Source organism: Streptomyces sp. NPDC017993 (assembly GCF_044328065.1).
Taxonomy (GTDB): domain Bacteria; phylum Actinomycetota; class Actinomycetes; order Streptomycetales; family Streptomycetaceae; genus Streptomyces.
This window is the reverse complement of the sequence record NZ_JBIRGO010000028.1, coordinates 1-57,026: the sequence shown is the minus strand read 5'-3', so window position 1 is coordinate 57,026 and position 57,026 is coordinate 1. Positions and strand designations below refer to the sequence as shown.

Genomic DNA, 57,026 nt, shown 5'->3' with positions numbered 1-57,026 from the left:
GCGCTGGAAGAGCGCGAGCGAGGTCTGCATCTGCACGCCGGTGGACAGCAGCGAGACGGTGGGCCGCAGCAGTCCCTGCTGAAGTGTCACGAAGGCGACGAGTGTGCCGATGGAGAAGGTGGGCCCGCCGAACCGGAGGACGAGGCCGGCCGCCCAGTAGATCAGGGCGGGCATCGCGGCCATGACGATGCCGATGGTGGCCATCCGCCAGCGCCCGGCCATGTTGGAGCGGATCTCCAGGTCGACCAGGCGCTCGGACTCGGTGACGAAGCCCCGGGTCAGCGAGTCGGCGCGGCCCATGGTGCGGCCCAGCAGGATTCCGCTGACCGAAAGCGACTCGGTGACCATCGCCGACATCGACGCCATCTGCTTCTGCCGCTGGGTGGTGATCCGCTTGCGCTCGTTGCCGACCCGCCGGCTGATCCACACGAAGAGCGGGAGCAGCAGCAGCGACACCACGGTCAGCCGCCAGTCGAGGGCGAGCATCGCGACGACGGTGGCGATGACGGAGGTCAGGTTGGACACCAGGGAGGTCGCGGTGGAGGTGACCGTCGCCTGCATGCCGCCGATGTCGTTGGCGATCCGGGACTGGACCTCGCCGGTGCGGGTGCGGGTGAAGAAGGCCAGCGGCATCCGCTGGAGCTTGGCGTACACGGCGCTGCGCAGGTCGTGCATGACGCGCTGGCCGACGGTGGTGGACAGCAGGGTCTGCAGCACGCCGAAGACGCTGGTGGTCACGGCGGTGACGATCATGCCCAGGGCCAGCAGGGTGAGCAGCCCCGTGCGGCGGTCGGGAATCGCCACGTCGAGTATCTCGCGCAGCAGGAAGGGCGAGGCGACCGAGACGAGGGAGGAGGCACCGACCAGCAGGCCGACGACGGCCAGCCGGCCGCGGTAGGGGCGGAAGAGCGCGAGGATCCGCCGCAGCTGGACCGGCTGGTCCGGATCCTTGGGCGGTGGCGTCCACTCGGGTTCGTCGCTGCGCATGGGCTCCTTCGAGGGGTGCGGTGGGGTCGACGGGCGGAAGGGCGAGGGCGGATTTCAAGGAGCCTAGCTCATTGTTACCTATACTCACAATGAACTTGGTCCTGTATCCTCGCCGCATGTCCTCCCCCGAGCCGACGGTCAGCACCTCCCATGTCGCCGAGCAGTTGGTGCGGCTGACCCGCCGGATGCACCGCGCCCAAAAGCATCACCTGGAGCATCTCGACATCGCCTTCACTCCCGCGCAGTCCCGGCTGCTGCGCATCGTCGACCACTGCCGTGCCGCCCCGCCGCGGATGGCCGACCTCGCCGAGCGCCTCGAAGTGGTGCCCCGCGCGGTGACCACGCTGGTGGACGCACTGGAGGCGAACGGCGCGGTGCGCCGCGTGCCCGATCCGGACAACCGCCGGGTGGTGCGGATCGAGCTCACCGACACCGGCCGGTCCACACTCCGCGCGTTGCGCAGCGCACGCCGGGCCGCAGCGGAGGACATCCTGGCTCCACTGACCGCCGAACAGCGCGAGGTCCTCGGCGAGCTGCTGTCCACTCTGGTCGACGGCCCGGGGACGCACCACTGAACCGCGGCCGACCGGCTTGCGGGCCGCCGGCCGACCGCTGACCGACCGCGCGGCGCCGGGCGGACCGGCGCCCAGCCGACCGGAGGAGTGCGCCATGCCCCTGCTGGAGCCGGAGCCGAACGCCCTGCGGCCCGCCGCCACGAGCCCCGCGCACGACCGGGTGCCCGACAAACGCGCCCCGGGCACCCCCGAGCCGCTGCGCGGCGACCTCATCGCGCTGCTCGGCGCGGAGAAGGTGCTCCACACGATCTCCGACCTGGTCGCCTACGCCTCGGACGCCAGCCCCTACCGCTTCGTCCCGCAGGTGGTGGTGCTGGCCGAGGACATCGACGACATCTCCGCCGTCTTCTCCTACGCCCACGGCAAGGGCCGCAACGTCGTCTTCCGAGCCGCCGGAACCTCACTGAACGGCCAGGCGCAGGGCGAGGACATCCTGGTGGACGTACGACGCCACTGGGCCGGCGTCGAAGTGCTGGACGGCGGCGCACGCGCCAGGATCCGGCCGGGCACCACGGTCTGGCGGGCCAACGCCACTCTCGCCCGCCACGGACGGCTGCTCGGTCCCGACCCGGCGAGCGCCCTCGCCTGCACCCTCGGCGGGGTCGTCGCCAACAACGCCTCCGGAATGACGGCCGGCACCACCCGCAACTCCTACCGGACGCTGGCCTCGCTCACCCTCGTCCTGCCGTCGGGCACGATCGTGGATACCGCAGACCCGGCCGCGGACGCCGAGCTGGCGCGGGCCGAGCCCGCGCTGTGCGCGGGGCTGCTCGCGCTCAAGGCCGAGATCGAGGCGGAGCCCGAGCTGGTGGCGCGGATCCGCGCCAAGTACCGGATCAAGAACACCAACGGCTACCGGCTCGACGCCTTCCTCGACGGCGCGACGCCCGCGCAGATCCTGCGGGGCCTGATCGTCGGCTCCCAAGGCACCCTCGGCTTCATCGCCGAGACGGTCTTCGACACCCTGCCGCTGGAGCGGTACACCTCCAGCGCCCTGCTCTTCTTCCCGACGCTGCGGGACGCTGCCGCCGCCGTACCGCGGTTCAACGAAGCGGGGGCGCGGGCCGTGGAGTTGATGGACGGCAACACGCTCCGGGCCTCGGTGAGCGTCCCGGGAGTGCCCGCCGACTGGGCGGAGCTGCCGAAGGAGACCGCCGCCCTGCTGGTGGAGTTCCGCGCGGCCGACGAGTCCGCGCAGCGGGCGTACGAGCAGGCCGCCGCGCAGGCGCTGGCGGGCCGGCCGCTGGTCGCACCGGTGGCGTCCGTCAGCAACGCCTTCACCCGGGACGCGGCCACCATCAACGGTTTCTGGAAGGCCCGCAAGGCGTTCGTGACCGCGGTCGGCGGCTCCCGGCCGGCCGGCACGACGCTGATCACCGAGGACTTCGCGGTGCCGCCGGCCCAGCTGGCCGACGCCTGTGCCGCGCTGCTGGAACTCCAGGCCCGGCACGGCTTCGACGCGGCCGTCGCCGGCCACGCCGCACACGGCAATCTGCACTTCCTGCTCGCTTTCGACGCCGCCGAGCCGGCCGATGTGGCGCGCTACGCCGCGTTCATGGACGAGTTCTGCCGGCTGACCGTCGAGCGCTTCGACGGCTCGCTCAAGGCCGAGCACGCCACCGGCCGGAACATCGCGCCCTTCCTGGAGCTCGAATGGGGCCCGCGGGCAACGGAGTTGATGTGGCGGATCAAGACGCTGGTCGATCCGCACGGCATCCTGGCCCCGCGCGTCCTGCTCGACCGCGACCCGCAGGCGCACCTGCGCGGGCTGAAGACCATTCCCGAGGTCGAGGCGGTCGCCGACCCGTGCATCGAGTGCGGCTTCTGCGAACCGACCTGCCCCAGCGGGGACCTGACCACCACCCCCCGGCAGCGGATCGTGCTGCGCCGCGAGATGACGCGCCAGCCGACCGGCTCCCCCGTCGAGCGCGAACTGCTGGCGGCGTACGGCTATGACGCGGTGGACACCTGCGCCGGCGACGCGACCTGCGCACTGGCCTGCCCGGTGGGCATCGACACCGGCGCGCTGATGAAGGACCTGCGCCGCCGCCGGCACTCCCCGCGCGAGGAGTGGGCGGCGGCGCAGGCGGCCCGGCGGTTCAAGGCCGTCGAGCGGGCCGCGCGGCTGGCGGTGGCGGCCGCGGACCGGATCGGCGACCGGCTGACCGCTTCGGTGACCGGCGCCGCCCGCAGGGCCGTACGCCCCGACCTGGTGCCGCAGTGGCTTCCGCACCTGCCCGGCCCCGCGGCCCGTACGCTGCCCGCCACGCAGAAGGCGGACGCCGTCGCCGTCTACTACCCGGCCTGCGTGAACCGGATCTTCGGCGAGCCGGCCGGGTACCGCGGACCATCCCTTCCGGAGGCCGTGGTGGCGGTATCACGGCGTGCCGGCCGGCCGGTGTGGATCCCGGCGGACGTGACCGGCACCTGCTGCGCCACGATCTGGCACTCCAAGGGCTACGAGAGGGGCAACGCCCTGATGGCCAACCGCATCGTCGAGGCGGCCTGGGGCTGGACGGCGGGCGGCAGGCTGCCGCTGATCGTGGACGCGTCCTCCTGCACGCTCGGCATCGGCCACGAGGTCGTGCCGTACCTGACGGCCGACAACCGCGCGCTGCACGCCGAGCTGACGGTGGTCGACTCCGTCGTCTGGGCCGCGCAGGAACTGCTGCCGCATCTGCGGATCCTGCGCACGGTCGGCTCGGCCGTACTCCACCCCACCTGTTCCATGCGGCACTTGGGGAACGAGGGCCGACTGCGGGAGGTCGCCGAGGCGTGCGCGCGGGAGGTCGTGGTGCCGGACGACGCGGGCTGTTGCGCCTTCGCGGGCGACCGGGGCATGCTGCACCCGGAACTGACGGAGTCGGCCACCGCCCGCGAGGCGGCCGAGGTCACCGCACGGGACTTCGACGCCTACCTTTCCGCGAACCGGATGTGCGAGGTCGGCATGGATCACGCGACGGACGGACGCGGCTACCGGTCGGTCCTGCTGGAACTGGAGCGCGCCACCCGGCCGGAGGCGGGGCGGGGGTGAGGCGGACGCACCGCGGACCGGTGCCGCGGCCCGCAGTCGTGTGTGCGGGCCGCGGTGACCGGTCGGCGGTTCAGCTCTTGGCGCCGATGTGGAGTGCGACGGCGCCCTTGGCGGGAACGGTCAGCTTCGCCGTGCCGTCGTCGCCGACGGTGACGGTGTTGCCCGCGCAGTCGTCGGGCGCGGCCTTGGCCACGTTGCAGTAGGTTCCGGCGGGCAGCGAGGTGGTGAAGTCCTGGGACAGGGCGTCGTCACCGCTGTTGAGGGCGACGAACCCGGCCTTGCCGCGTCCGAAGGCGATGGCGCTGCCGCCGTTGTCCCACCAGTCGGTCAGTTCGGCGGAGCCCACCGCGTTGCGGAAGCCGACCATGCCGGTGATCTCTCGCTCGGCGTGCACCCGGGTCCAGCCCGCGGCGCCACCGGGCGGTCCGGCGTCCTTGTCGGACCACTCGTAGCCGGAGAAGACGTTCGGTGAGCCGTAGGGCGAGGCGAGCATGAAGACGTTGGCGAGGGTGTGGGTCGCGCCGTCCTTGTAGGTGAGCGTCGAGCCGTTGCGTTCGGTGTCCCAGTTGTCGACGAAGGTTCTGGCCTTGTCGCCGGCCAGCTTGCCGTCCGCGACGGACTTCAGCTGGGCGAGGTTGCCGCCCTGGAACGCGCTCTTGAGGTGCCCGCCGTAGCGGAATTCGTCGACATCGCCGATGCCGGTGTACTCCTCGGGCCGGACCGCCTCGCCGCCGCCGTGGATCACCTCCTGCACCCAGTAGCCGGGGTCGCTCATCTTGCCCTTGATGGCGGCGATATCGGTGGCGGAGATGTGCTTGGCGGCGTCCACCCGGAAGCCGTCGACGCCCAGCGACCGCAGGTCGTCCAGGTACCCGGCGACGGTGGTGCGCACCGCGTCGCTCCCGGTGTCCAGGTCGGCCAGGCCGACCAGTTCGCAGTCCTGGACGTCGTCCCGGTTGGTGTAGTCGGAGATGGGCTTGCGGCAGCTGTGGAAGTCCTGGTCCTGGTAGGCGCCCGGATAGCTGTACTTGCCGTACTGCGTCCCGCCGGTGCCCGTGCCGGATCCGGCCGCCATGTGGTTGATCACGGCGTCGGCGACGACCTTGACGCCCGCTCCATGGCAGGCCTTGACCATCGCGGCGAAGGCGTCGCGGTCACCCAGACGTCCGGCGATCTTGTAGCTGACGGGCTGGTAGGAGGTCCACCACTGGTCACCCTTGATGTGCTCGGACGCCGGTGAGACCTCGACGTAGCCGTAACCGGCCGGGCCCAGTTCGTCGGTGCAGGCCGTGGCCACGTCCGCGAACTTCCACTCGAACAGGGTGGCGGTGACGGTCTTCTCGCCCGGCGGGGTGGCCTGCGAGGACCAGGGGGCGTACGTCGCGAGGCCGGCCGCGGCCAGCACTCCGGCCAGCGCCCCGCCCAGCACACGGGAACGATGCTGCATCTTGCGGCTCCTTCGTCATGGGGCACGGCAGGTCACACCGCGCCCACGAGAGCAGCCACGCGCCAGGCCGCCATGGGGGGATTCCGCAGGGGAGCCTGCCGTTTGACTTATGTACACGTCAAGGTTTTCCGCAAGTGTTTTCAGCGACTTGCGAAAGATGCTGCTAACGGCGGGGCACCTCCCGCAAGTTGGCAGCAACGCCCCGATCGGCGACGACGAGGTATCCGCACAAGAGTCCAAGCGCGCCGTGCCAAGAGTCCAACTGGCCCTCTTGTGCCTCAGGCCGCTCTACCGTCAGGGTCCTGACCGAGGTTCACGTATGCCCCGCGCGTAGCATCCGCTTGCTTCCTGGAGGACCGATGAACGAGGAACACCCCCACGACCACGCCCCCGAAGAGCCGGGACCGAGCCGCCGCTCCGTCCTGTGGACCGCCGGCGCGGCGGGCGCCGGCCTGGGTCTGGGCGGGCTGACGGCCGGTCACGCCGCCGCGGCCGCACCCGCGTCGGCGTCCGGCGCGGCGAGCACCGCGGCGGCACCGAAGGCCAAGGGCAAGACGATGATCGGGGTGCCGTTCGAGCGGCGCAGCACCGTACGCGTCGGCATCATCGGCCTCGGCAATCGCGGCGGCAGCATGATCGACCTCTTTCTCGCGGTGCCGGGGGTACGCGTGGTCGCCCTGTGCGACCCGGTGAAGGAGAAGACGGCGAAGGCCGCCAAGAAGGTCACCGACGCCGGACAGCCCGCGCCGGCCGTCTACACCAACGGCGACCACGACTTCGAAAACCTCTGCAAGCGCGGCGACATCGACTTCGTGTACGCGGCCACGCCGTGGGACTGGCATTTCGAGATGGCCAAGACCGCGATGAGCAACGGCAAGCACGTCGGCGTGGAGTGCCCGCTCGCGCTGCGCCTGGACCAGCTGTGGGAACTGGTCGACCTCTCCGAGCGCACCCGCAGACACTGCATGCAGTTGGAGAACTGCTGTTACGGCAAGAACGAGATGCGGGTGCTGCGGATGGCGCACGCCGGGCTGTTCGGGGATCTGCTGCACGGCGCCGGCGCCTACAACCACGATCTGCGCGGCCTGATGTTCGACCCGGAGTACTACGAGGGCCCGTGGCGCCGGCTCTGGCACACCCGGCTGCGCGGCGACCTGTATCCCAACCACGGCTTCGGCCCGGTCGCCAACTACATGGACGTCAACCGGGGCGACCGTGCCGTACGGATCTCCAGCTTCGGCACGCCCGCACTGGGCCTGGCCGCCTACCGCAAGGAGCACATGCCGGCGAACGACCCGAGCTGGAAGGAGTCGTACATCGAGAGCGACCGGACGATCAGCCTCGTACAGACCGCCAAGGGGCGGGTGATCCGGCTGGAGCACGACGTCTCCACCCCGCACCCCTACAGCCGCATCAACAGCCTCGGCGGCACCAAGGGCGTCTTCGAGGACTATCCGGAGCGGATCTACCTCGAACCCGACCAGAGCAATGACGAGTGGGGCGACTTCGGGAAGTACGCGGAGTGGGACCACTGGCTCTGGAAGGAGCACGCCAACCCGCCCGGCGGCCACGGCGGTATGGACTACATGCTGGTCTTCCGGCTGATGCAGTGCATGCGGCTCGGCCTCGTACCGGACTTCGACGTCTACGACGGAGCCACCTGGACCGCCCCGGTGCCGCTGAGCGACCTCTCGATCAAGGCGAAGGGCGCCCCGCAGGAGATCCCCGACTTCACGCGCGGACTGTGGAAGAAGGAGAGGCCCGGCATGGATTCGGAGAAGCCGGTCGAGTAGCCGGATCCGCCGGACCGGACGGGTCCGGCGGATCGAGCAGGTGGGGCCCCGGTGAACGGCCGCGCCGCCCGGGGCCCCGGAGGTCACTTCTCGGAGGTGGTGACGGGCGCGCCGTCCGGCTCCGGAGGCACCGCGGGCCCGGCCGGCTCCCCCGCCTCCGTCGGCTGCTCCGGCCCGGACTTCGCGAGCCGGTCGGACGGCGGGGCGGCCGGCGCCTCACCGTTGAGCACCTTCTTCGCCGTCACCCGGTCCAGCGCACCCTCCCAGCGGGACACCGCGAAGACCGCGACGCAGTTGCCGAGCAGGTTGGTCGCCACCCGCATGGAGTCCATGATCCGGTCCACGCCGAGCAGCAGGGCGACCGCGGCGGCCGGGATGACGCCCAGCGCGGAGGCGGTCGCGGACAGCGCCAGGAACGCCGAACCCGGTACGCCCGCCATGCCCTTGCTGGTGAGCATCAGCACCAGGACGACGGTGATCTGCTGGCCGAGCGAGAGATCGACGCCGATGGCCTGTGCGATGAAGAGCGTCCCGATGGAGAGATAGATCGAGGCACCGTCGAGGTTGAAGGAGTAGCCGGTCGGCAGGACCAGACCCACCGCGTCGTCCCGACAGCCCGCGGCCCGCAGCTTCTGCATCATCCGCGGCATGACCGTCTCGCTGGAGCCGGTACCGAGGGCCAGCAGCAGTTCCTCGCGGGTGTACCGCACGAACTTCCACAGGCTCAGTCCCGTGACGGCCTTCAGGGCGCACCCGAGAAGGACCAGGAAGAGCAGGGCGACGCCGTAGCAGACCGCGATCAGCTTGCCGTACGTCGACATCGCGCCCAGCCCGTACTCCCCGACGAGGTGGGCGGTGGCACCGAAGACCGCGAGCGGGGCGAGCTTCATGATGTAGCCGACGATGGTGAACACGACGTCCTGGGCCTGCTCGATCAGCGGCAGGATCTGCGGGACCTTCCGCTGCCCGAGGTGCAGCAGCGCGGCACCCACCAGGCAGGCCAGGACGAGGACCTGGAGCAGCGAGTTCTCGGCGAAGGCGCCGACCGCGCTGTCCGGCAGCGACTCCAGGACGAACTGGGCGGTCGAGGGCAGGTGGCCGCCGCCGGTCTTGGCGTCGACCGCCCCCTTGTCGAGGGACGCGGGGTCGACATTCATCCCGGCGCCGGGCGCGAAAATATTGCCGGCCAGCAGACCGATGACGAGCGCGAGGCTGGTCGCGACCTCGAACCAGATCAGGGCCTTGACCCCGATCCGGCCGAACGCTTTGAGGTCACCGGCCTTGGTGATCCCGGCGACGACGACACAGAAGACCAGCGGGGCGATCATCGCCTTGATCAGGCGCACGAAGCCGTCGCCGAGCGGCTGGAGCGACGCTCCAGCGCCGGGCCACAGGCGCCCTACGACGACACCGAGGAGCAGGGCGAGCAACACTTGCGCGAACAGACTGGTGCGCAGGAAACGCCCTGCGCGGCGGGGGAGAGTTCCGGCGGCGTGCGGCACGAGCATCTCCTACATGACGATTTCTGTTATGCGGAAGTGGACTTCCACGGTCCGTCACTATCGTCGTTTGTCGTTCCCCATGAAAGAGCCCCGTGTAACTTCCGGGAAAATCTTGGAGCTTGGTCCAACTACCCGCGGGTTACCCGTCCGAGTTCGCGGGGATTCATCGCACATAAGCGACATATCCCCCAAGTCAGGATTCACTGGACTGCGTCAGGGTCTGGGGCCTGTGTGCCCCGCTCTCTCGATCCACCTGGCCCCTGCGGTCAGGCGGAAAGGTGCGCCTGGTCCCCCATGACCACGACGGGGTGCCGCGCGGGGTCGAGAGCGCGCAGCAGCGAGGTCATGCCGGATTCGGAAATGCTCACGCATCCGGACGTGCCGCTGCCGTGGTCCAGGTGCAGCCAGATCCCGCCACCCTTGGACTGGCCCTCGGGGCGTGTCGGATCCAGCGGGGACGTCCCCTTGACGCGGTTGTAGTCGATCGCGATGACGTGGTCGAAGTCGTGGCGGGTGCTCTTCGCCCAGTACGTGGGCGGGGTGAACGCCGCCGTATGTGTGTAGGGCAGCTTGGCGCCGGGGTCAGGGAGGACGCCGCCCGCGTCGGTCAGCGTGAAGACGCCCACGGGGCTGCGCTTGTCGCCCTCGTGGTGGCCGGTCGTCCAGCCGCGGCGCCCGTTGTGGGCCGCCCAACTCCCCTTTTGGTCCCACCCCTTGGCGCCCTTTTCGAAGAGGACGAGGGTCGCGTCGGCGGAGTCCGCACCCTTGCCGTACACCGCGACGACCTGCCGGGCGGCGGCCGGGACGCGCGCCCGGAAGGCGGCGCCGAGCTGCGGAATGTTCTTCAGGTGCGTGGTCGCCGAAGCACCGGAAGGCGCCTCACCGTGACGCCCCTTCTTGCCCGCACCGTCGGCGCTGCCACCCGCGCCATCGCTCGCGCCACCGCAGCCCGCCAGTAGGAAGAGCCCCGCCACGGCCACCGCCGCCGTTCGCCTCGCACCGCCCGCTATTCGCATGTCCCCATGGTCGCACCGCCCAAGAGCCCTCCGACCGCCGCCCGTCCGTTGCGTACACGTCCCACACCATTGGCCCGAAATCCACGGCTGCGGCAGAAAACCGTTTGAAATCGGCACTGCCGACGCGCCAACCTTCCTTCACCCCGCCGACGACGGGACAGGCGTCGGACGCCGCCCGCCCGCCAGAGCGACCGACGCCGACCACCCGGCCCACGACGACCGGCCCCACCACCCCCTCGAGCCCCTCCCCCACCGCCATCTCCTTCTTCCTCTCCTGCCTTGCGCCCCGGCCAGCCCGCGGTCCGCTCACCCGCCCGCCACGACCACGCCTTTGGACATCATGCGCATTCGCGACCTGCCCCACCCCGACCCCGGCATCCCGGACGTCCGTACAGGCGGCACCTTCCTCCGGTGGCTCTACAGACAGCAGCTCGGCGGGCAGACCAAGGCCCTCTTGTGGGGCCTGGTGCACACCGGATCCGTGGCGGCCTTTCCCCTCCCCGTGGGCCTCGCCGTGCAGGCCGTGGTGGACCGCTCCGGCAGCAAACTGATGCTGGCCGGCGGCCTGATGGCGCTCTTGGGAGTACTCGTCTCGCTCGGTGACACCATGCTGCACCGCTCGGCCGTCACGAACTGGATCACCTCCGTCGCCCGGGTGCAGCAACTGCTCGCCCGCAAGACGACGGAGCTGGGTGCGGCCATGACCCGGCGAGTGGCGGCCGGCGAGATCGTCGCCGTCAGCACCGGCGACCTGGAGAAGATCGGCTGGTTCGTCGAGGCGATCTCCCGGTGCGGTGCGGCTGCCCTGACCTCGGTCGGGGTCTGCGTGGCCCTCGTCGTCTACCAGCCGGCGCTGGGCATCGTCGTGGCCATCGGCGTACCGTTCCTGGCGCTCGCCGTGCTCCCGCTGCTGCCGCCGGCGACCCGCCGCGCCGACGCCCAGCGGGAGAAGGCCGGCCGGGCCACCGAGCTGGCCTCCGACACCGTCGCCGGCCTGCGCGTACTGCGCGGAATCGGCGGCGAGGAGCTGTTCCTGGGCCGCTACCGCAGAGCTTCCCAGGAAGTGCGCAAGGCCGCCGTCCGCAGCGCGCGGATGTGGTCGTTGATCTCGGCGGTGCAAGTGGCGCTGCCGGGCCTGCTGCTCATCGCGGTGGTCTGGTACGGCGCCCGGCTCGCACTCGACGGCCGGATCGCCATCGGCGAACTCGTCACCGTCTACAGCGCGGTCGTCTTTCTCCTCTACCCCATTCGGCACATCGAAGAGATCGCCATGGCCTACTCCTTCTCCAGGCCGTCGGCGAAACGTGCGGCCCGGGTGCTGGCGCTGAGCCGGCCGGCCGGCGGCCGGCTCCACGACCACGGGCCGCCGGCCGGCGATCTGCACGACCCGGCCAGCGGACTCACCGCCGTCACGGGCCGGCTGACCGCGGTGGTCTGCGGGGATCCCGACGCCGCGGGCCGGCTCGCCGAACGCCTCGGCGGCCACCCGGCGGATCAGGAGGGAGACGCCGTCACGGCCACCGAGGCCGTCGACGCCGCCGGGCCCCCCGAGAACCACAAGTCCGCACGCAGGGCCCGCAAGGCCCGCAAGAGGGAAAGCGCGGCGGTGGCCGCCGGTTCTCCGGACTCCGTACCGGAGACCTCCGTGTCCGGGCACGCGGGCCCGGAGGTGTACGCGGAACCGGCAGGCCCGAGCAGCGCGATGCCGTCCGTCCTGCTCGGTGGCACCCCGCTGGACGACCTCCCGCGCGATGCCGCCCGCGCCGCGGTGCTCGTGCAGGACAAGGATCCGGTGCTCCTCTCCGGCACCCTCCACGAACTCCTCGACGTACCCGCCTCGGGGCGCGTGGGGGCCGCGGAGGCGCTGGCCGCGGCCCAATGCGGCGATGTGCTGACCTCGTTGGCGCAGGCGTCCGTCGACGACTCCGGAGACCCGATGCGCACCCGCATCACCGAGCGCGGCCGGTCGCTCTCCGGCGGGCAGCGCCAGCGGCTGGCGCTGGCCCGCTCGCTCGTCACCGACCCCGAGGTCCTGGTGCTGGACGAACCGACCAGCGCCGTCGACTCGCACACCGAGGCCCGCATCGCCGACGGCCTGCGCCACATCCGCGCGGGCCGTACGACGGTGGTGCTCAGCTCCAGCCCCCTGCTCCTGGACCGGGCGGACCAGGTGGTCTTCCTCCAGAACGGCAAGGTCGCGGCCGAAGCCACCCACCGCGAGCTGCTGCGCACACATCCCGGCTACCGCGCCGTCGTCACCCGCGAAACGGAAGAAGAGACCCCGGACAGCCGCCTCGCCCCGTCCAACGGCGGCGCGGAGCCTCCCGGCGTACCCCAACAGGCCGACCAGGTGGCGGAGTCAGGCACCGGGAACACAGCGGGCAGGGCGGCCGAGTCCGGTGCTACGGGCGTGACGGGCGCCGGCACAACGGGCTTGACCGAAGCGGCCGACATGACCGTCGTCCTCGACCGCCCACCTCACCACCACGACACCGGCAACCCCGGCCACACCGACACCGACGGCGACCACGGCGTCCACGGAACCGCCCGCACCCAGCACATCGAGGAGACCGCATGATCGGCCTGGCGCCGCCGGAGCACGATCCGGACGCCCCACAGACCGCCACGACGCTGCCCGTCGGCTCGCCGGAGACCGTCCGCACCTACGTCGGTGGCCTGATCCGCCGGCACCGAGGGGCGTTCGCCCTGCTGGTCGGCGTGAACGCCGCGGCCGTCATCGCTTCCATGGTCGGCCCCTACCTGCTCGGCGGCCTGGTCGAGGACCTGTCCGCAGGCGCCCGCGACCTTCAACTGGGCGGCACCATCGCCCTGTTCGCCGTCGCACTGACCCTGCAGACGCTCTTCGTACGCATGGTGCGGCTGCGTGGCGCGATGCTCGGCGAGCGGATGCTGGCGGACCTCCGCGAGGACTTCCTCGTACGGTCCGTGGCACTGCCGCCGGGCATCCTGGAGCGGGCCGGCACCGGCGATCTGCTGTCGCGGATCACCACCGACATCGACCGGCTGTCCAACGCGATGCGGGAGGCGGTACCGCAGCTGTCGATCGCGGTGGTGTGGGTGGCGCTGCTGACCGGCGGGCTCGCCGTGACCGCGCCGCCGCTCGCGCTGTCCCTGCTGGTCGCGTTGCCGCTGCTGATCGTCGGCTGCCGCTGGTACTTCCGGCGGGCGCCGAGCGCCTACCGCTCGGAGGCGGCGGGCTATGCCGCGGTGTCCGCGGCGCTCACCGAGACGGTGGACGCGGGCCGCACCATCGAGTCCCACCGGCTCGGCGCGCGCCGGGTCGCGCAGTCGGAGCGGCGGGTGCGGGAATGGACCCAGTGGGAGCGGTACACGCTGTACCTGCGCTCGGTGCTCTTCCCCGTGATCAATGTGACGCATGTGCTGATGCTCGGGTCGGTGCTGATGCTCGGCGGCGCGTTCGTACTCCGCGGCTGGCTCACGCCGGGGCAGCTGACGACCGGTGCGCTGCTGACACAGATGATGACCGAACCGATCGGCATGATCCTGCGGTGGTACGACGAGCTGCAGGTGGCCCAGGTGTCCATCGCGCGCCTCGTCGGCGTCCGTGAGATCGAGCCGGAGGCGGCCGACGAGGAGATGTCCCCGGTCGGCCGGGACGTACGCGCCGATGAGGTGCGCTTCGGCTACCGCGCGGGTGTCGACGTCCTGCACCAGGTCTCGCTGCATGTCCGTCCTGGCAGCCGGCTGGCACTGGTCGGCCCGTCGGGTGCCGGAAAGTCGACGCTGGGGCGGCTGTTGGCCGGCATCTACGGCCCGCGGACGGGCACGGTCACGCTCGGTGGTGCGGCGCTCTCCGAGATGCCGGCCGAGCGGGTCCGTTCGCATGTGGCGCTGGTCAACCAGGAGCACCACGTCTTCGTCGGGTCGCTCCGCGACAATCTGCTGCTGGCGCGGACCGACGCGGCCGACGCCGAACTGTGGGCGGCGCTGGGCGCGGTGGACGCCGAGGAGTGGGCCGGCGCCCTGGAGGAGGGGCTGGACACCGAGGTCGGCTCGGGTGGTCATGCGCTCACCCCGGCGCAGGCTCAGCAGATAGCGTTGGCCCGGCTGGTGCTCGCCGATCCGCACACCCTGGTGCTGGACGAGGCGACGTCCCTGCTGGACCCGCGGGCGGCCCGCCACCTGGAACGTTCGCTGGGCAAGGTGCTGGACGGCCGCACGGTCGTGGCCATCGCGCACCGCCTGCACACCGCCCATGACGCCGATGTGATCGCGGTGGTCGAGGAGGGTCGGATCACCGAGCTGGGCAGCCACCGTGACCTGGTGGCCGCCGACGGCGCCTACGCGGCGCTCTGGCGCTCCTGGCACGGCTGACACCACCCGGGGCGAACTCCGATGGAAAGTCCGCGACTTCGGGACCGATGAACCGCGCGATCCGCTGGTCACCGGCGGCCGAGGCTGCGCAGTGAATGCGCAGTCCGGGACTCGGTGCGCATGGACTCCGGAGGGCGACGACCGGTCGCCGCCCCTCCGGATGCTCGATAATGCGACGATGACCGACCGTCGTTTACGTGTTGTCCTGGCCGAGGATTCCGTCATCCTGCGGGAGGGCATGGTGGAGCTGCTCGGGGCGAGGGGATGCGAGGTCGCCGCCACTGCCGGGACTCCGGGAGAGCTGCTGGCGGCAGTGGCCGACCACCGCCCCGACGTGGCCGTGGTCGACGTCCGGATGCCTCCCACGTTCACCGATGAGGGCATCCGTGCCGCCGTCGAGCTGCGGGCGACCCGGCCGGAACTCGGCATTCTGGTGTTCTCCCAGCATGTGGAGACCGCCTGGGCCGAGCGGCTGCTGGAGGCAGGTGCGGGCGGGGTCGGCTATCTGCTGAAGGAGCGTGTCGCCCGCACGGCGGAGCTGGTCGAGGCGCTGCACCGGGTGGCCGGCGGCGGTACGGCGCTCGACCCGGAGATCGTCACCCGGCTGATGCGGGGCGGGCGGCGCAGCCGGATCGCGTCGCTCACGCCGAGGGAGCGGGAGACGTTGGAGCTGATGGCGCAGGGCCACTCCAATCGCTCCATCGCCGCGCGGCTGGTGGTGTCGGAGCGGGCCGTGGAGAAGCATGTGGCCGCGATCTTCGCCAAGTTCGGTCTGTCGGCGAGCGAGTCCGACAACCGCCGGGTGAAGGCGGTGCTGGCCTATCTGGCGGAGAAGGGCGGCGCGGCGGTGTGACCTGTCGACGTGTCCTGTCGAACGGTCAGATCCGCGAGGGCAGTTCGGCGGTGATGGTGGTGGGCCCGCCGGTCGGGCTGACGATCCGCAGGGTGCCGTCCACCGCGGCGAGCCGCTTGCGGAGGCCGGTCAGGCCGCTTCCGCCGCCGAGGAAGGCGCCGCCCCGGCCGTTGTCGCTCACCGTCATCCGTACCCGTCCCCGATCGGCGTGGACCTCGACGGTGGCCGTGTCAGCTCCGCTGTGCTTGGCCATGTTGGTCAGGAGTTCGGCGACGCAGAAGTAGACGGCCCGCTCGATCGCCGGGTCCGGGCGTTCCCGCAGTTCCAGGCGGGTGGCGATGGGGATGGGGCCGGCGTCGGTCAGGGTGGGCAGCGCGTCGCCGAGCCCCGCGTCGAGGCCCACCGGGTGGATGCCGCGGGTGAGCCTCCGCAGGCTCACGATGGTGTCGTCGGTTTGCCCGCGTGCCTTGGTGAGGAGAGTGCGCAGTCGCCCGAGGTCGGCGCTGTCCCCGGTGGTGAGCGCGTCGTCGGCCAGCGAGAGAGTGATGGCGATGGCGATCAGCTCCGCCTGGGTGCCGTCGTGCAGATCGCGCTCCAGCCGGCGCAGGTTGTCGGTGCTCTCCGCCACCAGCGTGCTGCGGGCGTGTTCGAGCGCCTGGAGGCGCTGCTGCGTACGGGCGGGGCCGAGCAGCAGCCGGGCAAGGTAGCGGTTCAGCCTGCCCATGGCCCGGATCGCGGCGGGAGTGACGAGAAGGATGACGATGCCGAGGAGCGGGCCGGCCGTGCTGAGCCACCACGCCGGCGGCTCGTCCGGTGCCGTCATGCGGAGCCAGAAGGGAAAGGCGATGAGCCACCCGGCTGCGAGCGGCAGGACGACGGCGACGACGAAGGTCAGCACGCCGACCGGCAGCCGCAGGCCCAGATAGAGCATGGCCCGCCAGCCCACCGGGTCGGTCAGCAGCACACGGACCCGGGCGATCACGCCGTGCGACGCAGGCAGCGGCGCCGGCCGCTCGACAGCCTCCCCGAGCAACCGGCCCGCCAGCCGCCGGTGCAGTGCGCCCAGTCCACGGGCTCCTCGCACCGCGGCGGCCGCGACGGGCAGTCCGAGCACGGTGAGGGACAGCAGTGTGCCCGCGTAGAGCACCGCGAGTACGTACCCGCAGCCGATGATCGCGAGGGGCAGTCCGACAACCGCGAAGGCGATGTCGCCGGCGCGTACGGCAGGCCGGAGGCGACGGACCGGGCCGCGCATGCGATCAGCCACGCTGCCCTCCGACCAGCTCCGTCGCGGGACCGGACGCGGCACGGAGCCCCGCACCGAGGATGCCCGGCGCGATCAGCGCGGCCGCGCCCACCGCGATCCATGCGTAGTCGGCCCACGGCACGGACGGCAGCGCGGAGCCGGTGACGGTCAGGTTGAACGCGCCGGCGACGGCCACCGCGACCGCGGTGCCCAGCACCACACTCACCGCCGCGGTCAGGAGCGCCTCGGTGCAGAGCATGCGCAACAGTTGACGGCGCGTCGCCCCTACCAGGCTGAGCAGGGCGAACTCCCGGCGGCGGTCGGCGGTCAGGGCGGCAAGCGTGTTGACCGTCGAGACGGCGGCGAAGCAGACCAGCATGCCCAGCTCGACCTGGCGAAGCCAGACGTCACTCGCAGAGGTCACGGTCGTCAGACTCGTACCCTCCAAGCGGTGGGCCGCCTGTTCGACGGTACTGGTCATGAACACCATGGTGCAGGACAGCCCCACCAGGAGAGCCACGGGTGTCACGGCGGCCGACAGCCGGTTGGTGTAGCCACGCAGGTTGCCATCGGCCAGCCAGCCCGAACGCCGGGCCACGGCCCGGATCGGGGCGCCCAGCACCACCACGAGAGCGCCTGCGAGCAGCGGCCCAAGCAACGCGACCGCCACCAGCAGGACCAGGGCAGCCGGCAGCGCCGCCTGACCGGCCTTCTCCGGCGGCTGCGTCGCGACGAGCCGGCACAGCAAGCACCCACCGGCCAGAGCGATCAGCCCACCCGCCGCCCGGAGCAGGCCGGTCCGGCCGTGCTCGACCGAGCTAGCCGTCATCGCCGCAGCCGGGGCGATCCGCGAGATCCGGCGTGCGGCGAACGACGCCGACAGCAGGCCGACGCCCAGCGCGGCCGCGACCGCCACCAGCATCGGTACGGGCGAGCGGGGGATGGTGGTCCCCGGAGCGGCCATACCGCGCGTCACCAACGCGTCCAGGAACCGGCCGGCGCCCACCGCCCCCGCCGCGCACCCGGCCGGAGAGACCAGCAGCACCATCACCAGCACCTGCAGGCGCACCAGCCGCCGGACCTGCCTGGGCGTTGCCGCCACAGTGCGCAACAAAGCCAGCTCCCGGTGCTGCTGGCGCACCGCGAAGCCGAGTGTGTTGACCACCACGAAGAACGCCACCAGCACGGCGATCTCCCCGAACGCTCCCGCGATCAGCGCCGGCCCGGGCCCCACCACCGCCCGTTCCCGGCCGACGGGGGCCGCCAACGCGGCGGCCATCAGCTCGCCGAACAGCGTGACCGCGCCGACCGCGAGGAAGAGCGCCATCGCGAGCCCGGCGAACGCCGCCGGCCGCATCCGCATCTGCCCGAAGGCGAAGGTCAGCACGGTCACACCCCCATCCGGCTCAGCCGGTCGGTGACGACCTGCGCGGACGGGCGGTCGAGGTCGTCGACGACCCGGCCGTCCGCCAACACCACGACCCGATCCGCGTAGCCCGCCGCCACCGGGTCATGGGTCACCATGACGCAGGTCTGCCCCTGCCGGTCCACCCCCTCGCGCAGCAAGCCGAGGATCTCCTGCCCGGTGCTGCGATCCAGCGCCCCCGTGGGCTCGTCCGCGAACAACACCGACGGCCGCGAGACCAAGGCGCGGGCGATGGCGACCCGCTGCTGCTGGCCGCCGGACAGCCGGCCCGGCTGCTGCCGCTCACGACCGGCCAGGCCCACCTGCGCCAAAGCCGCCCGCACTGCCGCTCCGTCCACCCGCTCGCCGGCCAGCCGGCCGGGCAGCTCCACGTTCTGAGCCACCGTCATGGCCGGCATCAGGTTGAACGCCTGGAACACGAAGCCGACCTGGCTGCGCCGCAGCTCGGCCAGCCGCCGCTCAGGCAGCCGGGACACCTGCACACCGCCCCACCAGACCGATCCGCGAGTCGGTCGGTCCATTCCGGCGAGGCAGTGCAGCAGCGTGGTCTTGCCCGAGCCGGACGGCCCCATCACCGCGGTGAAGGTGCCCTGGCGCAGCTCCAGCGTCACCCCCCGGAGCGCGCGTACGGTGCCGCCGCCCCGGCCGTACTCCCGTTGCAGGTCCTCGGCCCGTGCGGCGGCGTGCGAGCCCACCGCTTCCTTGATTCCCGTCCTGTCAGCCATGACTTCATCCTCGGCGGCGGAGACCTGGGAAACGATCGTGCTCGCCCCCGAATGCTTGGTACGGAAACCCGCACCACTTCGACCGCCCCGACCCCATCACCGCGCGCTTCCGCGCCTTTTCGGACGCACGAAAGGCGCCGCGGCCCTGGGACCACGGCGCCTTCGCTCGGGGATGGCCGTCGGAGAGGCCGTCAGAAAGCCCCTCCGACGCTGCTGTCGGAGGTAGATGTCAGAGGTAGCCGAGGGCGCTCAGCCCGCCGACGCCGCCCAGCAGCATGAAGACCGGCATCAGCACCTTCAGCTCCACCCAGCTGCCGGCCTTGAAGCGCATCCCCTTGGGCGGACCGAGGGGGTACCAGCGCTTGCGGCCTATCGGGATGGGCCACAGGACCGGGCAGCCGGAGACGGTCAGGGCGTCTCCGATGTCGTGGACGAGCGCGCCGAGCACGACGGGCAGCCCCAGCCAGAGGTACTGCTGCCCCGGCGCCTCGAACAGCCAGCTCGCGCCGTTGCCCGGCTGGTCGAGGATGCCGGCCAGGATCCAGGCCGTCGCCGCGCCGAGCAGCCACACCAGAACGTCGCTGGAGACCCTCGCCGCCCGCCACAGCAGACCTTCGATGGCGAGCACCATGTGGACGAAGAGAATGGCCAGGACCGCCCACCGGCCGCCCTGGGTCGCCAGCAGCGACATGCCGCCACCGACCAGTACGGCCCACAGCCAGGTGTGGGTGAGCGTGCGGTGGCCACCTGAACGGTTGGCGTCGCCGCGCATCTTGGTGGCCTTGTAGACCGCGTGCGAGATGGTGTCGACCACCTCGCACAGCCCCTTCGACAGCGGCCCGAAGGCCCGCGAGATGGTCGCGGACTTGTGGTCGAGGTCAGGGGCGAGCGCAGCTCCGGCGCAGATCAGAGCTCCGCAGACGAGCACGGGCCAGGGCATCGGATGCCCGGCGCCGGCGGTCGCCGCGCCCACCCCCAGCCAGGCCGCAGCGCCGGACAGCGAGTGCGCCGGTCCCATCATTGTCGTTCCCCACCCCTTGTGTCCGTCGGCTCCGCCGGGTTCCTCGATAGCGCGCGGCTGACGCCCGGTCGGCGACACAGCGTAGCGTCAGATGATCTCCGTACGGCGCGGGGGGCTCCCGGCGTCCGCGCCGCTCCCCGAGTCGACCGGGCCGGAGGTCCCAAGACGACTGGCCCGGTGGCAAGTTGCCCTACCTCGATCGACGCTCGCCGGGGCATCTACCGGCACCGTCCGCGGCAGTTGGCTCGCGGAGTGCCAAAGACCGTGCCGACGGCAGCAGTTCGCCGGCAGGTACCAAGTGGTCGGCCTCGAAGGCCCAGCCATGCATCGGCCCGCGTCACACCGCTCCAGTCCCCGCCCACGCAAACGCCATCGGATGCACGCACACAAGCCCGCGCGGTATCCCAGGCCCACGCACCCCCACATCCGCCCGCTCCCGAGCGGAACCTCCCCACACCCCCACCCATGGGATAATCTACGCAGATCAGGCAATCAGGGCGCACGGTGCGAGGGCGGCCGTGGAGGGAAGACGAGGCGTGGGTGGCGAGGCGTGGACGATGAGGTGTGGGCCGACGGCGCGGCCTACGAACCGTACGCGGGGCGGTGGAGCCGGGTGGTGGCGCCCGCCTTCGTGCGCTGGCTGAACCTTCCCCCCGGTGAACGCTGGTCCGACATCGGGTGCGGCACGGGCGCGGTGACGCAGGCGGTACTGGACCTCGCCTACCCGGAAGACGTAGCCGGCGTCGACACCTCGGAGGGCTATGTGCGCTACGCCCGCCACACCATCACCACCCCTCGGGCGCACTTCGCGGCCGCGGAGGCCGCGAGGCTGCCGTTCCCGGACGCCGCGGCCGACGTGGTCGTCAGCGGGCTGGTCCTGAACTTCCTGCCCGATCCGGCAGGCGCGGTGGCGGAGATGGCACGCATCATCCGCCCCGGCGGCACGGTCGGCGCCTATGTCTGGGACTACGCCGAGGGCATGCAGCTCATCCGCTGCTTCTGGGACGCCGCCCGCGCCGTCGACCGCCACGCCCGCGAGCTGGACGAGGGGGCACGGTTCCCGATGTGCCGACCGGAGCCGCTTCGCGCGCTGTTCGACGACGCCGGCCTGCGGGACGTACGGGTCGAAGCGGTCGACGTGCCGACCCCGTTCCAGGACTTCGGCGACTACTGGGCACCCTTCCTCGGCGGACAGGGCCCGGCGCCCGCGTATGTGAAGTCCCTCTCGGACGAGACGCGCGCCGAGCTGCGCGACCACCTCCGCGCCCACCTCCCGCACGCCGCCGACGGCACCGTTCCGCTCACCGCCCGCGCCTGGGCCGTGCGCGGCCGGCGCCCGATCCAGTAGGACGGCCCGGCCCCCGGATCCCTCTCCCCTGCCCGGCGCGACGGAAGCCGCTAACGCACATCCACAGGCGCGTCGGCGAGTTTGCCGCGGGCGGCGCGGGCCGCCGGCAGGACGGAGGCCGCCGCCGCGACCACCACCGAAACACCGCCGACCAGCAGCAGGACGCTCAGCGAGGGCCGCTGGGCGATGCCCGACCCCCAGCCGCTGCTGCGTCCCTGGAGGTCGATGAGCCACTCGGAGGCGAAGACCCCCAGGAGCGAGCCGACGGACGCGGCGGCAAGCACCACGAACACGGTGGCGGACACGATGACGGCGACGATCTGACGAGGAGTCAGCCCCACGGCCTTCAGCGCGAGCAGGTCACGGCCGCGGTCGCGCACCGCGGCGCCGACCGTCGTCGACAGTTCCGCAAGGCCGATCAGGACCAGCACCGCGATCAGACCGGCGATGACCGCCCGGACCGCCGCGAACCCGCCCGCCGGGTTGGGGATCTCCCGCACTTCGAGCCGTCCCCCGGACGCCTCGACGAGGGAGTCCCGCACCGCGGTCGGGTCCGCACCGCGCTTGAGGACCAGATGGTAGAAGTCCGGACGCAGCGCGGTGTCCCCCTCGCGCAGGGTGTCGAGCCCGGTGGAGATCACCCGCCCGCCGTCGGCGGGTTCGATGCCGCGGCCGACGATGTGGAGGACGTGCGGTCGTCCGGCGACAGTCATCCGTACCCAGTCGCCGACGTGGGCGTCCAGCAGATCGAGCAGTCCCTGTCCGGCGATGGCCTCGTCCGGGCCGTGGGCGGCACGTCCCTCCGCGAGGGCATAGGGGTAGGGCTGACGGTCCGTGCCCAATCCGCGCAGGGTGATGGTGCCGGTCTGGCCCGGCACCAGGGCCTGGACCTCGGCTCCCGGGTGGACGGTGACGTCCGGCCGGCCCCCGAGCAGTTGGCGCATCTCCGGGCCACCGACGCTGTCGGAACGCACGGTGAGCGCGGCGGGCAGGCCCACCTTCTCCGGGTGGGAGGCGAAGCGGTCCAGGGTGGCCCAGGCCCCGAGCGCGATGGTGATGATCAACAGGGGTACCGCAAGCCGCCCGACGGCCGCCGCGGAGCGGAGCGGGCGGTGGAAGGCACCGCGCCAGCCGAGCACCAGGGCCGGTGGCACACGGAGGCCGAGGGCCCTGCGCACGGTGCCGGACATCCGGCGTCCGGGGGCCACGGCGGCGCGGGCGACGGGCACCGGCGGGACGCGCCCGGCCCGCCAGGCGGCCAGGCAGGTGGCCGAGCCGATGAAGAAGACCACGCCTCCGGAGATGACGGACGGCGCCCAGGCGTGCTCGGGGAGTTCCTGCCACAGGGCCATCGCCTCCCCGATCCGGCCGGGGACGACGCTGCCGAGCACCTCGGTCAGGACGGCCCCGGACGCGACGCCCAGCAGCGCGAAGCCGAGGTGCAGGGCGAGGAACATCCGCACCACCTGGCCCGGGGTGAACCCGATGGCCTTGAGGATCGCGATGTCCCTGAGGTGTCCGCGGATCCGGGTGCTGATGGCGCCGCCCACCGCGAGGGCCGCCGCGAGCAGCGCGCCGAGCCCGAAGAGGCCGAGCAGCCGCCCGAGGAGCTGGTTGTTGCTCTCGGCTTCGGCCTTGGCCTGCCGCCAGGTCGAGACGCCGGTGATCTGGTCGGCGCCGAGCCTGGTGACGGCGCGCTGGACGACGTAGTCGGTGTCCTCGGGGTCGGCGAGCTGGAGTCCGACGGTGCGGCCGCGTTTCTCTCGGCCCGCGTCCGACGTGGCGAGCGTCCCAGGCAGCACCCAGGCCGTTCCCGGCGTCTCCCCCGCGCGGAACCTGACCTCGGCGGTTTCCGCGATGCCGACCACGCGCAACGGCTGCGCGAAGCCGCTCAGAGCGAGGGAATCCCCCGGCTTCGCCCACATGGCGCGGGCCACCGAGCTGTCCAGGACGATGCCGCGCGCCCGCCCCTCGTCGGCGGCCCCGTCCAGCCAGCGGCCCGCGGTGAGCCGTGGGCCGGCGGTCCGGGGGCGGTCGGGGGCGCCGCGTAGTTCCAGGGCCGCTCTGGCGCCGCCCGGCTGCAGGCTCGCGGTGGTGCGGACGGTACGGAAGGGGCCGGAGGCGGCCTGCACCTCGTCCAGGGCGGCCAGCGACCCCGCGGGCGCGCCGGCCTGGGTGTGGATCCAGACATGGGCACCGGAGGTCTGGGTGAAGACCCGCTGCCAGGGGTCGGCCGCGTAGCCGAACAGTGCGGTGGCAAGCAGCAGCGAGACCGTGATCCCGGCGGTGGCCAGCACGATGAGCACAGCCGCGCCGCGGTGGGCTCTGAGGTGGGCATGACTCCAGCGTGCCGCTGCGCGCATGCCGGTCAGCCCTTGAGCTTGAGTACGTCGGCCACGCCGGCCGGCGGGCGGTCCCCGCTCCCACCGAGGTGGGCATCGTCGACGACCTGACCGTCGAAGAAGCTGATCACCCGGTCCGCGGCGCTCGCCATCCGGGCGTCGTGGGTGACCAGCAGAATCGTCTGGCCACGCTGGTGGAAGCGGGCGAGCAGCCGCAGCACCTCCCGGGTGCCCTTGCTGTCCAGGCTGCCGGCGGGCTCGTCGGCGAGCAGCAGACCGGGGGAGTTGATCAAGGCGCGGGCCAGCGCGACGCGCTGCTGCTCACCGCCGGACAGCTCGCCGGGCGTGCGGTTCTCCATGCCCTTCAGGCCCAGCTCCTGGAGCAGTTCCGCGCGGTCGGCGCGGGCACGCCGCGGGGAGCTGCCGGCCAGCAGGGCGGGCAGCTCGACGTTGTCGGCGACGCTGAGGTTGGAGACCAGGTTGAAGAACTGGAAGACGATGCCGATGTGCTTGCGGCGCAGTACCGCCCAGCGGGCCTCGCTGCACGAGTCGACCTGGCGGCCGTCGAGCCAGAGGGAGCCGCTGTCGGGGCGGTCGAGGCCGCCCAGCAGATGCAGCAGGGTGGATTTACCGGCGCCCGAGGGCCCGGTGACGGCGACGAATTCGCCCCGCTCGATGGTCAGGTCGACACCGCGCACGGCGTGGACCGGGGCGGCCCCTTCCGGCCGGTGGGTCTTGACCAGGCCGGCTGCCCGAAGTATCGGGCCGGACGGCTCGTCCCCGTTCATTCCAGCTCCTCCTGACAGCGCTCCAACCAGTCGAGATCCGCTTGAAGATGCAGCATCGCGCCCTCGATCAGCAGGTGCGCCACCCGGTTGTCCGGGTCCTCGCCCGCGGAGAGCTTCGACAGATCTCGCATGGTGTTGAGGTAGTGGCGGCGCTGCTTGTTGATCAGGGCGATCTGATGTGCGGCCCCGGTGCGGGGGGCGAGGGCGAGCTTCATGAAGAACTCGTCCCGCACCCGTGGTTCCGCGGTGGACTCCTCGAACCACGCGTCGACCGTCTCGCGGCCCGCCTCGGTGATCCGGTAGGTGCGCTTGTTGGGGCGGTCCGACTGCTCGACGTCCTCTCCCTCGATCAGGCCTGCCTTCTCCAGCCTGCCGAGGGTGACGTAGATCTGGCCGACGTTCGGCTGAGGGTATGCCGCGCCCAGGAGGTTCTCAAGAGCCTGCTTGAGTTCATAGCCGTGTGCGGGTCCGCTGACCAACAGCGCCAGGAGTGGCAGCCGCACGCTCTCCCTCTCCCTCACCGCCGTAGTTGCCGGTTAGCTGTGCTCTTCCGGCTGTGATCCGGATCGCTGTCGTATCTTCCTGCGGGTCTAGTATCCCGCATGTCCAACAGGTATACAGGTGGCCGGCTGTCGAGTACGTGTCCGCCGACGCCTGGTGCGAGGAGGGTCCCATGCGGTGGAAGCGTGCCGCGGGAAGGGCTCTCCTGGCCTGCTCCCTGCTGTTCGCCGGCCACGCCGGCGCGCAGGCGGGAGAGCCGGCCGGCGACGCGGACGGCCGCGGCCCGATCACGCTGGTGACAGGCGGGGACCTCACCGGCTATCTCCGGGGCATCCTCGACGGCTGGAACGGCCGGCACCCTCGCGAGAAGGTGACCCTGGTCGAGCTGCCGGACGCCGCCGACGAGGTCCGGGCCCAGATGGTCTCCGAGCTGCGCTCCGGCAGTGACCGCTTCGATGTACTGAACATCGACGTGGCGTGGACCTCGGAGTTCGCGGCGCGGGGGTGGATCACTCCCGTCGACGCCGGGCGGCTCCCGTTGAACCGGTTCCTTCCTCCCGTGGTGGACACCGCCACCTTCCGGGGCCGGCTCTATGCCGTTCCCTATGTGACCAACGCGGGGCTGCTCTACTACCGCAAGGACGTGCTGGACCGGGAAGGGGAGCAACCGCCGCGTACGTGGGCCGAGTTGAAGCGCCTCGCCCGGACCGTCGCCCCCCGTCACGGCCTCGAGGGGTACGCGGGCCAGCTCCTGCCGTACGAGGGGCTGACCGCCAACGTCGTCGAGGCCGTGCAGTCGGCGGGCGGCACGGTGCTCGCGGACGAAGGGGCGCGGGTCACGGTGGACTCCCCCGCGGCACGCCGTGGGCTGTCGTTCCTTCTCGACGGGGTGCGCGAGGGATGGATCCCGCGGCGCGCCCTGACATTCAAGGAGGAGGAGTCCCGCCGGGCCTTCCAGGACGGCCGACTGCTGTTCCTCCGCAACTGGCCGTACGCCTACGCGCTGGCCGGCGGGAAGACGTCGAGCGTGGCGGGCAAGTTCGGCGCGGTGCCGCTGCCCGGTCCCGACGGTCAGGGCTCCAGCGTGCTGGGCGGCTCCAACCTGGCGGTCAACGCCCATTCGCGGCACCGGAAGACGGCCGCCGACCTGATCTCGTACCTGACGAGCGAACCGGTGCAGCGCCGGGTGCTCTCCGAGGGGTCCCTGCCACCGGTGTGGGCCTCGCTGTACGAGGATCCGGCGCTGGTGCGGCGGTTCCCCTACCTCCCGACCCTGCAGCGGAGCGTACTGGCGGCCAGTCCGCGCCTGAAGAGCCCGCGGTACGACCAGGTGAGCCTCGCGGTGCAGGCCGTGATGCATGACGCGCTCACCCATGGACGGAGCACGGACGCGACCGTCGCCCGCCTGGCGCGCGAACTCCGGGCCATCGCCGACCGCGGCTGACCGACCGCGGCGGCGGGCCGAACGCCGCCACGCACCGATCGCGGCGCAAGGCCGGCCCTGACGGTCAGCCCTCGCGGTCCCCCCCCGCAGAGCCAGCCTGCCTAGTTACTCGTTAGGTAAATGTGCCCTGCACATCTCTCCACAAATGCGGGCAATACCGGGCCACTTTTGACAGATTCGTTGACACCTAAAAGTCACGCCTACTTAACATGCATGCATAACAGCGATCGGCAGGCCGCACCGGCGTGCTCAGGTAAGAACGGGATCTCGGCAGATGCTCACAGCCACGGCAGGGAACGGCTACTCGGCCCTCCCCGCTCCCTCCCCCTCCCCGGCCCCGGCATCCGCCGTGTTCACGCCGGCCACCGAGACCGCGGCACACGGCGCGGCACAGCGCTGGTGGCGTGATGCGGTCATCTACCAGGTGTACGTCCGCAGCTTCCTGGACAGCACCGGCGACGGCATCGGTGACCTGGCGGGCGTCCGCGCCGGACTGCCCTACCTCAGGAAGCTGGGCGTGGACGGCATCTGGCTCAGCCCCTTCTACCCGTCGCCCCAGCACGACCACGGCTACGACGTCGCCGACTACCGCGATGTGGACCCCGTCTACGGCGACCTCGCGGAATTCGACCGCCTGGTGGCCGACGCCCACCGGCTGGGCCTGAAGGTCCTCCTCGACATCGTGCCCAACCACTGCTCCAGCGATCACCCGTGGTTCCGCGCCGCCCTCGCGGAAGGGCCGGGCGGCCCCGCGCGGGAGCTCTTCCACTTCGCCGACGGGCGCGGCGAGCACGGCGAACTGCCGCCCAACAACTGGCGGGCCATGTTCGGCGGCCCCGCCTGGTCCCGCGTCGAGGAAGCGGGCTCCGCCTCCGAGGACCCGGAAAACAGCGGAGGCGACGCGCAGTGCAGCGGCACCCCCGGGCAGTGGTACCTCCACATGTTCACCCCCGAACAGCCCGACCTGAACTGGCGCAACCCCGCCGTGGGCGCCGACTTCGAGCAGGTGCTGCGCTTCTGGCTGGACCGCGGCGTCGACGGCTTCCGCATCGACGTGGCGGCCGGGCTCTTCAAGCACCCCGAGCTGCCCGACTCCCCCGACCCCGAGGCCGACGAGCGGACCCGGGACTCGGTCAACCCACTGGCCTGGAACCAGCCCGAGGTGCACCAGGTGTGGCGCGACTGGCGTGCGCTGTGCGAGGAGTACACCGCCCAGGACGGCCACGACCGGCTGCTCGTCGGTGAGGTCTCGGTGCGCACACCGAGCGAACAGGCCGCCTACGTCCGGCCCGACGAGCTGCACCAGGCATTCTTCTTCCACCTGCTGACCGCGCGCTGGGACATCGACACCTTCCGCAAGGTGATATCCGAGGCCCTGACCGACATCGCGGGCACCGGCTCCACCGTGACCTGGGTGCTTAACAACCACGACCAGGTCAGGACCGTGACCCGGTACGCGACCGAGCCCGGCGGCCACGCCGGCGAACACGGCCCGGCCCGCGCCCGCGCCGCCGCTCTGCTGATGCTGGCACTCCCCGGCGCCGCCTACGTCTACCAGGGCGAGGAACTGGGCCTGCCCGAGGTCGTCGACCTCCCCGACGAGGTCCTCACCGACCCGATCTTCCACCGCACGGGCAGCCGTCAGCACATCCGCGACGGCTGCCGGGTGCCACTGCCCTGGTCCGGGCACGCCTCACCGTTCGGCTTCACCGCGGGCACCGAGACGGCACAGCCCTGGCTCCCCCAGCCCACGTGGTTCGCCGAACACGCCACCGACCGCGCCCTGGCCGACACCCGGTCGTTCTGGCACCTCTACCGCGAGGGGCTGCACCTGCGCCGCAGCCTGCCCCAGCTCGGCGAGGGCTCCCTGCGCTGGCTGGAGTCGCCGCCGCAGGTACTGGCCTTCGTCCGCGGCGACGGACTGATCTGCGCCATCAACTTCGGCAGCGACCCCGCGCCCGCACCCGTCTCCGATGCCCCCCTCCTGGCCAGCGGCGACTGCCCCGCCGGAACCCTCCCCGGATCGACCGCCGCCTGGTGGATGCACAGCCCCGACGCCCACTAGCCCGACCGAAGGAAACGTCACGATGAGACACCCCGCAGCACGCCACACCCGCACCGCTGTCTCCTGCACCGCCGTCCTCGGCCTGGCGCTCACCGCCACCGCCTGTGGCGGCGGGGTCACCCCCGGAGGCGGCGAACAAAAGCTCAGCGGCCAGACGCTGACCGTCGCCGGCGTCTGGACCGGTGTGGAACAGCAGAGCTTCAAGAAGGTCCTGGACGGCTTCTCCGAGAAGACCGGCGCGAAGATCACCTTCTCCTCCACCGGCGACAACGTCTCCACCGTCGTCGGCAGCCAGATCGAAGGCGGCAACGCCCCCGACGTCGTGATGGTTCCGCAGGTCGGCGTGCTCCGGCAGTTCGCGAAAAAGGGCTGGCTCGCCCCGCTGTCCAAGGAGATCGGCACCACCGCCGGCAAGAACTACGCCCAGGTCTGGAAGGACTACGGCACCGTCGACGACACCTATTACGGCCTGTACTTCAAGGCCTCCCACAAGTCGACGGTCTGGTACAGCCCCGAAGCGTTCACGCAGGCCGGTGTCGGCCCCGCGAAGACGTACAAGGAGTTGCTGTCCTCCGGCCGGACCCTGTCCGACTCGGGCGTACCGGCGTTCTCCGTCGCGGGCGAGGCGGGCTGGCCGCTCACCGACTGGTTCGAGAACGTCTACCTCTCCCAGGCCGGGCCCGAGAACTACGACAAGCTCGCCGACCACAAGATCCCGTGGACGCACCCCACCGTCGTCAAGGCGCTGACCACCCTCGGCCAGCTCTTCAAGGACAAGAACATGGTCGCCGGCGGCGGGGCGGGCGCGCTGCGCACCGACTTCCCCGAGTCCGTCCAGCAGGTCTTCGGTCCGTCGCCCGAGGCGGCGATGGTCTACGAGGGCGACTTCGTCGGCGCACTGGTCACCGACGAACTCCACAAGGAGGTGGGCAAGGACGCCAAGTTCTTCCCCTTCCCCTCGGTCGACGACGGCAAGCCGCCGACGGTCAGCGGCGGTGACGCCGCCGTCGTGCTCAAGGCAGGCAAGAACAAGAAGGCCGCGATGGAGCTGGTGAAGTACCTCGCCACTCCCGAAGCGGCCGGCATATGGGCCCAGTCCGGTGGCTTCATCTCGCCCAACAAGAAGGTGCCCGCGGGCGAGTACCACGACGAGGTGACCCGCAAGGCCGCCAAGTCCCTGACCGACGCCGGCAACTCGGTCCGGTTCGACATGTCCGACCAGGCCCCCGCCGCGTTCGGCGGCACCCAGGGAGCCGGCGAGTGGAAGCTCCTCCAGGACTTCCTGCGCGACCCCTCCGCCCCCGAGGCCACGGCCCGCAAGCTCGAAGCCGCCGCGGTCAAGGCCTACCGGAACTAAGGACCAAGGGGCCCCGATCCATGCCAGTCACCACCTCCGAGGTGCCGCCCGCAGCGACGCGTGGCACCTCGGCTCCCCCGCCGCCCGGCACCCACGGTAAGAACGGCAAGCACGGCAAGGCCGGTACCCCCGGGCGGCGCGCCGTCCGGCGGCGCCGGCGCGTCGCCGGGCTGTTCCTGCTCCCCGCCTTGCTGCTGCTGGGCGCGCTCGTCGCGTACCCCATCGTGTTCTCGGTCATCCGCAGCATGTACGACGCCTCGGGCGACACCTTCGTCGGCGCCGACAACTACACCGAGATGTTCCAGGACCCGGCGACCGTCCGGGCCATCCGCAACAGCGCGATCTGGGTCGTCTTCGCGCCCGCCCTGCTGACCGGGCTGGGCCTGATCCTCGCCGTGCTGACCGAGAAGATTCGCTGGAAGACGGCGTTCAAGCTGCTGATGTTCATGCCCATGGCGATCTCCTTCCTCGCCGCGGGCATCATCTTCCGCCTCGCCTACGAGCAGGACCCCGAACGCGGTGTGCTCAACGCGGTCGTCGTCGGCGTCCACGACAACTTCCACGACGCCCCGTCCTTCCCGACCGCCAAGGCCCGCCTCGGCGACAAGCAGCTCGTCCACGGCGACGACGGCTCCTACCGCACGGCTCGGACCGCCGAACCCGGGCGGACCGTCAATCTCGGCCTGGTCGGCGTCCCGCCCAAGGAGATGCCGGCCGCGGCGAAGCCCGCCGCGCCGGCCGCGAAAACACCGGCCGCTGACGGCGAACTGCGGGGCGTGGTCTACCTCGACTTCACCCCCGGCGGACACGGCAAGCCCGGCAGCGTGGACCCGGGCGAACGCGGGCTGCCGAAGCTGGCCGTCGAGGCCGTCGACTCGCACGGCAAGGTGGTGGCCGGCGCCACCACGGGCCCGGACGGCTCGTACCGCCTGACCGGCCTGAAGGCGGGCTCGTACACCGTCCAACTCCCCGCGAAGGACTTCGCCCCACCGTACGAGGGCGTCTCCTGGCTCGGCCCGGCCCTCATCACACCCGCCATCATCGGCGCCTACCTGTGGATCTGGACCGGCTTCGCGCTCGTCCTCATCGGCGCGGGACTCTCCGCGATGCCACGCGAGGTCCTGGAAGCCGCCCGGATGGACGGCGCGAACGAATGGCAGGTGTTCCGCAGGATCACCGTGCCGCTGCTCGGACCCGTCCTGGGCGTCGTGTTCGTGACGATGGTGATCAACGTGATGAAGGTCTTCGACCTCGTCTACATCATCGCGCCCGGCCCCGTACAGCAGGACGCCAATGTGCTGGCCCTGCAGATGTGGCTGGTCTCCTTCGGCGGCGGCAACAACCAGGGGCTCGGCAGTGCCCTCGGTGTCCTGCTGCTGCTCCTGGTGGTCCCGGCCATGATCCTCAACATCCGACGCTTCCGCAGGAGCCAGTCATGACCACCACCCACGCTGCCACGGCGCCCGACGGAAAGGCGAAGGCCCAACCGGGCACAGCACAGCCGGGAACAGCACAGCCGGGGAAGACACGGCGGGCGAAGACACGGCGGGGGAAGACACAGCCGGCGAAGCGGATCAGCCGCAGCGTGATCCAGGTGTGCCTGCTGATCATCGGCCTCATCTGGCTCGCCCCCGCCGCCGGTCTCTTCGTCTCCTCACTGCGCACCGAGGGGGACAACGCCGGCAGCGGCTGGTGGCACGCGCTCGCCGCCCCCGGCCAGCTGTCGCTCGACAACTATGCGGCGCTGCTGCAGGACTCGGGCATCACCCAGGCGTTCTGGAACACCGTGCTGATCTCGGTGCCCACCACCATCGCCGTCGTGGTGATCGCCGCGCTGGCCGGATACGCCTTCGCCTGGCTGGAGTTCCCCGGCCGGGACTGGATCTTCCTGCTGGTGGTCGCCATGCTGGTGGTGCCGGTCCAGATCGGACTGCTGCCGGTGGCCAAGATGTTCGGCGCGCTCGGCCTGTTCGGCTCCATCCCCGGCGTGGTGCTCTTCCACACCGCCTACGGGCTCCCCTTCGCCATCTTCCTGCTCCGCAACTACTTCGCGGAGATCCCCAAGGAGATGCTGGAAGCCGCCCGCATGGACGGCGGCGGGGAGTGGCGGATCTTCTCCCAGCTCATCCTGCCGCTGGGCCGCCCGGCAATCGCCAGCCTGGCCATCTTCCAGTTCCTCTGGGTCTGGAACGACATGCTCGTCGCCCTGCTCTTCGCCGACAACGAATCGCAGCCGCTGACCGTGGCGCTGCAGTCCCAGATGCGGCAGTTCGGCAGCAACATCGGTGTCCTGGCACCCGGCGCCTTCCTGTCCCTCATCGTTCCCGTCATCGTCTTCTTCGCCTTCCAACGCCACTTCGTCCAGGGCGTCATGGCCGGATCGGTGAAGTAACGGGAAGTCCGGCGAAGTGGCGGGGGAAGGAGCTACGGCGCGAGCCGCGGGCTCCGGATACTGCGCGGGACGGGCGGGGATGCGGCGGGGCAGCGGGAACGCCCGGTGCCCCGCGGGACGGCCGGCGGGACGCCGGGAACGCCCGGTGCCGTGCAGTGCGGGACGGGCGGCGGGAACTTTCGGAGCGCTGTGCGGGACGCCGGGAACGCCCGGTGCCCTGCCGTGCGGGACAGGCAGCGGGAACGTCCGGTGCCGGCGGGATCGGAGCCCAAGGCGTCATAGCCGGGTCGGTTAGTAGCCGGAACGGGGCGCAGCGCGAGTGCGGGCTCGGGACGCGGCCAGGACAGGGACGGGGCAGCGCCGAGGACCTCGTGTTGGCCCCATGATCGCGAGTCGCCCGTGCCGTCGGGGCGGATCATGCTCACGGGCGGGCCGGCACGATTCCGTGTCGGCCCGCCTCCGTTCAGGACGGGCCAACGCGGGGCATCGGCCCCTACGAGGTGGCGTGCGGCCCAGCGAAGTGCGGCTGGTGTGGTGAGGTGACCTGCAGTCCAGTGAGGTGCGGCCCAGTGACCTGCGGTGCGGTGACGTGCGGTGCGGTGCGGTGACGTGCGGCCGGCCGGCCGGGGCAGTGTCGGGGGCGTGGGAGTTGGCCGAGCCGTGTGCCCGTCGTGGCTGGGGAGGCTGGACCGGCTGCGCCGGAGGGGGCCCTCCCCCTCCCCTCCCTCCCCCTCCCCTCCCCGTGATCTTCTTCGTTGTGGGCGGTGATCTCTGCCACGTCTCCTGAGGGTGCGCCCGACCGACCGGCTCCGCGCCCGCCGGGTGGCGCACTCCTCCCCACCTCTCCCTCCTCGATCATCAAGACCGATGTGCGGAGAAGATCAGCGGAACCCCGGAATTGCCCAGGAGGAGGCCGATCATGAGCCCTCCGCACCCCTGATCGGCGTCGCCTGCGGGAACCAGTGATCTGCCACCCGCCCACCGGGCACGTTTCCGCAGGTCAGGCCACTACCACCCGGGCGCTGCCACGCATCGACCCGCACCAGCTCCCTGGCCTCCTCCCTTCCCACCCCTCTCAGCACTCTCCGCGGGCTGTCCCGGAATCGCGGCGGGATCTCTGCGCCAAACACCCGGCCGCTTCCACCATGAATCGACACATATCGGCATCGCTGCAGCTCAGAGGCAGCGAACAGCGATCGTCTCGGGATGGCGGAGCGTCGGGGCCCGGGACCGGGCAATGCCTCGCCGGTTCCCTGATACGGGCCGAAGGCAGGCAGTATGGGGGGTGTGACCCTCATCGATCATTTGCCGAAAGACGCCGACCCCGATGCCCTCTTCGAAGCCTTTTCGAGTTGGGCCGAGCAGCAGGGCATCGCGCTCTACCCTGCCCAGGAGGAGGCGCTGATCGAGGTGGTCTCGGGGGCGAACGTCATCCTGTCCACCCCCACCGGCTCGGGAAAGAGCCTGGTCGCGGCCGGCGCGCACTTCACCGCCCTGGCCCGTGACCAGGTCACGTTCTACACCGCACCCATCAAGGCCCTGGTCTCGGAGAAGTTCTTCGACCTGTGCAAGCTGTTCGGCACCGAGAACGTCGGCATGCTCACCGGTGACGCCTCCGTCAACTCCGACGCACCGGTCATCTGCTGTACGGCCGAGGTTCTTGCCTCCATCGCGCTGCGCGACGGCAAGCACGCCGACATCGGCCAGGTCGTGATGGACGAGTTCCACTTCTATGCCGAGCCGGACCGCGGCTGGGCCTGGCAGATTCCGCTGCTGGAGCTGCCGCAGGCTCAGTTCATCCTGATGTCGGCGACGCTCGGCGACATGTCGCGGTTCGAAGAGGATCTGACCCGCCGCACCGGCAAGCCGACGTCGGTGGTGCGCTCCGCGACGCGGCCCGTTCCACTGTCGTACGAGTACCGCACGACGCCGATGACGGAGACGCTCACCGAACTGCTGGAGACCCACCAGTCCCCGGTGTACATCGTGCACTTCACGCAGGCCGCGGCTGTGGAACGCGCGCAGGCTCTGATGAGCATCAACATGTGTACGCGCGCCGAGAAGGACCAGATCGCGGAGCTCATCGGGAACTTCCGGTTCACCACCAAGTTCGGTAAGAACCTGTCGCGTTACGTCCGTCATGGCATCGGTGTGCACCACGCCGGCATGCTGCCGAAGTACCGCCGGCTGGTGGAGAAGCTGGCGCAAGCGGGCCTGCTGAAGGTCATCTGCGGTACGGACACGCTCGGCGTCGGCGTCAACGTCCCCATCCGCACCGTGCTGTTCACCGCGCTGACGAAGTACGACGGCACCCGGGTGCGGACACTGCGGGCGCGGGAGTTCCACCAGATCGCGGGCCGGGCCGGGCGGGCCGGCTTCGACACCGCGGGCTTCGTCGTCGCGCAGGCGCCCGAGCACGTCGTGGAGAACGAGAAGGCCCTGGCGAAGGCCGGCGACGATCCGAAGAAGCGCCGGAAGGTCGTCCGCAAGAAGGCGCCGGAGGGCTTCGTCAACTGGGGCGAGAACACCTTTGAGAAGCTCATCGCCTCCGACCCGGAGCCGCTGACCTCCCGCTTCCGGGTCACGCACGCCATGCTGCTGTCCGTGATCGCGCGGCCGGGCAATGCCTTCGCGGCGATGCGCCACCTGCTGGAGGACAACCACGAGCCCCGCAAGAACCAGCTGCGTCATATCCGTCGCGCCATCGCGATCTTCCGGTCGCTGCTGGACGGCGGAATCGTGGAGCGGCTGGAGGAGCCCGACGCGGAGGGACGGATCGTCCGGCTGACCGTCGACCTTCAGCAGGACTTCGCGCTGAACCAGCCGCTGTCGACGTTCGCGCTGGCCGCCTTCGATCTGCTCGACCCGGAGTCGCCGTCCTACGCCCTGGACATGGTGTCCGTGGTGGAGTCGACGCTGGACGATCCGCGGCAGATCCTCGCCGCACAACAGAACAAGGCCCGGGGCGAGGCGATCGCCCAGATGAAGGCCGACGGCGTGGAGTATGAGGACCGCATGGAGCGGCTCATGGACGTCGAATACCCCAAGCCGCTGGACGAACTGCTCTCCCACGCCTACAACCTGTACCGCAAGAGTCACCCGTGGGTCGGCGACCATCCGCTGTCGCCGAAGTCGGTCATCCGCGATATGTACGAACGCGCCATGACCTTCACGGAGTTCACCTCCTTCTACGAGCTGGCCCGCACCGAGGGCATCGTGCTGCGCTACCTGGCGAGCGCCTTCAAGGCGCTGGACCACACCGTGCCGGACGATCTGAAGTCCGAGGACTTCCAGGACATCATCGCCTGGCTCGGCGAGATGGTGCGGCAGGTGGACTCCAGCCTGTTGGACGAGTGGGAACAGCTCGCCAATCCGGAGGTGGAGACGGCGGAGCAGGCCGCGGAGCGGGCGGACCAGGTGCGGCCGGTCACCTCGAACGCGCGGGCGTTCCGGGTGCTGGTGCGCAATGCGATGTTCCGTCGGGTGGAGCTGGCGGCGTTGGACAAGGTCGAGGAGCTCGGCGAGCTGGATGCCGAGTCCGGCTGGGACGTCGACGCGTGGGGCGACGCCATGGATGCCTACTGGGACGAATACGACGAGCTGGGCACCGGTCCGGACGCGCGCGGCCCGAAGCTTCTGCAGATCGAGGAGGATGCCGAACACGGGCTGTGGAAGGTGCGGCAGACTTTCGCCGACCCGAACGGTGATCACGACTGGGGCATCTCCGCCGAGGTGGACCTGGCGGCCTCTGACGAGGAGGGGCGTGCGGTGGTGCGCGTCACCGACGTGGGTCAGCTGTGAGCGGACGGCTTCGCCCGAGGCCGTCGACGACTGTGACGGAGGGCCACCGGTCATGACCAATCCGGCCGAGAAGCTGGTCGATCTGCTGGACCTGGAGCAGATCGAGGTGAACATCTTCCGGGGCCGCAGCCCGCAGGAGTCCCTGCAGCGGGTCTTCGGCGGCCAGGTCGCGGGCCAGGCGTTGGTGGCGGCCGGGCGGACCACGGAAGGCGACCGCCCGGTGCACTCGCTGCACGCGTACTTTCTGCGGCCGGGGCGGCCCGGGGTGCCGATTGTGTACCAGGTGGAGCGGGTGCGTGACGGGCGGTCGTTCACCACCCGCCGCGTCGTCGCGGTCCAGCAGGGTCGCACGATCTTCAATCTCACCGCTTCCTTTCACAAGCCGGAGCCCGGCTTCGATCATCAGTTGCCGATGCGCCGGGCGGTGCCCGACCCGGAGGATCTGCCGACGGTCGTGGACGAGGTCAGCGCGCACCTGGGCGGTCTGCCCGAGGCGTTGGAGCGGATGGCGCGCCGGCAGCCCTTCGACATTCGTTACGTGGACCGGCTGCGCTGGACGCCGGACGAGATCGAGGCCGCGGAGCCGAGGAGTGCGGTGTGGATGCGAGCGGTGGGACCGCTGGGTGACGATCCGCTCGTCCACACCTGCGCGCTCACCTACGCCAGCGATATGACGCTGCTGGACGCGGTCCGCATCCCGATCGAGCCGCTCTGGGGTCCGCGCGGCTTCGACATGGCCTCGCTCGACCATGCGATGTGGTTCCACCGGCCGTTCCGCGCGGACGAGTGGTTCCTCTACGACCAGGAGTCGCCGATCGCCACCGGCGGTCGGGGTCTGGCCCGCGGCCGGATCTACGACCGTGCCGGCAGGCTGCTGGTCTCGGTCGTCCAGGAAGGGCTGTTCAGGAAGCTCGGCGGCTGACCCCTGCGGGCTCCGGCCGTCATCGCGGCCGGCGTCCTGACGCGGCCCGGTTCGTCGCGGCGAGCCGCTTCCAAGGCCCGGGAGAGGTTGACGCGGTACCACATCACTTCGTCGAATTCCTCGGCCGTCAGGACCTGCGCGAACGCTTCCCGGGCGGCGGCCGTCGCGGTGATGACCGAGGCGAAGGCGGGCCGGAGTCGGCGCAGGAGGGACCGCTCCAGGGGGTCCTCGGCCACGGAGGCCAGCTCCTCCGGCGGCAGCACGGCGGCGATGATCGCGGCGGACTCCCAGGGGTCGTCGGTCTCCCCCATGAGCTGGGCGACCCTGCGGCTGCGCCACTGCCGCGCCCGCCAGTCCTGTCCCCCGTCGAGCATCACCCGCATCGCGGCGGGGGTGTTGCCGCGCATCAGCTCGGGTTCGCGGTCGGCGAAGGCCGCGACCTCGGCGGCGAGGTAGAGCCAGACCACCGCGCCGAAGCGGTTCACGTAGAACCGGACGGGGCCGAAGCAGCCGGCTCGGGTAAGGCGCAGGAACCGGCCGGGGCCGATGCCCATCAGCTCGGCGGCCTCGGTCGTGCCGACCGTGCGGACGCGTTCGCGGAGCGCGTCGGGAAAGCCTGGCTCGGCCTGCAGCCGAGCGATCTCCTCCGCCGGGACCCGGCGCCTGGCGAGCGGGCCGGGGCTTCCCGGCCGGCCGTCCTGGCCGGCCGGGATCGTCCGTACTTCCCCGAGCTGTGCGGCCAGCTCGAACTCGCCGGTCCGCAACTCCAGTTCACGAGCGGCGCGCCCCATCGCGAGCGCCTGCTGCCCGTCGCACATCACTGTCATGTCTGTTCCCCCGCACCATCGGTCGATCACTGACAGTGACGACTGTAGCCGGGGGTCGTGACAGGGCGTCAACCCTCGCCTCAGACCTGTGGATAACTCTCCGGCTGCCGGACCGCGACCCCCAGATGCTCACCGACGCGATTGACCAGCAGCGTCATCTCGTAGGCGATCTGCCCGACGTCACCGTCCGCACCGGCCAGCACACACAGGCAACTGCCGTCCCCCGCCGCCGTCACGAACAGGATGCCGTCGTCGAACTCGATCATGGTCTGGCGCACCTGCCCGACCCTGAAGTGGAGCCCTGACCCCTTCGCGAGGCTGTGCAGTCCCGAGGCGACCGCCGCGAGATGTTCTGCGTCCGCCCGCTCCAGTCCCTCACTCACGCCGGTGACCAGCCCGTCGTTGGAGAGCACCAGCGCGTGCCGTACCTGCTCCACCCGTTTGGTCAGATCGTCCAGCAGCCAGTCGAGTCCGCTGCTCAATGCCATGCCGCATCCTCCCCGTATCCCCGTCCGCGCACTTGGCCGGTCGGCAGCCCGCAGTCCGTCCGCGTCTGCCGTGCCAGCCTGTCCCACCTCCGCCGCATCGGCAAGCGGCCCCACAGCCCGGCGTGCCACGGCCGTTCGATCGCGCCTGACGGAGAGGATGGCGGCATGGCACAAAAAATGACCAAGGCCGAGTGGCACGCGTTCGTCTCCGAAGGCACCCGTACCGGCAAGGTGTCGACCGTACAGGCCGACGGCAGCCCGCACATCGCGCCCGTGTGGTTCGTGATGGACGGCGACGAGCTGGTGTTCAACACCGGGAAGGAGACCGTCAAGGGCCGCAATCTCGCACGCGACCACAGAGTCGCTGTCTGCGTCGACGACGAACGGCCGCCGTTCTCCTTCGTGGTGCTGCACGGCAGGGCGGAGATCAGCGAGGACCCCACAGCCCTGCGCCATTGGGCGACCCGGATCGCGGCCCGCTACATGGGCGAGGAGCGCGCGGAGGAGTTCGGGGCCCGCAACGGCGTGCCGGGAGAACTGGTGGTGCGCGTCCGCATCGACAAGGCCGTCGCGGTGGCGAACCTCGCGGGCTGACGAGCGCGTTGCGCGCGGCATTCGGCCCGCGCGGCACATTGCGCCGGCGTCCCCGGCGTCTCCCCGGCGCCCTGCCCCGGGCGTAGGTCACCGGGCGTAGGTCACCGGGCGGGCCAAAGGCGCGCGGGGCGGCGGCTCGGCAGCGGTTCTGAACCTCGTCGTCGGTGGCCGCTCCCGCAGCGCGGGCAGGGGGAGACGCACGTCACTTTCACCCATGTCACAACGCGCCGCACCACTCCGTCATATCGGTGTACGCATCGACGACGGAGGAGTTCACCATGGGTGCCCGTTTGAACATGTTCGGCAGCCCGACCGCAGGCAAGGTCTGGAAGCACATCGTCGCCGCGAACAAAGCGCTCGCCGACTCGTCGCTGCCTGCCACGACGCAGGAGCTGGTGAAGATCCGCGCCAGTCAGATCAACGGGTGCGGTGGCTGCCTCGACATGCATACCAAGGACGCCTCTGCCGCCGGGGAGACCTCGCAACGGCTCAACCTGGTCGCGGCCTGGCGAGAGGCCACGGTCTTCACCGAGGCCGAGCGCGCCGCCCTGGAGCTGACGGAGCAGGGCACCCGTATCGCCGACGCGGCCGGTGGCGTCACGGACGAGGCGTGGGCGAACGCCGCCAAGCACTACGACGACGAACAACTCGCCGCCCTGGTATCCCAGATCGCCCTCATCAACGCCTTCAACCGCGGGAACGTCATCATCCAGCAGCCCGCCGGCGACTACCGGCCCGGCCAGTTCGCTTAACCAGGAGCACCTGGCTCTGGGGGCTGGAGGCCATCCCGGCTCCAGCCCCCCAGGCACCTCATGAGACACAACAGGAGTGCGGCGACCGGGCTTCAGTCATGCTCTCCACCGAGCGCACCCGAAGCGTTCAGGGACAGTAGGCACCGCGCCCTGCCCCTGTCGCAGCGAGGTCTTGTTCCTGCAGTTCGGGTCGTACGTCCATCACGATCAGTGCAAGCCGAACGCCATCGCCGATTCCTGCGTCTGCTTCGGGCCACCCGTGCCGGTTGAGTGGTTACCAGAGCTCGGGGAGAGTAACGCCGTTGTGGGTGATGGTCTGCTCAATCGTGCCGCTGCTGAACTGGTCGATGTCGTCCGCTGCGGCCATGCTTGCGCTACCGAGTACGGCGGTGGCAGCCAGTGCGACGGCGGCGATGAGGGTTCGGATACGCATGCTGGGCTCCTGTGTTCGGGGGACGCAAAGGTCCGTGATCAGCAGAAGGCATGCGCAGGGGCGCTCTGCGTTATTCCACATCGGCCGAGTGCCACCCGATCGATGGACTTGACGCGGCCTCCTGGCGCATTCTCCCGACCGCCAACTACGCCTATCAGCACATGATCCACGCGTAGCGCGCCAGGTCCTGTCCGCCGGATCACTCGGTCCGGAGTTGGTCCAGAGGAAGCGTGCTGCGATGTACCGGGCGGCGTCGTGGATGCGGGCGGTCCTGTCGAAGTCCGGTGGTCGTCCGTCGTGGCGCCCGCGCCGCCTGGATCATCCCGCGACGACCGGTTGTAGCCTCGGCCCTTATGAGTTGGCTGCCTGACGGCTTCGTCCACCCCGTCCACGTGCCCGTGCCCGACACCGCGCTTCACCTGCGGCCGATCCGGGAGTCGGACACCGCGATCGACTACCCCGCCGTGATGGGCTCCCGCGAGCGCTTGTGGGAGATCTTCGGCCCGGCCTGGGCCTGGCCCAAGGAGACGATGACCTATGAAGAGGACCGCATCGACTTGCTGCGGCACGAGAGGGAGATAGCCGCGCACCAATCATTCAACTACGCGCTGCTGGACGAGGAGGAGACAGCGATCCTCGGCTGCGTCTACATCGACCCGCCCGAGCGCACCGGCTCCGACGGAGAGGTCTCCTGGTGGGTGGTGGACGACCTGGTCGGCGGCGAGGTGGAGCGCGCGCTCGACGCCGTGGTGCCGCAGTGGATCGCCGCAGACTGGCCCTTCCAGCAGCCCCGTTATCTGGGCCGCGACATTACCTGGCAGGACTGGCTCGCGCTGCCGCGCGCCTCGTGACACGTCCGAGTCGGTGCCTGGATCATGTCTTCGAAGATCGTCTGATCGCCTGATCGCCTGCGTGGATGAGTCGTTGACGGATGCCCGGTGTGCGTGGATCGGGCCGTTGGTCCCTGTCCGGTCGCCGCGTCGATCACCTGCCGTTGGCGCGATCACCGGCCGGTGATCGACGCGATCGCCGGCTTGAGTGGGTGTGGGCCGTGGACTCCACAATCGTTCGCGCTCACCAGCACGCCGCCGGGCCGTAAAAACCCCGCACTTCCCGCTGTTGATGGACGCCCTACGGGTGCCGTGCCCGGTCGGACGGACGCGCACCAGGCCCAAGGCGGTGCTCGCGGACAAGGCGTATTCGTGCAGGGCCATACGCACGCACCTGCTCCGCCTGAGCATCCGCGCGATCACCCCACAGGGGGCCGACACCAAGTGATCGAACAGACCGGCTCTAGCCGACCGAGTCCAGCATGCGGGCGGTGTGCCGTCGTCCGGCATGCTCGACCAGACGGATCAGCACCTCCTTGCCCGAGTCGCGGTCGCGCGCGTCGCAGAGCACCACCGGGGTGCCGCGGTCGAGGTCCAGGGCGCGGGCGACCTCATCGGCGCCGTAGGACCGCGATTCCGCGAAGCAGTTGACGGCCACCAGGAACGGGATCGCGCGCCGCTCGAAGTAGTCCACCGCCGGGAAGCAGTCCTCCAGCCGCCGGGTGTCGGCCAGCACCACGGCTCCGAGCGCGCCCTCCGAAAGGTCGTCCCACAGGAACCAGAAACGGTCCTGCCCGGGTGTGCCGAACAGGTAGAGGGAGAGCCCCTCCCTGATCGTGATGCGCCCGAAGTCCATCGCCACCGTGGTGCTGATCTTGTGGTGCACGGCCCCGGTGTCGTCCACCGTCTCGCCCGCTTCGCTGAGCTGTTCCTCGGTGCGCAGGGGGCGGATCTCGCTGACCGAACCCACCAGGGTTGTCTTGCCCACCCCGAAGCCGCCCGCGACTAAGATTTTCAGCGCCAGATCGGGGTCAGGGTCCTCGGTCGCGCCCTCCGGGGCCCCTTGTGCGGCAGTCATCAGCCGTCTCCTCCAGGATGCAGATCCCGTACGTCACGGGTGCGGTCGGATCCGTGGCTCGGCGAGAGGAGCCCCCGCGGCAGAGCGCCGTCCGGAATCCATGGCGAGGACCGTACCTCCCGCTGATCGCGATGTCCTTGAATTCGGGAAAGCCGCGAGGCTTGGATCAAAGATCCCCACGGGCCCTTGTTGTCAGGGTAGTTGGCGCCGTCGACCGTGATCGTCGGGCGGTGGTCACAGGGAGCGGAGGCCATGGATCACCTCGCGCAGAAACCATTCACCGGAGAGCTGGGCCGGTGGTACCGGAAGCCTCACCCGGACCTGGCCGCTGCACAGCAGATCGCCGAGCAGCACCCGCACCACCGTGACCGGCAGTTCGGCGGCCGCTGCGAGTTCGGCGACCGACCGGGTTCCGGCCCGGCACAGTGCGAGCAAGGTGCGGTGTTCCGGGCCGAGTTCGCACTCGTCGGCCGACGACTCCTCCGGCGCCGGGGGCCTCGCCGAGACCAGCGCGATGACGTCCAACCGGGCCGCCGGATCCGGGCCGGTGTGCCCGCCGATCGCCGCGTAGGGGCGGACGACCGGTCCGGCCTCCCCGTCGTACCACCGTCTGTCCTGAGCCATGCGTGGCCCGCCCCCATCCCCCACCCGCCTGTGCGCTGTTCACCGTCCTCCGGGAAGGGCGGGCGGCGCGGTCCTCGTGGTCGGGGACGCTAGTGACAGTGGGCCGCGGCATCCGCACACAGACCGGAAGACTCGAGTATTTGGCGTGGCTACGCTCTCGAACGATCACGTCGTGACCGAACATGTTCGCCACAGGGTGCTCCGCACATCCGCGCCCCCCTCGCCCGCTCCCCTCGCCCGCTCCCCCGCTCGCCACGCACCCGCCCATCGCCCCTCAGCCGCCGGCCCCATCAGCACGGCTCCCGAGACCAAGGCCCTGGGAGATCATGAGCGCGTGGCATGACGCAGGGGGCGTGCGCGCGTCGCCCCGCGCTCAACCGGGCCGACGGGGCAACGGCGGCCCGCCACCGCCCCTGGCACCGTGCCCGCGTTACGCGACCATGTCCCCCCTACCGACCCCCGCCCCCCGCACGCGCCCCGCCCTGAAGGAGTCCGATGACCGACCACGCCGACCCGCACGACGTCCGCGCGTTCTTCGCCGCCCGCGCCGCGGACTGGGACGACCGGTTTCCCGACGACGCGCCCGCCTACGCCGCCGCCATCGCCGAAGTCGGCCTGCACAGCGGCGACCGGGTGCTGGACGCCGGGTGCGGCACGGGGCGCGCGCTGCCCGCCCTGAGGGAGGCAGTGGGCTCGCGCGGGACGGTACTGGGCGCGGACCTCACCCCCGAGATGCTTCGGGCCGCAGTCGGCGCCGGTCGCGACCGCAGCGCGGGGCTGGTGCTCGCGGACGTGACCCGGCTGCCGCTTCGCGACGCCTGCCTGGACGCCGTCTTCGGCGCCGGGCTGATCTCCCACCTGCCGGACGCCGCCGACGGCCTCACGGAACTGGCCAGGACCGTACGCCCCGGTGGCCGGCTGGCCCTCTTCCACCCCGTGGGCCGCGCGGCCCTCGCAGCCCGCAAGGGCCGCGCCCTGACTCCTGACGACCTCCGGGCGGAGCCGAACCTGCGGCCGCTGCTCGCCGGCAGCGGATGGGACCTCGTCCGGTACGTGGACGAGGACTCCCGCTATCTCGCGCTGGCGGTCCGCAGGGGGTGACCCGCCGCTGCCAGGTCCCCCGGGTGTGGTCAAGCCCGCTCGCAGAGCCCGGCGCGACACTCCCCCGGCTGCTGTTGAGGGGTACTCCACGCGGCCTTGTCGAACCATCGGCCTCGTCGAACCATCGGCCTCGTCGAACCATCGGCCTTGCCGGGCTGGCCGCGTAGACCCACAGCGGGGACGGCGCTCCGCCTTGCGCCCCAAATTCCGGGGCGGGCAATGCCCCAAAGACTGTTGCCCAGGCCGTGGTCTACGAGCGCACGTTTGCGGGACAGGGCCTGGCAACGCAACCTCAGGACTCCATGGTGCCCTCCACATGCGGGACGGGGCAGCCGCCCGTCCGGTGCGGTGTGGGGAACGTCCCCAGGTCGGCGACGCGGAAGCCGTCGGGGTAACCCTTGATCTCGGGGTTCTGGCGGGCGTAGTGGGGGGAGCGCCGGGGCGGGAGCAGGCGCACAGCCTTGGCCCGCAGTTTCAGGGCGCCGCGTACCGCCGCCCGAACCGCCGGTTTGGGGTGTTCGTAGCGGAAGACGTCCAGGAGGGTGTCGTCCAGAAGGGCCATGCTGCCCTTCTTCACCAGGGGGGCGAGCGGGCCGTACCAGCCCGCCATGAGGTTCAGGGTGGCGTCCGAGACGCGCCGGGCTCCCTCGTCCCAGCCGAAGTGGGCCTCTTCGTAGTCGTCCAGGCAGCGCGCGAAGTCCTGGTGGGTCTCGGGGATCTCGGTGATGCCCATGTGGCGGCCGAGGGTGCGGTAGTAGGCCGCGATGGCACGCTTCTCGTGCTCGCTCAGGCGACGCCAGCCGTACTGGTCGATCCAGCGGGTGGGCACCACCACGAAGGTGCACAGGACGTAGCGCATGTCGTCGTTGCTGATGTCGTAGCCGCGGTGCATCTGGTTGATGCGGCGGATCGCCGTCCGGCCCTCCGTGCCGTCGAAGCCGTGCTCGACTACGGCGTCCAGGAGGAGGGCGGTGTCGTCGTAGCGCTTTTGCGTACGGCCCGTCAGCTCGGCGGTTTCCGCTAGCAGGCGGCCGATGCTGGGCACGGCGTAGGTGCGGTAGAGCGCCAGTTCCAGGGCCCTGGTCATGTCCCAGGGGAATTCGTGGGTCGCGGTGATGCGGTAGATCCGCAGGAAGTCGCGCTCGGGGTCGAGCCGCCGGATCTCTCCGAGTAAGTCGTAGCGCCGCACCGGGCATCGGTCCCTTCGTTCGCCGAAGTTCCAACTCTAGGCGGCACGGGCACACTTCACCGACGACGACGGGCGCCAGATCAGGAGTCGACATGGCCGGATCCTTGCGCGGGATCCCCGGGCTCCTGCCGTGGTGTCGGACGGTCCCCGGGCGAGGGCGGTGACGGCCCCGCGCGGAGGGCGGCAGCCCGGTTGTCGCCGGAGGCGCCGGCGTTCGGCGTTCGGCGTGCACGAGCCGGCCTGCCGCGCGGTGATCGCGCCGGCGCGGGAGCCCCGGCAGTCGCCGGACACGGTCGCCCATGAGCTGCTGGGTCTGCCCGTTTCCGACCCGGGCGGCGGTGGGCGACAGGTGGGGGCAGGCCCGTCAGGCCGGACCGCACGGCTCCCGGCCGGCCGGCTCGTCGGGGGCTCCGGGAAGCCGGAAGCCGGTAAGGCAGCCGGATGTCAGCTCTTCCGCCGCCTGACGTTCCGGGCCCGTCGTGCAGGGTCCGGTGCGTTCGCGCCGTAGCGGTCGGTGAGCGTGGGGTCCGCCACGGCCAGGGCCTCCTTGACGGGCATGCCGGTGCGTTCGGCGAGTGCCAGCCGCTCCTTCACCTCTCGCGGGGTCCGGGGGCGGAAGCCCGGTCCCGTGCCGCAGCAGCCGCCGTGGAAGGTCAGCCCGGCGCGCAGTACGGCGTCGAGCGCGCGCCAACCGGCCTCGTCACCGCGCCTGGGCACGGCGAGGTCCGCGCCGGCGTCGATCAGGGGGCGGCGGCAGCGCGGACAGGGGCTGTCGCCCGGTGCCTGGGCGCCCGCGGTCCTCTTGACGGCGGTCCGGCATTCGAGGCAGACGAAGTGCATCCGGCGGCTGTAGAAACACATGAGCGCAGCGTAGAGCTGGTGACAAGGTCATGCCGAGCCAATTAAGGTGCGCCGACATACTCCGGATGGATCGGATGGGAGGCCCCCGCGTGCCCGCGACCGAGAGCGCCGACAACGATCAGTTGCTCGTGCTGACGGCGGTGCTGCTGACGCCCGCGCAGTTCCCGAGTGTGCTCGGGGACGATTACCCCGAAGTGTGCGCGGACCTCGGCCTGGAGCCGTACGAAGAGGGGTACGGGCTGGTCCTCGGGCAGGACGGCGGCGGGGCTCGCTGGACGGTGGTGACGGAGGACGTGTCGCTGGTGGCCTGCGCGATCGCGGCGTGGGACTGCGGTATGGAGTACGACCTCTCGCCCGGGGAGAACAGCATCGTCGGGGCGCTTCCGGGCTGGCCGGTCTCCCTCGCCGTGTCGGCGCCGGGGGTGCCGCAGCCACACGACCCGGAGCCGCAGGACGGCGATCCGGCGCCGCTCGTGCCACCGGACGGGGAGGAATGGGGGCCTGCTCAACGGCGGCTCGGCGCGGACGAGATCGCCCTGCAGTGGGCGGCGTGGCGCGAGCAGGTGGACGGTGAGGTGGCTTTCGCGGAGCCGGGCGAGGAGCAGCACACGGGGGTGCGGCGGGTGTTGGCGGAGGCGCGGCGGTATGTGAGCGAGCCGCCGCCGCCCGGCCGGGTACGGTCGTCGTTCGCGGCGGGCGAGGCCCGTACGCTGCGCGTCGACGGCCCCGGCTGGAGCATGGTCGCGCGCACCGATGACATCGCGTTCGTGTTGCTGGACGAGGAGCCGGGTGAGGTGCATCCGGTGGGGCGAGGCCCCGAACTGCCCGGTTTGCTGTCCTCGTTGGACAAACTGGCGGTTCGTCCCGTCTGAGTCGCCGGCGCATCGGCGGGCGCACATGTCGGCGGGCCGAGCGGTGTGGGGCGGGTCCATGGCGGGTGGTGCGCCGGCCGCGCACCATGGGGCGCCGCGGCCGCCTCGGGCCGCCCGCTTCTGGAGGCCGGAATGCGCCTGGCGTACGCCCGTTCGCGACGCACCGCTGTCGTGTGTGCCGCGTCCCTGCTCGTGCTGGCCTCACTCGGAGCGGCGCGGCCGGCGCCCGCGCCCGCCCGCTCGTGTGGAGCGGGCGCTCCGGCAGCGGGCGTCGCCCTGCCGGGGACGCCGGTACCGGGCGCCGAGCGGCAGCAGGCGGTGTGCCTGCCCGATCTGACGACCACCGCGCTGGCCGGCACGCCGTATACGGACACCGCCGACCAGGCCGGGCTGGCGGCACGAGGGACCCGGCTTCCCAGTGGGGTGCCCGGAGTCCAGGTGGACGGCTACTTCCCCGACAGTTCCACCTTCAACGCCACGCACGGCTGGCGGCACGACGCCCAGTTCGTGATCCGTCTGCCGGAGCGCTGGAACGGCGGGCTCGTGGTCACGGGCGCGCCCGGCACGCGCAAGCAGTACGCCACCGACGCGCTGATCTCCGACCGGGTGCTGGCCGCAGGCTTCGCCTACGCCGCGACGGACAAGGGCAACAGCGGCGCGGACTTCTACCGCGACGGGCGACGGCCCGGCGATGCCATCGCCGAGTGGAACCGCCGTACGACGCAGCTGACGCGTGCCGCGCAGCGGACCGTGGCGGGCTTCTACGGCAGCGCCCCGCGCCGGACGTACATGACGGGGATCTCCAACGGCGGCTACCTGACCCGCTGGCAGCTGGAGAACCACCCGGAGCTGTACGACGGCGGCGTCGACTGGGAGGGCGCCCTGTGGACCGCGGACGGACCGAGCCTGCTGACCTCTCTGCCGACGGCGGTGTCCTTCGGACAGGGGGAGGCCGGGGTGCGGGAGATGACCGCGGCGGGATTCGCGCCCGGGTCTCGGTTCCTGTGGCCGTACCACCAGCGCGCCTACTGGGGCGTGACGCAGAAGACCTACCGCGCCGAGTTGGATCCCGGCTACGACCCGACCTGCCCAGGGCCTTCGGCCGGTTCCACGGTGGAGGAGATCTTGGCGGCGTGCGCCGCGGACGGGGCGTACGACTACGCGAGCCGTCCCGCGGCCGTGCACCGCGCGGTCGAGCGGATCGCGCTGACGGGACGCATCGGGCGGCCGTTGATCACGCTGCACGGCGATCTGGACGCCCTGCTGCCGATCGCGACGGACTCCGATGTCTATGACCGGATGGTTGCGGGGCAGCGGAGACAGAGCCTGCACCGCTACTACACCGTGGCGGGCGGCACGCACGCCGACGGCCTCTACGACAGCCATCCCGACCGGCTCCGGCCGATCCTGCCCTGCTATCGGGCAGCGTTCGACGCCCTGACGGCCTGGGTGGAGCGCGGGGTCCTGCCTCCCGCGGACCATACGATCGGGCGCCCCGCCTCGGGGGACGTCGTACATTCCTGCCGCGTCGATTCCTGACCGATGGAGCCGAGGAGCCGGTCACCCGCCGGGGACGGCGGGCGCGGCACCCCTCGGGCACGGGCCACCGCAGCCGGCCCTGGGGCCCCCGTATCCGGCGGGGGCCCCGTCGTTCAACGGCCGATCTGCTTGCGGCTGACGCGGCGCAGCCGCCGCCGCTGAGAGGAGTCGAGGGTCAGATACGCGACGGCCGGGACTCCGACCATGACCAGTACGGCCGCCCAGAACGGCAGCAGCCACAGCAGGATCACTCCCACCGCGACGCCCCCGATCGCGACCTTCGCCTGTGTGGACATCCTTCACGCCCCTTCCGCGGCGCCTGCCGCGCTCTGTGTATCCCATTGAACGCCGTTTTCGCGCCGGGGGTTCCCTGAACGGCCCGAGCGTGCTGTACCCTCGGGCGCTTCAGAGGTCAGTAGTCAAACTTGAGGAGTCCTCGGCCCCGTGGCATCACTCCCCGCGGTCACCCCCGCTCACGTCTCCGAGCTCTCCCGCTGCGCGGCGGTCTTCCTGCCGTCGGATCCGCCACGAGCCGGGCGGGTGGCGTTCTGGCGCCCGGACGGCGAGCCCGTCGTCGGCGCCGGCGGATCGTCCACGCCCGACAGGCCCGCCACGGACCTGCCGGACCTGGACGATCTGCCGGGTGTGGACGATCTGCCCGTCGCCCTGCCGGACGAGGACGGCGAGATCGCGGTCTTCGCCGTCCCCGCCGTGGTGCTGCCGGTCGCCGCCGCGGTGCCCGTCCTCACCAGGTCCCGGGCCGCTCGCGGCGCCGATCCCGCCGCGGCGTTCTGGGGTGCCGCAGCCGTGCTGGCCCTGCAGCTCGCCGCCCGGGGCCGGCTGCTGCCGGGCGTCAGCCCCGCGGACCACGACGCATGGCGGCTCGGCCCGCTCGATCCCGCCGACATCGAGCGGCTGCGCGACCTGGCCGCCGCGATGCCGCCGTACGCTCATGCCACGCCGCTCCCGGACACCGACCCGGTCGTGCTGCCCGAGCCCGAGCGTCATCTACGGGCGTTCCTCGACGCCGTGGCCGACGGGTTGCCCCGGTCCCCGGCCGCGGCGCTGGCCACCGGCGCCCCGGCCTTCGCGGCGCAGCCCCCGCAGCGCGTCCCCGAGCAGCGCGCCTGGGCCGCGGACGTCGCCGCGGGCCACGACGCGGGCGTACGGATCTCGCTGCGGGTGGAGGTGCACGGAACGGAACACGCTTCCGGCAGCCCCGGCGTACACCCCGAGGGCCTCGGCGTCGACGATGCCGGCAATGCCGACGGCGTCAGCTTCAGCGCCGTCCTCCAATTGCACAGCCTCACCGACCCGGCACTGGTCGCCGATGCCGCCGCGGTCTGGGCCGGGGACTCGGCGGCGGCCCGGGCGTTCGGTCCGCGGGCGCGGATGGACACCCTGCGTACGCTGCGCAGGGCGGCCGACGCCTGGGCGCCGCTCACCCCGTTGCTCTCCGCCGCGGTGCCCGACGCGCTGGAGCTCGACGACGAGGAGATCGCCGAGCTGCTCGGTCCGGCCGCGCGGGCGCTGGCCGCCACGGGCGTGCGGGTGCACTGGCCCAAGGAGCTGGCGCGCAAGCTGACCGGCCGTGCTGTCGTGGGTCCACCGGACCCGCTCGATCCGCGGGACTCCCGGCTGCCTTCCCTCCTGTCGGCCGATGCGCTGCTCTCCTTCAGCTGGCGGTTCGCGGTGGACGGCCAGGAGGTCGACAAGGCGGAACTGGACCGGCTCGCCGAGGCCGGCCGGCCCCTGGTGCGGCTGCACGACCAGTGGGTGCTGATCGACCCGGAGGCGGTACGCGCCGCCCGGGAACGCCAGGACCGCAAGATCACACCGCTCGACGCGCTCGGCGCCGCACTGACCGGCACCGCGGAGGGCGACGACGGCCGGCCGGTGGAGGTGACGGCCTCCGGCTGGCTCGCCCGGCTGCGCGACCGGCTCGCCGACCCTGACCGGGCGGACACCGAGCCGCTGCGCCAACCCGCCGCCCTGACCGCGACGTTGCGCGACTACCAGCTGCGCGGACTCGGCTGGCTGCACCGGATGACCTCACTGGGGCTCGGCTGCTGTCTCGCCGACGACATGGGCCTGGGCAAGACGATCACTCTCATCTCACTGCATCTGCACCGGCAGACCGATCAGGACTCGGCCGGTCCCACGCTCGTCGTCTGCCCCACCTCCCTCATGGGCAACTGGCAGCGGGAGATCGAGAAGTTCGCACCCGGCACCCCGGTCCGCCGCTTCCACGCCGGGCGGCGCAGCCTTGCGGACCTGGCCGACGGTGAGTTCGTACTCACCACGTACGGCACGATGCGGCTGCACGCCGACAAGCTGGCGGAGGCCGGCTGGGGGCTGGTCGTCGCGGACGAGGCGCAGCACGTGAAGAATCCGTTCTCCGCGACCGCCAAGGCGCTGCGCACGATCCCGGCGATGGCCCGGGTGGCACTGACCGGCACCCCGGTGGAGAACAACCTGTCGGAGCTGTGGGCGATTTTGGACTGGACGACGCCGGGGCTGCTGGGGCCGCTCGGCCGGTTCCGTACCCGCTACGCACAGGCCATCGAGGGCGGGGCGGCGGCATCGGTCGAGGCCCGCACGGCCGCCGAGCAACTCACCCGGCTGGTACGGCCGTTCCTGCTGCGACGGCGCAAGTCCGATCCGGGGATCGCGCCGGAGCTGCCGCCCAAGACGGAGACCGATCGCGCGGTGGCGCTGACCAAGGAGCAGGCGGGGCTGTACGAAGCCGTGGTGCGCGAGGGGCTGAGTGACATCGCCGGGACGGACGGGTTCGCCCGCCGGGGGCTGGTGGTCAAGCTGCTCACCGCCCTGAAGCAGATCTGCAATCACCCCGCGCAGTACCTGAAGGAACTCGACTCCCAGGACGGTCCCCCGCGGATCGACGGGCGTTCGGGGAAGGTCGAGCTGCTCGACGAGCTGTTGGACACGCTTCTCGCCGAGGACGCGAGCGTCCTGGTGTTCACGCAGTACGTGCAGATGGCGCGGCTGCTGGAGGCACATCTGGCCGCGCGCGGCGTCCCCACCGCGTTCCTTCACGGCGGCACGCCGGTAGCCCGTCGCGAGGAGATGGTGCGGCAGTTCCAGGACGGGGCGGTGCCGGTGTTCCTGTTGTCGCTGAAGGCTGCGGGTACGGGGCTGAACCTCACCCGGGCCGCGCATGTCGTGCACTTCGACCGCTGGTGGAATCCGGCCGTCGAGGCGCAGGCGACCGACCGGGCGTACCGCATCGGGCAGACCCAGCCGGTGCAGGTGCACCGCATGATCACGGAGGGCACCGTCGAGGACCGGATCGCCGAAATGCTGTCCAGGAAGCAGCAGTTGGCCGACGCGGTGCTGGGCTCCGGCGAGGCCGCACTGACCGAACTCACCGACGCCGAGCTGGCGGACCTGGTCGCACTGCGAGGGAGCGAGCGATGAACACGCCCGACGACGACATGGCCCACCCCACCGCGCGGGACGCCACGCAGGGCTCGCCGGCGCGCTCCGAGGAAGGTGCCGGCCCCGAGCACACCTTCGCGGCCCTGCCGGTGGACCGCGGCCGGGCCTTCGCGCGCAGCTGGTGGGGGCTGGCCTGGCTCAAGGCCCTGGAGGACACCGCGCTGGACGGGGCGCAGCTCAAGCTGGGCCGCCGGCATGCGCGGGCCGGCGCGGTCGGCGCGGTGTCGGTGCGCCCGGGCCGGATCACCGCGGTCGTGCAGGACCGCGACGGCAGCCGGCACCGCGCCGACGTCCTGCTCCAGCAGCTGAGCGCGGCGGACTGGGACCAGTTGCTGGACCTGGTCGCGGACCGGGCCGGGCACATCGCCGCGCTGCTGCACCGGGACATGCCGCCGGTGCTCGTCGAGGACGCGGCCGCCGCCGGAATCGACCTGCTGCCGGGGATAGGCGACCTGGAGCCGGAGTGCAGCTGCGAGGCGTGGGATCACTGCGCGCATTCGGCCGCGCTCTGCTACCAGCTGGCGCGGCTGCTGGACCAGGATCCTTTCGTGCTGCTGCTGTTGCGCGGGCGCGGTGAGCGGGAGTTGCTGGATGACTTGCAGGCGCGCAGCGCGGCCCGAGCGCCGACGGCGGCGGGGGCGGAGGCCGCGGACCCGCACAGTGCGGGGGTGCCGGCCACCGAGGCGTACGCGGCCCGGGACATCCTTCCGCCATTGCCCGCTCCGCCCCCGCCCGTCGAGGTGCCGGGCCCCGCGCCGACGCTGGGCGGCGGCACACCGCCCGCGCCCGGAGTGGACGTCGCCACAATGGAGTTCCTGATCTCCGACGCCGCGGCGCGCGCCCGGCACCTGCTGGCGGACGCGCTCTCCACCTGGCACCCGGACACTCCGCCGACGCCCGAGCTGACGGTCTCCCAGGACGCGGTGCGGCTGGCCTCCGCGCGGCCCGACGGAGCCATATCGCGGCGGCTCGCGGCCGGTTCGGGGCGCGATGCGCGGAGTCTGGGGACGGCGGTACGGGCCTGGGAGGCGGGCGGCCCGGCCGGACTCGCCGTCCTGGAGGAGGACCGGTCCCCGGAGCCGGAGGCGCTGGCCCGTGCGACCGACAGCCTCGCTTCGGCCTGGCAGGAGGGCGACACTCGGCCGCGGCTGCGTGCCGCCCGCAACCGCTGGACCGTGGTCGGCGGCGATGCGCAGCTGCGCTACGGGCGGGACGGACGCTGGTGGCCGTTTCGCAAGGAGGGCGGCCAGTGGGCCCCGGCAGGGCCGCCCACCGACGATCCGGCGGGCGCACTCGCGGCGCTGTCGGCGGAGGACTGAGCGGACAGGCGGGGCGGCGGGGCGCCCCCTCAGTCCGCCCCGCCCTCCGTCGTCGCCCGGTGCGCGGCCGCTCGCCGTACGAAGATGTCGTGCAGGTCGCGGGCGGCCCGGGGAACCGAGCCTGAGCGGCGGCGCTGGATCACCAGGAGGACCTCGGTGCGGTCGGCCGCCAGCGGACGCCAGGTGATGGCGCCGCTGCGCTCCAGGGGATCGCCGACGATGCTGAAGTCGGGCAGGACGGTTGCGCCCAGGCCCTCGGCGACCATCAGCTTGCCCATCTCGGCGCCGTCGGTGGAGTACGAGAAGGTCGGCGCCCGGCCCTTGAGGAGCCGGTGGACGAAGCGGTGCATGACGTATCCGGCGCGCATCACGATCAGCGGCTGCTCCAGCAGATCGGCCACCCCCACCTCGGTCAGCTCCGCCAGGGGGCTGTCCGGTCGGAGGCACACCACCGGGCGGCCGCGCAGGAGTTCGGTGGTGTGGAAGTCCGGCGGGACGTCGTCGCCCCGCAGGTAGTTGACGAGTCCGAGGTCGAGGCTGCCCTCCAGCAGCGAGCGGTGGATCTCGGCCTGCTGGGCGCCGATCACCTCGGCCTGGGTCAGCGGATGATCGGCGTGGAATTCGCGGAGAGTGGGCACCAGGAGCGGCACGGTGGCGGCGTTGACGGTGCCCAGGCGCACCATGCGGCTGATGTGGTGCTGGTCGTCCGCGGCGCGGCGCAGCTTGTCGACCGCGTCGAGCACGCCCGTGATGTGCGGCAGCAACTCCCGGCCGTCATCGCTGATCTTCGCCCCGGAACGCTTGCGGTCGAGGAGGTCCACGCCCAGTTCGCGTTCCAGATTGCGGACGGTCTCGCTCAGTGCGGGCTGCGAGAGATGCAGTTCCTCGGCGGCCCGGCGCAGCGAGCCGAGGCGGGTGACGGCCGCGATGTATTCGAGTTGCTCGATTCGCACGGAATGCACACCCCCGACTCCGGCGGTGACCCCAATCCCATTCCCTTGATCACCGCTTGAAGGGAAACCCTATCACCACCTCACGGATGCCGTATCGACCCGTGGCGGACCGGCCGCTAAACTCGTCGAAGACGCGGCCGCCGTGATCGGAAATTGATCGGAATGCGGCCACGGGAACCGCCACCGAAGAGCCGGTGCGGCGAATTATTGCGAGGAGGTGACGCGTTCATGAACGAGCAACAGCAGCTCACCCAGCGGCGTCACATCGACCTCGTGCGGGTCTCCAGCTCGCTCTGTCCCCCGGTGCGCTGAGGAGCGATACCGCGACGGGCGTCCCGTTCGTGCGTACCCCCGGCGCCCTTGCGCCGCGCGGAAACCTGCCCTCCCGCGTGCCCGTACGGATCACGGGACGTGCCGGAAACGCCGAGAGGAAAGCGGCTTTCGAAAGTCGCGCCACCGGCAAGAGGGATTCCGCACCGCGAGGGCGCCCCGGTAAGCGGGTAATTCCTTTGGGCAGGCGCTCGCCGACGCTATCGCTCCGGGCTTGAAAGATCACCAGCAATTCCTCACTCGTTCCGCCTGCGCGCCTTCGGGCGACCGCCGGAACGCCATTCGCCATGCCTTCTTTCAGCACACCGGGAGTTCCGATGTCCGACCTGCCCGCCAACGGGCCCGCGCGCTTTGCGTATTGGGTGCCCAACGTCAGCGGCGGCCTGGTGACCAGCACCATCGAGCAGCGCACCGACTGGGGTTACGACTACAACCGCGAGCTGGCCGTGCTCGCCGAGAACAACGGCTTCGAGTACGCGCTGAGCCAGGTCCGCTACATGGCCAGCTACGGCGCGGAGTTCCAGCACGAGTCCACCAGCTTCAGCCTCGCCCTGCTGCTCGCCACCGAGCGGCTGAAGGTCATCGCGGCCGTGCATCCGGGGCTGTGGCACCCGGGTGTGCTGGCGAAGCTGGGGGCCACCGCCGATCAGCTCTCCGGCGGCCGGTTCGCGGTGAACGTGGTCAGCGGCTGGTTCAAGGGCGAGTTCACCGCGCTCGGGGAACCGTGGCTGGAGCACGACGAGCGCTACCGCCGCGCCGAGGAGTTCATCCGGGCGCTGCGCGCCGTGTGGACCGAGGACCACGCCGAACTGGCCGGGGACTTCTACCGGATCCGGGACTTCTCGCTGAAGCCGAAGCCGCTCAACTCCCCCGAGCGGCCCCACCCGGAGATCTTCCAGGGCGGCAACTCCACCGCGGCACGGTCGATGGCCGGCCGGGTCTCCGACTGGTACTTCAGCAACGGCAAGGATTTCGACGGCGTCACCGAGCAGATCAGGGACGTGCGCGCCTCGGCGGCGGCCGCGGGCCGGCCGGCGCCCGGCTTCGGGCTGAACGGCTTCCTCATCGCACGCGATACCGAGGCCGAGGCCCGCGAGGTGCTGCGGGAGATCGTCGCCAAGGCGGACACCGAGGCGGTGCACGGCTTCGGTGCAGCCGTGCAGCAGGCCGGGCAGTCCACGGCGGACGGCACCGGCATGTGGCAGGACTCCTCGTTCGAGGACCTCGTCCAGTACAACGACGGCTTCCGTACGGGCCTGATCGGCACCCCGGAGCAGATCGCCGAACGCATCGTCGCCTACAAGCGGCTCGGCGTGGATCTCTTCCTGCTCGGTTTCCTGCACTACCTGGAAGAGGTCGAGTACTTCGGCAAGCGTGTGCTGCCGCTGGTGCGCGAGTTGGAGGCGCAGGAGGCGGAGTCGGCGCCACCGGGCGACCCGGTTGCCGCTGCCGCCCGCGCCTGAGCGCCCCCGAGCGGGGCCACCTCATTCACGTTCACTCACTCAGGAGATTCCCATGAGCACCGTCGCACCGACCGAATGGCAGACCCGGCCCGCGCCCGACAGCCCGCAGGGCTGGGTCGAGCGGGCCGCCGAGGTGTCCGCCGTACTCGCCACCGACGCCGCCGCCCGTGACCACGCGGGCGCCACCCCGCACGCCGAGGTCCAACTGCTGAAGGATTCCGGACTGGTCACCCTGCTCGGCCCGGTCGAGCACGGGGGCGCGGGCCAGGACTGGCCGACCGCGTACCGGGTGATCCGCGAGGTCGCCAAGGCCGACGGGTCCATCGGCCAGCTGCTGGGCTACCACTACCTGTGGAACTGGGCGGCCCGGCTGGTCGGGACCCCGGAGCAGTGGCAGCAGGTGGAGGCCGAGGCCGCCCGCAACCAGTGGTTCTTCGGCGGGGCGGTCAACCCGCGGGACAACGACGTGGTGGTGCGGGACGAGGGCGAGCACCTCCTCTTCAGCGGCCGCAAGACGTTCTCCACCGGGAGCAGGGTCTCCGACGTCACCGTGCTGGAGGGCGTCCTGGAAGGCACCGACGACCATGTGTTCGCCATCGTCCCGTCGGACAGTGCGGGCCTGACCTTCCACGACGACTGGGACAACATCGGCCAGCGGCTGACCGAGAGCGGCAGCGTCACCCTGGACCAGGTGCGGGTCCCGTGGGCCGCGGCTGCCGGATACGTGGACAAGGCGTTCCGGCCGCGCGTCTACAACACCCTCAATGTGCCGACGATCCAGCTGGTCTTCGCGCACTTCTACCTCGGTATCGCCGCGGGTGCCCTGGAGACGGCCGCGACCTACACGCGCACCAAGGCGCGGTCGTGGCTGCACGGCGGCCACGAGCAGGCGGTGGACGAGCCGTACGTCATCGACACCTACGGCGATCTGACCGGCAAACTCTGGGCGGCCGAAGCGCTGGCCGACCGGGTCGCGGAGGAGGGGCAGCGGCTGCACGACGCCCCGGACGCGGTGACCGAGCAGGACCGCGGCGAGTTCGAGATCCGGGTGGCCGCGGTCAAGGCGCGTGCCACGGAGGTGGCGCTGGAGGTCACGAACCGGATCTTCGAGGTGACCGGGGCCCGGTCCACCGCGAGCGCCGAGGGCCTGGACCGCTTCTGGCGCAACGTCCGCACCCACACCCTGCACGACCCGGTGGCGTACAAGCGCCGCGAGGTCGGACGGTTCGTGCTCACCGGTGATCTGCCGGAACCCACCTGGTACTCCTGACCGGTTGCCCGCCGGGGGGGGGGGGGGGGCCCCCCCCCCCCCCCCCCCCCCCCCCCCCCCCCCCCCCCCCCCCCCCCCCCCACCCCCCCCCGGGGGGGGGGCC

45 protein-coding genes and 1 pseudogene (1 of these 46 running past the window's edge) are annotated in these 57,026 nt (G+C 71.5%); 26 read left to right on the top strand and 20 right to left on the bottom strand.

Translation table 11 applies throughout. The features are described from left to right. Nucleotides 1–987, bottom strand: partial view of an ABC transporter ATP-binding protein gene (locus tag ACH4FH_RS34850; protein WP_398559966.1) — the 5' portion only. 888 nt of this gene lie to the left of the window's left edge; only the first 987 of its 1,875 coding nucleotides appear in the window; the start codon lies at nucleotides 985–987; its stop codon lies off the left edge, out of view. 116 nt (nucleotides 988–1,103) lie between these two features. Here ACH4FH_RS34850 and ACH4FH_RS34845 point away from each other — a divergent pair, with 116 nt between their 5' ends. Continuing rightward, the gene (locus ACH4FH_RS34845; protein WP_398559965.1) at nucleotides 1,104–1,562 is read left to right on the top strand and encodes a MarR family winged helix-turn-helix transcriptional regulator; all 459 of its coding nucleotides are present in this window, start codon (nucleotides 1,104–1,106) and stop codon (nucleotides 1,560–1,562) included. 94 nt (nucleotides 1,563–1,656) lie between these two features. Beyond that, the gene (locus ACH4FH_RS34840) at nucleotides 1,657–4,596 is read left to right on the top strand and encodes an FAD-binding and (Fe-S)-binding domain-containing protein (RefSeq protein ID WP_398559964.1); all 2,940 of its coding nucleotides are present in this window, start codon (nucleotides 1,657–1,659) and stop codon (nucleotides 4,594–4,596) included. A gap of 70 nt (nucleotides 4,597–4,666) precedes the next feature. Here ACH4FH_RS34840 and ACH4FH_RS34835 read toward each other — a convergent pair whose 3' ends face one another. Next, nucleotides 4,667–6,043 carry an alpha-amylase family protein gene (locus tag ACH4FH_RS34835; RefSeq protein ID WP_398559963.1) on the bottom strand — a complete coding sequence of 459 codons (1,377 nt, stop codon included), beginning with the start codon at nucleotides 6,041–6,043 and terminating at the stop codon, nucleotides 4,667–4,669. A gap of 359 nt (nucleotides 6,044–6,402) precedes the next feature. Between ACH4FH_RS34835 and ACH4FH_RS34830 the strand changes: the two genes are divergently transcribed. Next, nucleotides 6,403–7,836: a Gfo/Idh/MocA family protein gene (locus ACH4FH_RS34830; RefSeq protein WP_398559962.1), complete on the top strand. Its 1,434-nt coding sequence runs from the start codon at nucleotides 6,403–6,405 to the stop codon at nucleotides 7,834–7,836. Nucleotides 7,837–7,919: 83 nt separating this feature from the next. On the opposite strand, the gene ACH4FH_RS34825 is transcribed toward ACH4FH_RS34830, so the two are convergent. Together ACH4FH_RS34825 and ACH4FH_RS34820 are read right to left on the bottom strand one after the other, a co-directional pair. Then, nucleotides 7,920–9,344 carry a cation:dicarboxylate symporter family transporter gene (locus ACH4FH_RS34825; RefSeq protein ID WP_398559961.1) on the bottom strand — a complete coding sequence of 475 codons (1,425 nt, stop codon included), beginning with the start codon at nucleotides 9,342–9,344 and terminating at the stop codon, nucleotides 7,920–7,922. Nucleotides 9,345–9,604: 260 nt separating this feature from the next. Then, entirely contained in the window at nucleotides 9,605–10,354 is a 750-nt protein-coding gene (locus tag ACH4FH_RS34820) for a L,D-transpeptidase family protein (protein ID WP_398559960.1), read from the bottom strand. 340 nt (nucleotides 10,355–10,694) lie between these two features. Between ACH4FH_RS34820 and ACH4FH_RS34815 the strand changes: the two genes are divergently transcribed. The 3 genes from ACH4FH_RS34815 to ACH4FH_RS34805 all read left to right on the top strand — a co-directional run bounded on the left by ACH4FH_RS34815 (nucleotide 10,695) and on the right by ACH4FH_RS34805 (nucleotide 15,563). Further along, on the top strand, nucleotides 10,695–12,932 hold the full coding sequence (locus ACH4FH_RS34815) for an ABC transporter transmembrane domain-containing protein (RefSeq protein ID WP_398559959.1): 2,238 nt from the start codon (nucleotides 10,695–10,697) through the stop codon (nucleotides 12,930–12,932). Next, nucleotides 12,929–14,710, top strand: coding sequence for an ABC transporter ATP-binding protein (locus tag ACH4FH_RS34810; RefSeq protein WP_398559958.1), 1,782 nt, complete (start codon nucleotides 12,929–12,931; stop codon nucleotides 14,708–14,710). The genes ACH4FH_RS34815 and ACH4FH_RS34810 overlap by 4 nt, the downstream gene beginning before the upstream one ends. A gap of 178 nt (nucleotides 14,711–14,888) precedes the next feature. Then, a complete protein-coding gene (locus tag ACH4FH_RS34805) occupies nucleotides 14,889–15,563 on the top strand; it encodes a response regulator (RefSeq protein WP_398559957.1) in 675 nt (224 codons plus the stop codon). Between the two features lie 25 nt (nucleotides 15,564–15,588). Here the strand turns inward: ACH4FH_RS34805 and ACH4FH_RS34800 are convergent, their stop codons facing one another. The 4 genes from ACH4FH_RS34800 to ACH4FH_RS34785 form a co-directional block, all read right to left on the bottom strand. Continuing rightward, nucleotides 15,589–16,830, bottom strand: coding sequence for a sensor histidine kinase (locus ACH4FH_RS34800; RefSeq protein WP_398559956.1), 1,242 nt, complete (start codon nucleotides 16,828–16,830; stop codon nucleotides 15,589–15,591). Then, on the bottom strand, nucleotides 16,823–18,202 hold the full coding sequence (locus tag ACH4FH_RS34795; RefSeq protein WP_398559955.1) for an FtsX-like permease family protein: 1,380 nt from the start codon (nucleotides 18,200–18,202) through the stop codon (nucleotides 16,823–16,825). The genes ACH4FH_RS34800 and ACH4FH_RS34795 overlap by 8 nt, the downstream gene beginning before the upstream one ends. Next, nucleotides 18,199–18,960, bottom strand: coding sequence for an ABC transporter ATP-binding protein (locus tag ACH4FH_RS34790; RefSeq protein WP_398559954.1), 762 nt, complete (start codon nucleotides 18,958–18,960; stop codon nucleotides 18,199–18,201). Before ACH4FH_RS34790 ends, ACH4FH_RS34795 begins: the two co-directional genes overlap by 4 nt. A 229-nt stretch (nucleotides 18,961–19,189) precedes the next feature. Next, nucleotides 19,190–19,981 carry a metal-dependent hydrolase gene (locus ACH4FH_RS34785; RefSeq protein WP_398559953.1) on the bottom strand — a complete coding sequence of 264 codons (792 nt, stop codon included), beginning with the start codon at nucleotides 19,979–19,981 and terminating at the stop codon, nucleotides 19,190–19,192. Nucleotides 19,982–20,531: 550 nt separating this feature from the next. Here ACH4FH_RS34785 and ACH4FH_RS34780 point away from each other — a divergent pair. Next, the gene (locus ACH4FH_RS34780; RefSeq protein WP_398559952.1) at nucleotides 20,532–21,329 is read left to right on the top strand and encodes a methyltransferase domain-containing protein; all 798 of its coding nucleotides are present in this window, start codon (nucleotides 20,532–20,534) and stop codon (nucleotides 21,327–21,329) included. Nucleotides 21,330–21,379: 50 nt separating this feature from the next. Here ACH4FH_RS34780 and ACH4FH_RS34775 read toward each other — a convergent pair whose 3' ends face one another. Genes ACH4FH_RS34775 through ACH4FH_RS34765 form a run of 3 tightly spaced genes read right to left on the bottom strand, consistent with a single transcriptional unit; the run spans nucleotide 21,380 to nucleotide 24,962 of the window. Beyond that, nucleotides 21,380–23,692 carry an ABC transporter permease gene (locus ACH4FH_RS34775; RefSeq protein ID WP_398559951.1) on the bottom strand — a complete coding sequence of 771 codons (2,313 nt, stop codon included), beginning with the start codon at nucleotides 23,690–23,692 and terminating at the stop codon, nucleotides 21,380–21,382. Nucleotides 23,693–23,697: 5 nt separating this feature from the next. Then, nucleotides 23,698–24,459 (bottom strand): ABC transporter ATP-binding protein, encoded by a 762-nt coding sequence (locus tag ACH4FH_RS34770; protein ID WP_398559950.1) that lies wholly within the window; start codon nucleotides 24,457–24,459, stop codon nucleotides 23,698–23,700. Beyond that, nucleotides 24,456–24,962: a PadR family transcriptional regulator gene (locus tag ACH4FH_RS34765; protein WP_393891436.1), complete on the bottom strand. Its 507-nt coding sequence runs from the start codon at nucleotides 24,960–24,962 to the stop codon at nucleotides 24,456–24,458. The genes ACH4FH_RS34770 and ACH4FH_RS34765 overlap by 4 nt, the downstream gene beginning before the upstream one ends. Before the next feature lie 170 nt (nucleotides 24,963–25,132). Between ACH4FH_RS34765 and ACH4FH_RS34760 the strand changes: the two genes are divergently transcribed. The 7 genes from ACH4FH_RS34760 (at nucleotide 25,133) to ACH4FH_RS34730 (ending at nucleotide 36,941) form a co-directional block, all read left to right on the top strand. Then, nucleotides 25,133–26,404, top strand: a complete 1,272-nt coding sequence (locus tag ACH4FH_RS34760) for an ABC transporter substrate-binding protein (protein ID WP_398559949.1) — start codon at nucleotides 25,133–25,135, stop codon at nucleotides 26,402–26,404. 274 nt (nucleotides 26,405–26,678) lie between these two features. Then, nucleotides 26,679–28,469, top strand: a complete 1,791-nt coding sequence (locus tag ACH4FH_RS34755; RefSeq protein WP_398559948.1) for a glycoside hydrolase family 13 protein — start codon at nucleotides 26,679–26,681, stop codon at nucleotides 28,467–28,469. Nucleotides 28,470–28,491: 22 nt separating this feature from the next. Continuing rightward, nucleotides 28,492–29,826, top strand: coding sequence for an ABC transporter substrate-binding protein (locus tag ACH4FH_RS34750; RefSeq protein ID WP_398559947.1), 1,335 nt, complete (start codon nucleotides 28,492–28,494; stop codon nucleotides 29,824–29,826). Between the two features lie 20 nt (nucleotides 29,827–29,846). After that, nucleotides 29,847–31,265, top strand: coding sequence for an ABC transporter permease subunit (locus ACH4FH_RS34745; protein ID WP_398559946.1), 1,419 nt, complete (start codon nucleotides 29,847–29,849; stop codon nucleotides 31,263–31,265). After that, nucleotides 31,262–32,218 (top strand): carbohydrate ABC transporter permease, encoded by a 957-nt coding sequence (locus ACH4FH_RS34740; protein ID WP_398559945.1) that lies wholly within the window; start codon nucleotides 31,262–31,264, stop codon nucleotides 32,216–32,218. Before ACH4FH_RS34745 ends, ACH4FH_RS34740 begins: the two co-directional genes overlap by 4 nt. 1,287 nt (nucleotides 32,219–33,505) lie before the next feature. Continuing rightward, a complete protein-coding gene (locus ACH4FH_RS34735) occupies nucleotides 33,506–36,019 on the top strand; it encodes a DEAD/DEAH box helicase (RefSeq protein WP_398559944.1) in 2,514 nt (837 codons plus the stop codon). 52 nt (nucleotides 36,020–36,071) lie between these two features. Beyond that, complete coding sequence (locus ACH4FH_RS34730; RefSeq protein ID WP_398559943.1) at nucleotides 36,072–36,941, top strand: acyl-CoA thioesterase; 870 nt, start codon at nucleotides 36,072–36,074, stop codon at nucleotides 36,939–36,941. Here ACH4FH_RS34730 and ACH4FH_RS34725 read toward each other — a convergent pair. Together ACH4FH_RS34725 and ACH4FH_RS34720 are read right to left on the bottom strand one after the other, a co-directional pair. Then, complete coding sequence (locus ACH4FH_RS34725; protein ID WP_398559942.1) at nucleotides 36,872–37,768, bottom strand: DUF6397 family protein; 897 nt, start codon at nucleotides 37,766–37,768, stop codon at nucleotides 36,872–36,874. The genes ACH4FH_RS34730 and ACH4FH_RS34725 overlap by 70 nt on opposite strands. Nucleotides 37,769–37,848: 80 nt before the next feature. Continuing rightward, entirely contained in the window at nucleotides 37,849–38,256 is a 408-nt protein-coding gene (locus tag ACH4FH_RS34720) for a roadblock/LC7 domain-containing protein (RefSeq protein WP_398559941.1), read from the bottom strand. 165 nt (nucleotides 38,257–38,421) lie between these two features. On the opposite strand from ACH4FH_RS34720, the gene ACH4FH_RS34715 reads away from it, so the two are divergent. Continuing rightward, a complete protein-coding gene (locus tag ACH4FH_RS34715; protein ID WP_398559940.1) occupies nucleotides 38,422–38,850 on the top strand; it encodes a PPOX class F420-dependent oxidoreductase in 429 nt (142 codons plus the stop codon). A 278-nt stretch (nucleotides 38,851–39,128) separates the two neighbouring features. After that, nucleotides 39,129–39,602, top strand: a complete 474-nt coding sequence (locus ACH4FH_RS34710) for a carboxymuconolactone decarboxylase family protein (protein WP_398559939.1) — start codon at nucleotides 39,129–39,131, stop codon at nucleotides 39,600–39,602. A 274-nt stretch (nucleotides 39,603–39,876) separates the two neighbouring features. On the opposite strand, the gene ACH4FH_RS34705 is transcribed toward ACH4FH_RS34710, so the two are convergent. Then, nucleotides 39,877–40,035, bottom strand: a complete 159-nt coding sequence (locus ACH4FH_RS34705; RefSeq protein WP_398559938.1) for a hypothetical protein — start codon at nucleotides 40,033–40,035, stop codon at nucleotides 39,877–39,879. 353 nt (nucleotides 40,036–40,388) lie between these two features. On the opposite strand from ACH4FH_RS34705, the gene ACH4FH_RS34700 reads away from it, so the two are divergent. Further along, entirely contained in the window at nucleotides 40,389–40,886 is a 498-nt protein-coding gene (locus ACH4FH_RS34700) for an N-acetyltransferase (RefSeq protein WP_398559937.1), read from the top strand. A 182-nt stretch (nucleotides 40,887–41,068) separates the two neighbouring features. Next, a pseudogene (locus ACH4FH_RS34695) lies at nucleotides 41,069–41,304 on the top strand (hypothetical protein); the annotation flags it as partial. A gap of 24 nt (nucleotides 41,305–41,328) precedes the next feature. Here the strand turns inward: ACH4FH_RS34695 and ACH4FH_RS34690 are convergent. Both ACH4FH_RS34690 and ACH4FH_RS34685 read right to left on the bottom strand, forming a co-directional pair. Beyond that, nucleotides 41,329–41,943, bottom strand: a complete 615-nt coding sequence (locus ACH4FH_RS34690; RefSeq protein WP_398559936.1) for a GTP-binding protein — start codon at nucleotides 41,941–41,943, stop codon at nucleotides 41,329–41,331. Nucleotides 41,944–42,177: 234 nt separating this feature from the next. Next, nucleotides 42,178–42,567: a DUF742 domain-containing protein gene (locus ACH4FH_RS34685; RefSeq protein ID WP_398559935.1), complete on the bottom strand. Its 390-nt coding sequence runs from the start codon at nucleotides 42,565–42,567 to the stop codon at nucleotides 42,178–42,180. A gap of 495 nt (nucleotides 42,568–43,062) precedes the next feature. Here ACH4FH_RS34685 and ACH4FH_RS34680 point away from each other — a divergent pair, with 495 nt between their 5' ends. Beyond that, nucleotides 43,063–43,668: a class I SAM-dependent methyltransferase gene (locus ACH4FH_RS34680; RefSeq protein ID WP_398559934.1), complete on the top strand. Its 606-nt coding sequence runs from the start codon at nucleotides 43,063–43,065 to the stop codon at nucleotides 43,666–43,668. Between the two features lie 292 nt (nucleotides 43,669–43,960). Here ACH4FH_RS34680 and ACH4FH_RS34675 read toward each other — a convergent pair whose 3' ends face one another. After that, nucleotides 43,961–44,857, bottom strand: coding sequence for an oxygenase MpaB family protein (locus ACH4FH_RS34675; protein WP_398559933.1), 897 nt, complete (start codon nucleotides 44,855–44,857; stop codon nucleotides 43,961–43,963). Between the two features lie 444 nt (nucleotides 44,858–45,301). After that, the gene (locus ACH4FH_RS34670) at nucleotides 45,302–45,718 is read right to left on the bottom strand and encodes a hypothetical protein (protein WP_398559932.1); all 417 of its coding nucleotides are present in this window, start codon (nucleotides 45,716–45,718) and stop codon (nucleotides 45,302–45,304) included. Nucleotides 45,719–45,807: 89 nt separating this feature from the next. On the opposite strand from ACH4FH_RS34670, the gene ACH4FH_RS34665 reads away from it, so the two are divergent. Continuing rightward, entirely contained in the window at nucleotides 45,808–46,590 is a 783-nt protein-coding gene (locus ACH4FH_RS34665; RefSeq protein WP_398559931.1) for a hypothetical protein, read from the top strand. 132 nt (nucleotides 46,591–46,722) lie between these two features. Then, nucleotides 46,723–48,129 (top strand): tannase/feruloyl esterase family alpha/beta hydrolase, encoded by a 1,407-nt coding sequence (locus tag ACH4FH_RS34660; protein ID WP_398559930.1) that lies wholly within the window; start codon nucleotides 46,723–46,725, stop codon nucleotides 48,127–48,129. Nucleotides 48,130–48,242: 113 nt separating this feature from the next. Here the strand turns inward: ACH4FH_RS34660 and ACH4FH_RS34655 are convergent, their stop codons facing one another. Next, nucleotides 48,243–48,425, bottom strand: coding sequence for a hypothetical protein (locus ACH4FH_RS34655; RefSeq protein ID WP_363154676.1), 183 nt, complete (start codon nucleotides 48,423–48,425; stop codon nucleotides 48,243–48,245). A 148-nt stretch (nucleotides 48,426–48,573) separates the two neighbouring features. Between ACH4FH_RS34655 and ACH4FH_RS34650 the strand changes: the two genes are divergently transcribed. Both ACH4FH_RS34650 and ACH4FH_RS34645 read left to right on the top strand, forming a co-directional pair. Further along, a complete protein-coding gene (locus ACH4FH_RS34650; protein WP_398559929.1) occupies nucleotides 48,574–51,567 on the top strand; it encodes a DEAD/DEAH box helicase in 2,994 nt (997 codons plus the stop codon). Further along, a complete protein-coding gene (locus ACH4FH_RS34645; RefSeq protein ID WP_398559928.1) occupies nucleotides 51,564–52,907 on the top strand; it encodes an SWF or SNF family helicase in 1,344 nt (447 codons plus the stop codon). Before ACH4FH_RS34650 ends, ACH4FH_RS34645 begins: the two co-directional genes overlap by 4 nt. A gap of 29 nt (nucleotides 52,908–52,936) precedes the next feature. On the opposite strand, the gene ACH4FH_RS34640 is transcribed toward ACH4FH_RS34645, so the two are convergent. After that, complete coding sequence (locus ACH4FH_RS34640) at nucleotides 52,937–53,860, bottom strand: LysR family transcriptional regulator (protein ID WP_398559992.1); 924 nt, start codon at nucleotides 53,858–53,860, stop codon at nucleotides 52,937–52,939. Between the two features lie 162 nt (nucleotides 53,861–54,022). Here ACH4FH_RS34640 and ACH4FH_RS34635 point away from each other — a divergent pair, with 162 nt between their 5' ends. From ACH4FH_RS34635 to ACH4FH_RS34625, 3 genes are all read left to right on the top strand, one after another. After that, a complete protein-coding gene (locus ACH4FH_RS34635; protein WP_398559927.1) occupies nucleotides 54,023–54,172 on the top strand; it encodes a putative leader peptide in 150 nt (49 codons plus the stop codon). A 335-nt stretch (nucleotides 54,173–54,507) separates the two neighbouring features. After that, complete coding sequence (gene sfnG / locus ACH4FH_RS34630) at nucleotides 54,508–55,653, top strand: dimethylsulfone monooxygenase SfnG (RefSeq protein ID WP_398559926.1); 1,146 nt, start codon at nucleotides 54,508–54,510, stop codon at nucleotides 55,651–55,653. Nucleotides 55,654–55,705: 52 nt separating this feature from the next. Further along, nucleotides 55,706–56,923, top strand: coding sequence for an acyl-CoA dehydrogenase family protein (locus ACH4FH_RS34625; protein ID WP_398559925.1), 1,218 nt, complete (start codon nucleotides 55,706–55,708; stop codon nucleotides 56,921–56,923). Nucleotides 56,924–57,026: the final 103 nt, after the last annotated feature.

What these genes read in the sequence shown, in the direction of transcription:
- ACH4FH_RS34660 (WP_398559930.1), top strand. Translation starts at nt 46,723, where the DNA reads ATGCGCCTGGCGTACGCCCGTTCGCGACGCACCGCTGTCGTGTGTGCC.
- ACH4FH_RS34625 (WP_398559925.1), top strand. Translation starts at nt 55,706, where the DNA reads ATGAGCACCGTCGCACCGACCGAATGGCAGACCCGGCCCGCGCCCGAC.
- ACH4FH_RS34670 (WP_398559932.1), bottom strand. Translation starts at nt 45,718, where the DNA reads ATGTGTTTCTACAGCCGCCGGATGCACTTCGTCTGCCTCGAATGCCGG.
- ACH4FH_RS34750 (WP_398559947.1), top strand. Translation starts at nt 28,492, where the DNA reads ATGAGACACCCCGCAGCACGCCACACCCGCACCGCTGTCTCCTGCACC.
- ACH4FH_RS34710 (WP_398559939.1), top strand. Translation starts at nt 39,129, where the DNA reads ATGGGTGCCCGTTTGAACATGTTCGGCAGCCCGACCGCAGGCAAGGTC.
- ACH4FH_RS34645 (WP_398559928.1), top strand. Translation starts at nt 51,564, where the DNA reads ATGAACACGCCCGACGACGACATGGCCCACCCCACCGCGCGGGACGCC.
- ACH4FH_RS34680 (WP_398559934.1), top strand. Translation starts at nt 43,063, where the DNA reads ATGACCGACCACGCCGACCCGCACGACGTCCGCGCGTTCTTCGCCGCC.
- ACH4FH_RS34740 (WP_398559945.1), top strand. Translation starts at nt 31,262, where the DNA reads ATGACCACCACCCACGCTGCCACGGCGCCCGACGGAAAGGCGAAGGCC.
- ACH4FH_RS34820 (WP_398559960.1), bottom strand. Translation starts at nt 10,354, where the DNA reads ATGCGAATAGCGGGCGGTGCGAGGCGAACGGCGGCGGTGGCCGTGGCG.
- ACH4FH_RS34845 (WP_398559965.1), top strand. Translation starts at nt 1,104, where the DNA reads ATGTCCTCCCCCGAGCCGACGGTCAGCACCTCCCATGTCGCCGAGCAG.
- ACH4FH_RS34715 (WP_398559940.1), top strand. Translation starts at nt 38,422, where the DNA reads ATGGCACAAAAAATGACCAAGGCCGAGTGGCACGCGTTCGTCTCCGAA.
- ACH4FH_RS34745 (WP_398559946.1), top strand. Translation starts at nt 29,847, where the DNA reads ATGCCAGTCACCACCTCCGAGGTGCCGCCCGCAGCGACGCGTGGCACC.
- ACH4FH_RS34755 (WP_398559948.1), top strand. Translation starts at nt 26,679, where the DNA reads ATGCTCACAGCCACGGCAGGGAACGGCTACTCGGCCCTCCCCGCTCCC.
- ACH4FH_RS34785 (WP_398559953.1), bottom strand. Translation starts at nt 19,981, where the DNA reads ATGATGGGACCGGCGCACTCGCTGTCCGGCGCTGCGGCCTGGCTGGGG.
- ACH4FH_RS34685 (WP_398559935.1), bottom strand. Translation starts at nt 42,567, where the DNA reads ATGGCTCAGGACAGACGGTGGTACGACGGGGAGGCCGGACCGGTCGTC.
- ACH4FH_RS34805 (WP_398559957.1), top strand. Translation starts at nt 14,889, where the DNA reads ATGACCGACCGTCGTTTACGTGTTGTCCTGGCCGAGGATTCCGTCATC.
- sfnG (WP_398559926.1), top strand. Translation starts at nt 54,508, where the DNA reads ATGTCCGACCTGCCCGCCAACGGGCCCGCGCGCTTTGCGTATTGGGTG.
- ACH4FH_RS34775 (WP_398559951.1), bottom strand. Translation starts at nt 23,692, where the DNA reads ATGCGCGCAGCGGCACGCTGGAGTCATGCCCACCTCAGAGCCCACCGC.
- ACH4FH_RS34840 (WP_398559964.1), top strand. Translation starts at nt 1,657, where the DNA reads ATGCCCCTGCTGGAGCCGGAGCCGAACGCCCTGCGGCCCGCCGCCACG.
- ACH4FH_RS34730 (WP_398559943.1), top strand. Translation starts at nt 36,072, where the DNA reads ATGACCAATCCGGCCGAGAAGCTGGTCGATCTGCTGGACCTGGAGCAG.
- ACH4FH_RS34690 (WP_398559936.1), bottom strand. Translation starts at nt 41,943, where the DNA reads ATGACTGCCGCACAAGGGGCCCCGGAGGGCGCGACCGAGGACCCTGAC.
- ACH4FH_RS34830 (WP_398559962.1), top strand. Translation starts at nt 6,403, where the DNA reads ATGAACGAGGAACACCCCCACGACCACGCCCCCGAAGAGCCGGGACCG.
- ACH4FH_RS34825 (WP_398559961.1), bottom strand. Translation starts at nt 9,344, where the DNA reads ATGCTCGTGCCGCACGCCGCCGGAACTCTCCCCCGCCGCGCAGGGCGT.
- ACH4FH_RS34790 (WP_398559954.1), bottom strand. Translation starts at nt 18,960, where the DNA reads ATGGCTGACAGGACGGGAATCAAGGAAGCGGTGGGCTCGCACGCCGCC.
- ACH4FH_RS34635 (WP_398559927.1), top strand. Translation starts at nt 54,023, where the DNA reads ATGCGGCCACGGGAACCGCCACCGAAGAGCCGGTGCGGCGAATTATTG.
- ACH4FH_RS34700 (WP_398559937.1), top strand. Translation starts at nt 40,389, where the DNA reads ATGAGTTGGCTGCCTGACGGCTTCGTCCACCCCGTCCACGTGCCCGTG.
- ACH4FH_RS34770 (WP_398559950.1), bottom strand. Translation starts at nt 24,459, where the DNA reads ATGAACGGGGACGAGCCGTCCGGCCCGATACTTCGGGCAGCCGGCCTG.
- ACH4FH_RS34835 (WP_398559963.1), bottom strand. Translation starts at nt 6,043, where the DNA reads ATGCAGCATCGTTCCCGTGTGCTGGGCGGGGCGCTGGCCGGAGTGCTG.
- ACH4FH_RS34810 (WP_398559958.1), top strand. Translation starts at nt 12,929, where the DNA reads ATGATCGGCCTGGCGCCGCCGGAGCACGATCCGGACGCCCCACAGACC.
- ACH4FH_RS34655 (WP_363154676.1), bottom strand. Translation starts at nt 48,425, where the DNA reads ATGTCCACACAGGCGAAGGTCGCGATCGGGGGCGTCGCGGTGGGAGTG.
- ACH4FH_RS34760 (WP_398559949.1), top strand. Translation starts at nt 25,133, where the DNA reads ATGCGGTGGAAGCGTGCCGCGGGAAGGGCTCTCCTGGCCTGCTCCCTG.
- ACH4FH_RS34815 (WP_398559959.1), top strand. Translation starts at nt 10,695, where the DNA reads ATGCGCATTCGCGACCTGCCCCACCCCGACCCCGGCATCCCGGACGTC.
- ACH4FH_RS34720 (WP_398559941.1), bottom strand. Translation starts at nt 38,256, where the DNA reads ATGGCATTGAGCAGCGGACTCGACTGGCTGCTGGACGATCTGACCAAA.
- ACH4FH_RS34705 (WP_398559938.1), bottom strand. Translation starts at nt 40,035, where the DNA reads ATGCGTATCCGAACCCTCATCGCCGCCGTCGCACTGGCTGCCACCGCC.
- ACH4FH_RS34725 (WP_398559942.1), bottom strand. Translation starts at nt 37,768, where the DNA reads ATGACAGTGATGTGCGACGGGCAGCAGGCGCTCGCGATGGGGCGCGCC.